Source organism: Bordetella genomosp. 2 (genome assembly GCF_002261345.1).
GTDB lineage: Bacteria > Pseudomonadota > Gammaproteobacteria > Burkholderiales > Burkholderiaceae_B > Bordetella_A.
On record NZ_NEVT01000003.1, the window covers coordinates 1,397,884 to 1,453,294 of the forward strand.

A 55,411-nucleotide genomic window follows, 5' to 3' on the forward strand; every position below is an offset into this window, starting at 1 on the left:
TGGAGGCCCTGGCCGAGTCGATCGTGCAGCTCTCGCAGTTCGCGCTGGCGGCGGGCGATCGGCTGGAATCCGTGGAGCTGAATCCTTTCGTGGTGTTGCCCGCCGGAGAGGGCGCCTGCGCGCTGGATGCCGTGCTGCTGACACGCCCGGCGCCGCCTGCCGCGCCGGCCGCCCGCGAGTTCGTCATGGCCACGCTTCCCCTGTTCGAGATGGCGCGCATGCGCGCCTCCAACACGGCCCGCAGGCACCCCGACGCGGGCTTCGCCGGCGACAGCCCGGCGTCCAGGATGCGCTGGGTGAACCAGTTCACGCATACCCGGCGCTTGCGCAGTCCGGAAGACAAGGAAGTCGTGACGCCGAACAATGACACCTTGTTCAGCAATGCCTGGCTGGATCTCTCCGGCGGCCCGCTGGTCATCGACATTCCCGAGATGGGGCGGCGCTACTGGGTGCTCGGGTTCCTCGATGCCTGGACCAACCCTTGGGCCTACGCCGGACGCCGCACCACCGGCGGGGCGGCGCAGCGCCTGTTCGTGCACGGGCCTTCGTGGCGCGGCGAGGCGCCGGCCGGGATGCATTGCATCAGCGCGCCCAGCGACGACGTATGGGTGATCGGCCGCATCCTGGTCGATGCCGATCCCGCCGACCTGGCGCGCGTCCATGCGCTGCAAGACCGCTTCGCCATCCGCCGGCCCGACGGGGCGAGCGCCCTGTCGCGCATCGACACCTTGCTGGGCAACCGCGCCACCGGCGTGCCGGACGCCGGCGAATACCTGGCCGTGCTGGCTACCATGCTGGCGCGCAATCCGTCCGCCACGCCGCTACCGCCACGGCCGCGTTCCCCGGCCGAGCTGCAGGCGGCGCTGGAGGAGGTCTATACCGAACTGCGCGAAGTGGCCCAGCCTTCGGAACTGGGCGGCGGCTGGACAACGGCCGTGTCCGTCCGTACCAGTTTCGGCGACGACATCGTGACGCGGGCCCGGGTGGCGCGCAACTGGATCGGCACGCTGGGCATCGACGAGGCGATGTACATCATGGCCGAAGTGGATGCCGACGGCGCGCCGCTGACGGGAAGCCATCGCTATGTGCTGCGCTTCCCGCCGGCGGGCGGGCCGCAAGTGGGCGCGTTCTGGTCCATCACCCTGTACCGCCGCAGCGATTGCCTGCTGGCGGCCAACCCCATCGGCCGCCATTCCATCGGCGACCGCACGCCCGGCCTGCTGCGCGATGCCGACGGCGGACTGAGTATCGCAATACAGGCGGACGACCCCGGCGCGGGGCAGAACTGGCTGCCCGCGCCCCCCGGCGAAGGGTTTTGTCTGACCTTGCGGCTCTATCAACCGCAACGCGCGCATCTGGACGGCACGTTCGCCTATCCGCCGGTGCGGCGGGCCGACTGAGCGCGGCGGCGCGGCCGCCTCGGCGCGTCGTGCGCATCGGCAACGAGTTCATGGAGAGGACATGTCGGATCGATTGAAAGACCAGGTGGCCATCGTCACCGGGGCGGGCGGGGGGCTAGGCCGGGCCCATGCGCTGGAACTGGCGCGGCACGGCGCGGCCATCGTGGTCAACGACCTGGACGGCGCGGCGCAGGAGGTGGCCGACCGCATCGGCGCGGCAGGGGGCCGGGCGCTTGCCGTGGCCGGCGATGTGACGCGCTACGACGACATGCTCGCGCTGGCCGACCGGACCATCGCCGCGTTCGGGCGCGTCGACATCCTGGTGAACAACGCCGGGATCCTGCGCGACCGCACGTTCGCCAAGATGAGCCTGGATGACTTCCGCCTGGTCCTGGAGGTGCACGTCATGGGGGCGGTCAACGCGACCAAGGCGGTCTGGCCGCACATGCAGCGGCAGGGCTACGGCCGCGTGGTGATGACCACCTCTTCTTCGGGGCTGTATGGCAATTTCGGGCAATCGAACTACGGCGCGGCCAAGATGGCGCTGGTCGGGCTGATGCAGACCTTGGCGCTGGAAGGCGCCCGGCACGGCGTGCGCGTGAACTGCCTGGGCCCCAGCGCCATGACGGCGATGACCGAAAGCCTGCTGGACCCGGAAGCCGCCGTGGTCCTGACGCCCGAGCGGGTCAGCCCCGGCCTGGTCGCCCTGGTGGGCGAAGACGCCCCGACCCGCATGATCCTGCTCGCCGGCGGGGGCAGCTATGAGTGCGCGCACATCACGATGACGCGCGGCATTCATGTCGGCGATGCGCGGGATCCAGTGGCGGCGCTGTGCGGGGCCATGGCCGAGGTCCAGGCGCAGGCCGGCCAGAGCGTGCCCGCGTCGGGCTGGGAGCAGCCGCGCCACGAGCTGGCGAAGGCGCTTGGGCGGGGCGGGTGAGGGCAGCGTTCAGTCCGTTTTCTCGTATTCCGCCATGGTGCGGAACCAGATGTCGCTGACTTTGATGGCCAGGCTGCGGGCGGTCGGAAACGCCTGGGTGAGCAGGAGGTCGTGATTGACGAAACGTTCGCGCAAAGTGTCTATGGTCATGGTGATCAGGATACGAACCATGCCCACGTACTCCCGCCGTTGCGCCTTGGTGAAGGCCCGGCCGCGGCGCCGTTCAGACACATGCACCACCTTCATCGTCCAGTTGGCATTGCGATCCTCGCGCAGCTTGGTAATCGCCGCGTTGCGATGCACCGCGGCGTACAGGTTGGCGTTGGCTTCATAGGCGCGGCAGTACCAGTCGTTGGCCTCCAGGATCGCCTCGTAGGTGGGAAGGTTGCGCGAGTTGCTCACTCGCGCCGATTCGATATATTCGAGGAACAGGCTGAGCATCTCGAAGACGCAGTCATCGACATCCTTGAAATGGTTGTAGAACGTACCGCGCGACAGGCCGGACTGGTCCAGGACGAACTCGACGGTGGGATTGCGCTGGGGCTCCTCCTGGATGCAGCGGGCGGTGATGGTCAGGAATAGATACCGGGTGCGCTCGCGCTTGGGCAGCGAACGGTCCAGGCTCTTGCGGCCGAGCATTTCTTCGAAGCGCAGCGACGTGGGAATATCATCCTGCGAATCGATCTCCGGCCTTTTGTCCGCGGCTGTTTTTTTTGTGTCACGCAATGTCCTTTCACTAGGCCTGCCCCGAAGCAAGCACCTTATAGCTGCTGGGGAATTTTACCGTCCCGTGAACGCAGGCTGCCGCCGTTCGACGAAGTGAGCGATACCCTCCTTGAAGTCGGCGCTGCGCAAGCTCTCCACCATTTCGCAATTGGCCAGGCGGACGGCTTCGGCCAGGTCCTGGAATGGCGCCTCCCAGATCTGGCGTTTCATGATGCGCAAGGACCGCGGCGAGACTTCGGTGGCCAGGGCGGTCGCCAATGCCAGCGCCTGCTCGTGCAGCATGTCTTGCTGTAAAACCCGGTGCACCAGCCCCATCTGTAGCGCTTCGCCGGCTTCGACGCGTCGCGAACTCAGCAGCAGATCGGCGGCTCGTGCATGGCCGATGACGCGTGACAGTATCCAGGCGATGCCATGCTCGGCCACCAGGCCGCGCCGGGCGAAGGCGGTCGTGAAGACTGCGTTGTCCGAGGCGTAGCGAAAGTCGCTGTACAGCGCCATCACCAGGCCCAGGCCGGCCGCCGCGCCGTTGATCGCTGCGATGATCGGCTTTGAACAAGCGGGAAAGTACGAGTAGCGCGTCTGGTAGTCGGCGCGCCGGTTCATATCGAACGGACGCATCCGGCTCAGATCCAGAATATCGTCGGGCGGCAGCGTCGCCAGTTCACCCATGTCCATACCGGCGCAGAATGCCTTGCCGGCCCCGGTCAGCATGATCGCCCGGACCTGCGGATCGTCATCGGCCCGGTCGATGGCATCGCGCAGTTCCAGCTCCAGCCTGCGCGTCAAGGCGTTCATGTGGCGGGGGCGGTTCAACGTGATGATGGCGATCCAATCGCTGCGCTGGTAGAGCAGTTCTGTGTATTCCATGCGAGCCTTGTCAGGAGGATGGTGGCGGTGCAACCGGGAAGTCCGCCGGTAGCTGGTAGGAGATCGTTTCGGTGAACTCCTCGAGGCCGAACGGACCGTTCTCGCGGCCCATTCCGGATTGGCGGAAGCCCCCGAATGGCGCATCCGGATTGAAGGGCGCGCCATTGATCTCGACTTGCCCGGCCCGCAAGCCTCGCGCGGCATGATAGGCCTGGACCGCCGAGGCGCCCCAGACCGCCGCGGCCAGGCCATACGGAGTGCCATTGGCGATGGCGACCGCCTGCGCGGGCTCGTCATAGGGCAACAGCACCAGCACTGGACCGAAAATCTCTTCCTGAGCGATGGGCGCGACGGGGGCAACGTTGCCCAGGACTGTCGGCGCGACGAAATAGCCATGCGCCGGGACAGGGCAGGCGCGTGGACCGCCCGCGATAATCTGCGCGCCGCCAGCCTGCGCCTGTTGGAGCAGGGCCAGGACCCGGCGACGCTGCTGCGCACTGGCGAGGGGCCCCAGGCGCGTAGCAGGAGCGGCGGGGTCTCCCATGACGTAGGCGTCAATATATTGTCGGGCCAGTTCGGCCGCGTTGGCGTATTCCGCGGCGGGCACCAGTAAGCGGGTGTATGCCGAGCAGGTTTGGCCGGAATTCAGGAAGCAGCTGGCCAGGGTAGCCTTGACCGCTGCGGCGAGGTCAGTCCCGGGCAGCGCGATGGCGGCTGACTTGCCGCCCAGTTCCAGGCTCAGCCGCTTGAGGCCCGCCCCGCCAGCGGCCGCGATCTCGCGTCCCGCGCGGGTCGAGCCCGTGAAAGACACCATATCGATCTCGGCATGCCTGACTAGCGCCTGGCCGATATCAGCGCCACCATGCAAGAGGTTGAAAGCCCCGGGCGGCAGGCCGGCCGCGGCGACCGCTTCGGCCAGCAGGAAAGCGCTGAGCGGCGCGATTTCCGACGGCTTGAGCACGACCGTACAACCGGCGGCCAGGGCCGCCGCGACTTTGGCGGTGACCTGGTGCAGCGGATAGTTCCAGGGAGTGATGCAGGCGACAACGCCGGCCGGCACGCGTCGCACCAGGGAATGGCCGATGCGCGATTCGTGTGCCGCCTGCTCGCACAGTTCGGCGTAGCGTCGCCAGGCGTTTATGGGGGCCGCGACCTGGATGCGTCTGACCAGCCTGGCAGGCATGCCAACCTCCCGCATGATGGCGTCGGCCAATGCATCGGAGCGCGCCTCGAGCGCGTCGGCCACGGCATGCAGCATGCTGGCGCGCCGCGGCGCCGGCAGCCCGGCCCAAGCGGGCCATGCGCGCCTGGCGGCGCCGACCGCGCAGTCCACGTCGGCGACGGAACTTATGCGCAACGTCGCGAATGGGGTCTCGGTGTAGCTGTCGACAACCTCGGTGCACGCAGCGCCGGACGCTTCCTGCCAACGGCCATCGATATAAGTCTGAGTGAAGTCCAAGTGTCAAGCCTCAACGCAGGTAGCGGGCGGGATCGAGATGAGCGACCGGCAACCGGGCTTGTCCGTCGACCACCAGTTGGGCGGCGGCTTCGCCCACTGCCGGCGAGAACTTGAACCCGTGGCCGGAGAATCCGCCGGCGACGATGAGCCGCGCCGCCGGGTCCACCGCGCCAAGCAGACCTTCGCCGTCGGGGGTGAAGGCATCCATGTAGATGCCGATGCGGACCGGGTCCGGGTATACCCCGCGCAGGCTTTGCGCGGCGACGTGGCGCAGCCGCGCCAGTTCGTCTTTGGGCAGTGTGCGGGGCAGGGCGTCGGGGCTGTCCAGGGAGGGCCAGCCGCCGATGTTGCAGCTGCCTTTCAGCGTGGCGCCGTCGGTGCTGGGAAAGCAATTGAAATAGCCGTCCGGCAAGGTGCGCATCATGACCAATGCCCGGTCGTCGGCGAACGGCCTCATGTCCGCGGCGGCAAACCATGATAGTGCGATGCGCCGCGGCACAAGCGGGAGCGCGGCCAGTGCGGCGAATGTGTGGCCCCAACCGCCTGGCGCGACGATGGCATGCGTGTAGCGTTGCTCCAGTTCGCCAGCCCGCAGAGTCACCCCGGTGGAGTCGGGGGCGAGGGCCTCTACCGTCGTGTAGGCGCGCAGTTGCGCGCCCAGCGCGCAAGCCTGGGCCACCGCCGCCAGTACTGTGTGGTCGGCGCGGATGAATCCGCCTTCCGGGTCCAGGTATAGGCATTCGTCCGCCGCCACGGGAAACTGTGGATAGCGCTCGGCCGCCGCATTGGAGGCGAGAACCTCAAGGGGCAGCCCGAATCGATGGGCGGTGGCCAGCGTGGCTTGCATGCTGGCGTCTTCGGGGCGCCCGATCGACGCCACGCCGGTCTGCTTCAGCAATTGCCGCCCCGCGGCGGCCTCCAGCTCGTGCCATAGCGGCAGGCTGGCGCGGATCAGCGGGACGTGCGTGGAACCTTCCTTACACGCCACGCGAAAAATGCGGGTGTCCCCGCCTGTCGCGCCTTGATCGTGCGCGGGCGCATGGCGCTCGAATAGCGTCACTTGCACACCGCGCAGCGCCAGCCGCCATGCGGTCATTGCGCCCATTACACCGGCGCCGACCACGGCCACGTTCAAAGAGGTGTTGGGTTGGCTGGACATGAGGCAGTCCCTTCAGGCGAAATGGCAGGCGACCCGCTGCGGCGAGCCCGAGCGGGATGTCAATTCGGGCACCGACTGCGCGCATTGTTCGCGCGCCATCCAGCAACGTGTGCGGAAGCGGCAGCCGCTCGGCGGGTTGATTGGGTTGGGGATTTCTCCCGTGAGTACGCGGGTGGTGCGCTGGCGTTCGCGGCGCGGATCCGGCACGTTGGCGCTGTCGACCAGCGCCTGGGTATACGGGTGGCGAGGAGCCCCCAGCACATCGCGCGCCGCGCCCAGCTCGACGACCCGGCCCATGTACATGACAGCGAGGTCCTTGGCGATATTGGCGACAACGCTGAGATCGTGGGACACGAATACGTACGAAACGCCAAGATCGGCCTGCAGTTCACGCAGCAGGTTGATGACCTGCGCCTGGACCGATACATCCAGCGCCGATACCGGCTCATCGCAAATCACCACCTTGGTGGGCCGTACCAGTGCGCGCGCGATGCCCACGCGTTGCTGCTGGCCGCCGGACAGGGCATGCGGATAGCGTCGGGCGTGGTCGGCGTTCAGGCCGACCTTTTCAAGAATGGCGATGGCCCGGTCATGGCGCTCGGCGCGACTCAGGCCGGCATCATGGATGTCCAGCGGTTCCCGTACGATCTCGCCGATCGACAGGCGCGGATTCAATGCGGTGTAAGGCGATTGGAACACCATTTGCACGTCGCGCATCACCTCGCGCCAGCGTGTGCCCTTGATGCGCCAGATTTCCTGGCCGTTGATGCGCAATGTGCCGCTTGTAGGCGGCAGCAAGCCCACCAGCATGCGCGACAGCGTCGACTTGCCACAGCCCGACTCGCCAACGACGCCCAATGTGCTGCGCGAGGGCAGGGTCAGGCTGACGTCGTTCACCGCGTCGAGCGACAGTTGCCTGGACGGCCAGGGCCGGGCGATGCGATAGGTGCGTCCGAGCTGCTCGGTCTGCAGGACCGGGACAGTGCCCGGCGCCAAGGACTCAAGCGGGCTCGGCATGTGCGACCTCTTCGGGAGTGAAATGACAAAGCGATTCGCGGCCAGCGCCCCATCGTATGGCGGGCGGTGTTTCGCTGGTGCAGCGGGCGACGGCCAGCGGGCAGCGCGGGTGAAAGGCGCACGCCTAGGGCAGCCGCTGTGGCGAGGGCGGGGCGCCCACGATCGCCCGCAGCGGTTCGCCGGAGTGGTCCAGCCGGGGCATGGCGCTCAGCAAGGCCCGTGTGTATGGATGGGCTGGCGTATCGAAGACTTCCATGACCGGGCCTGTCTCGACGGCCTTGCCGGCATACATGACCAGCATCTGGTCCGCCATTTTTGCCACCACCCCCATATCGTGGGTCACAATCAGGATCGCCATGCCCAGCCGGTCGCGCAAGCTCAGCAGCAATTGCAGGATTTGCGCTTTGATGGTGGCGTCCAGCGCCGTGGTGGGCTCGTCCGCGATCAGCAGGTCAGGCTCCAGGGCCAGAGCCATGGCGATCAGGGCCCGCTGCCGCATGCCGCCGGAGAACTGGTGCGGATATTGCCTCGCACGCTCGGCGGGCGATGGAATGCCGGTCATGCCCAGCAGCTCCACCGCGCGCCGCATGGCGTCACGCCTGGAGGTGCCGCGATGCACCATGAGCGTTTCGGCGATCTGGCAGCCCACCGTGGTGCACGGGTTCAGAGCAGCCAGTGCGTCCTGGCTGATCAGGGCCATGCGCTCGCCGCAAAGGCGGCGACGGGCGCGGGCGGACAAACCCAGGATATCCTGCCCGTCCAGCATGATCTGGCCGGTAGTGCGTGCCTGCCCATCGAGCAGCCCCATGACGGCCCGGACCAGGGTGGATTTGCCCGACCCGGACTCGCCGATGATGGCATAGATCTCGCCGCGGCGCACCTTGAAGGCAACGTCCCGGACCACTTGAACGTCAGCTCCCGCATGGCGAAAAGCCACATTCATTGCCGAGACCGACAGCAGCGTCGCCGTCAGCTTGGAAGACTGGGGAAGCCCGCTCATTGGCCGACCACTTTCACGGTTGCCAGGTCGAAATTGTCGCCATACAAGGCTTCCCATTGCAGCTTGTTCGAGAAGCCGTAGATCGACGCGGCCTGCCATACCGCCGCGACATAGTAGCGGTCGTGCACCAGTTTCTGGGCCTGCTTCCAGAGCGCCGTGCGCTTTGCCTCGTCCATCTCGGCGTTGGCCTGGTCGGCGATGCGGTCGTACTCCGGGTCCGCGGTGATGCTGAGCGGAGAGTTCGATTTCAGGAAGGAACTCATCTTGCTGGCGTCGCCCTCGCCGAAATCCCATCCGATGACATAGAACGGCCCCGCGCTGCGGCTCTGCATCATGCCGATCAGGCGGCCCCACTCCATCACCCGGGGAGACACCTTGAACCCGGTCGATCCGAGTTGGGCGTTGATCGCCTGGTAAATGTCCCGGTCGGCGACATAGCGTCCGTCGGACGTATAAGTGCTGAGCTCTACGGTCTTGCCGTCCATCAATTCCTTGGCCAGCTTGCGGTCATGCCGATAGGGCTGGATGTTCTTGTCGACCTGCACCACATTCGGTCCCAGCGGCGTACCGAGCACGCGCCCGTACTTGCCCAGCAGGTGAGTGACGATGTTGTTGATGTCCAACGATGCGGCGAATGCCTGGCGCACGCGAATATCGTTGAAAGGCGGTTTGCGCGAGTCGAGCAACAGCGTGTGTACCAGGCCGTTCATGCTGGCGACGATCCTGGCGTTGTCGGATTTTTCGATCCGCTCGACGTCGGAGATGGGAACGCGCTGGATGATATCCACATCGCCCTGCAGCAAGGCGTTCACCCGGGTGGAATTCTCGGGGACAAACGTGTACCGCCCACGCGCGACATCCGGCATCGGCCCCCAATAGTCGGGATTGCGCACCAGCGTCAGGGACGTGCCCTTGCGCCATTCTTCCAACTTGTAGGGGCCGGTCCCCATGGGCTTGTCATTGACCTCCTGGTTGCTGTGCGTCTCGAAGTAGTGCTTCGGCACGATGAAGACGCGGCCGCTTCCGCCGATGGGTTGCATGCGGCGGGCCAGCAGCGGGTCGAGGGTCTTGGTGCGGATCTGCACGGTATGGTCGTCCACCACAATAATCTCGGCGATCGACGTGATCTGCGAATAGTGCGGCGAATTGAGGTTGGGCGTGAGCAAGCGTTCCAACGAATACTTCACGTCCTGGGCAGTAAAAGGCGTGCCATCGTGGAACTTGACGTCATCGCGCAGTTTGAATTCCCACAGCGTAGGTTCCTTCAGTTCGAAGGACTTGGCCAGGTGCGGCTTGAGTTGGCCGGTTTCCGGATCCAGGACCAGCAGGGTCTCATAGATCTGGCTCATGATGGCCATGTCGGGACCGTTGGCGGTGCGGCTGGGATCAAGCAGGTCGATGCCGCCGCTGAGCGCGATGCGGACCTCCTGATCGGTGACGGCCTGGGCGCAGGGGGCAGACAATAGCGCCGCAGCCAGTAGGCTATTGCGCCACCAGCGTAGGCGCGAGCCTGACGGCAGGGTCTTGGTAACAGCTGCGAATAATCTCATGGCGAATCCCCTTTAGTCGGAATGGGATGCTGCGGTATCTGAGAAGAACGATGGCCCGGTCGGGCAGGGCTCAGCCCCGGGTCAGTTTGGGATCGGAGTAATCCCGCAACTGCTCGCCCAATACGTTGATCGACAGGACCAGCAGGAAGATGCATCCGCCTGGAAATACGGTCAGCCACCAGGCGGTCTGCATGTAGTCGCGGCCTTCGCTGAGCATCCTGCCCCAGGTCGGCGTATCTGTCGGCACTCCAAGGCCGACAAAACTCAGGCCGCTTTCCATCACGATCGCCGTACCCAGCGCAAAGGTCGCCAGTACCAGGACATTCGGCAACACATTGGGCAGGATGTGGCGGGCCAGGATGCGTAGCGTAGTACCGCGCATTACATGCACGGCTTCGATGTACTCCAGGTTCTTGATCTGGGTGGTATCCGAGTAGGTGATGCGGGCGAACGGCACCCAGCTGCCAAGCGCTATCACGCCGATGACCAGCGGCACGCTGGGCCGCAGGATGCCGACGATCGTGATCGCCAGCAGGAAGAACGGGAATGAAAGCTGGATGTTCGACAGGTAGAGCAGCAGGTCGGCCAGGCGGCCACCGCGGTAGCCGGCGCCGACGCCAGTACATATGCCAACCGCGGCCGCCAGCAGCACTGCCACGATAGAAACGACGAGCGCCGGGCGCGCGCCGACGATCAGTAGAGAAAGCACGTCGCGCCCGAGCGCCTCGGTGCCCAGCCAATAGCGGCCCTCCGGCCCTTGGGCTCCGGGCGGGAGCAGGCGGCTGCCCAGATCCTGGTAGGTGGGGTCGTGCGGCGCCAGTGCCTCGCCGCCAATGGCAGCGGCCACTACCAATGCCATGAAGAGCGCCGCGATCACGATGATGGCTGGCTGGCCCGCCAGGGCGCGTCGCACGCCATGCAGCGGATTCATTGTCAGTGAGTTGGTCGTCATTGCTGTCTGAGCCTCGGGTTGACCAGGCGGATCACGATCTCCACGAGTACCGTGATGGACGCAAAGATGACGGCCACGTAGGCCACCACGCCCTGGATAATGGGATAGTCGCGGCGCTGGATCGATTCGATCGCCAACCGGCCAATGCCGGGCCAGGAGAACACCGTCTCGGTCAGCACCGCCCCGCCGAACAGGGTGCCGATTTCCAGCGCGATCAACGCCAGCACTGGCACAATGCCGTTGCGCATCACGGTGCGGAAAATCACCCGGCGCTCTGGCATCCCCTTGGCGCGCGCCGCGCTGACATAACCGGATGGCAGCACCTCGAGCATCGAAGACCGTGTCAGGCGGGTCACGCCAGGAAAGACGTAGAGCGCCAAGGTGGCTGTGGGCAGCACCAGGTTCTGCCAGCTGCCGATGCCGTAAGTGGGAAACCACCCCAGCCCGACAGCGAAGATCTGGATCATCAGCAGCGCCATCCAGAACGACGGTACCGAGGCGCCGATCACGCTGATCACCTGCACCGAGCGGTCCAGCGGTCCGCCGCGCCGGGTGGCGGCCAGCACGCCCAGGGGAATGGCGAAAGCCAGCGCCACCGCCAGGGATGCGCCTGCGAGCAGCGCCGTGTTGGGCAAGCGCCGCATGATGATGGACGTTACGGTGTCGCCGTCGAAATACGACTTGCCGAAATCGCCTCGCACGGCTCCCGCGAGGTAGCGGAAATACTGCACCGACACAGGTTGGTCGAGCCCCAATTCGCGTTGCAGCGCGACGCGCTGCTCGGCGGTGGCGTCCTGCGGCAGGATCTGCGTGGTGGGATCACCGCTCAGGCGCACCATGAAAAAGGTGAGGGTGATCGCGCTGGCCACCACGCACAATCCCAACAGCAGCTGTTTTCCGATCAAATGGATCATGCCGTACGGCCTTCAGGAGTTATTGCCGGTCTTGTAGTAGTTGGTCCGCCATGCGATGCCGGCACTGGGGCCATCCTGCATCACGCGCTTTTGGAATTCGCCACGCGCGGAGTCGTCGATGAAGGAGAGATACGCCGCTGCCTCGACCCAGCTATTGATGTGCGGAGTCATGCCCATGGTTTCGTAGGCGCGGTTGATTCCGACCTTGGTGATGCGCACGGCATGCCGGGGCAGCCGGCAGAGCGTCTGGACCAGGCCTTCGATGGCCGCGTCCAGGCCATCGTCGGGCACGACTGTGCTGACGATGCCCATGCGCAGCGCTTCGGATGCCGTGAACTGGCGGCCGGTCAGCAGGATATCCTTGGCGATCTTGTGGTTCACCAGCCACGGGACCATCATGAAGGCCGGGCCGGCGCCGAACAGGACCTCCGGCTCTCCCAGGCGGCAGCTTTCGGTGGCGATGGTGAAGTCGCAGGGCAGGACCAGCTCGAAAGCGCCTCCCATGCAGTAGCCGTGGATCGCGGCGATGACCGGCTTCTTGCAGTGCCAGACGGCCCAGCGAGCCCGGTTGGCGACGTCGTGCAGCGCATGCAGTTTGTCCTCATGCGTGCGCTCTCCCATCTCGAGCTTCAAGTCGAACCCGGACGAGAAGGCGCGGCCGTTGCCGCGCAGCACCACCGCCAGGCATTCGGGGTCGTCGCTGGCCTGGCTGATCTTGTCGCCGATGAAGGCATAGATCTCTGGCGTCAAGGCGTTGAGTTTCTCGGGGCGGTTCAAGGTCAGGAATAGCACGCCGTCGCGCATTTCCAGCAAGGGCAGTTCGATTTTCACGTTCACTCCTTATCGTGCACTGCGATCGCTGCATCCACCGGGACGACTCGATCGCCGATGACCATGACCGGGTTGCATTCGACGCTTGCAATGGCGGGATCGGATAGCAGGGCGGCCTGCAACTGGTTGAGCAGGGCGGCGATGGCGTTCGCCGGAACGGCGGGTTCGCCACGGAAGGCCGCCCAGGCGCGGGCGCTCTTGAGGCGCGCCAAGGCGCGTTCGACTCTTTGTGGCGTGGCGGGGAGCAGGCACACCGCCACGTCGTCCAGCGCCTCGGCCAGCACGCCGCCTAGCCCGACGAGCCCCAGGGTGCGCAGTGACACGTCGCGCCGCACGCCTACGATCAGTTCTCGGCGTCGCCCCAGGTCACTGGCGACCATGAACCCGGCCAGGGCGCGAGAGCCGAGCGCCTGCGCGACGTTGCGAGAAATGTCGTCGGCAGCACGGCGCACGGCCGTGGCATCGCCCAGGCCGGTCCGTACGCCGCCCACGTCGCTTTTGTGCGCCACCCCCGGCAGCACGGCCTTGAGCACCACCGGATAGCCGAGTCGCTCTGCCATGGCGACAGCCTGGTCGGCGTCGGAGGCGGTCAGCACTTCGGGAACCTTGACGCCGTGTCGCGCCAGCAGTGCGTAGGCGCCAACCTCGGTGGCGTAATCCTGCGAGGCGCCCGCGGGCGGCCCCGCAGCCGGCTCGTCCGTCCGCGCGGCCTCAGCGTGCGTGTCGACGTCCCGCGCCAGGTAGCGGCCGCGCTTGCGCAGCGCGGCTAATGCCGCGCCCACGGCGGCAACCGAGTCCAGGCAGGGCACGCCCGCCTCGCGCATGGCCGTGAAAGAGGGGTGGGGCCGGTCGGCATAGGGTGTATAGAAGACGATGGGCTTGTCCAGCCGCGCCTGCAACTGGCCGATGAGCGGCGCCGCGGTCTCGTAGTCATACTCGCTGTCCTCGGCGACTTTTCCATCTTTCCATAGGCCGTACAACCCATAGTTGACGGCCGCGCTGAATCCGGCGTCGTGCTGCATGACCAGCCCGGTCAGGGACGCGAACAGGCTGGGATCGCTGGTATACGCGCCGGTCATGTCCACCGGATTGCGCTTGGGAGCCCAGGCCGGCAGTCGACGACCCAATTCCTGCTGCAGATCCTCCGAGAATGCGGGCACCCGCAGGCCGGCCGATTCGACTTCATCGGTGCACACGGTGGAGTGGCCGCCGCCTGAGCCTACGATGGCGACATCCTCGCCCCGCATGGGCGGACAGCGCATCAGCGCTTCCGCGACCGGCAGCATGAGTTCCATCTGCGACACCTCGATGACCCCGGCTTCCTCGAACAGTGCCGCGTACACGCGTTCCGAAGATGATAACGAAGCCGTGTGGGACTCGGCGGCGCGCCGTCCAGCATCGGTCCTGCCGCCTTTGAGCGCGACGATGGGCTTGAGACGGCTGACGCGGGAGCAAGTCCGGAAAAAGGCATCGCCGGCGCCTGGCCGCAACCCCTCCAGGTAGACCACGATGACCTTGGTGGCCTCATGCTGGCCAAGGTAGTCGATGTACTCGTGCATCGGGATATCGGCCTGGTTGCCGAAACCCACGAAGCAGGAAAACCCCACATCGTGCTTGCGTGCCTGGTCCCATAACGTGACGCCCACATTGCCGCTTTGCGACACCATCGCGATCGCGCCGGCCGGCAAGGGACTGATCTCGGTCAGGTTCAGGCCCAGGTGCAGGTTGAACAGCCCCATGCAGTTCGGCCCCACGATGCGCATGCCGCTGGCATTGCAGGTACGCACCATGTCATCCTGCAAAGCGGCGCCGGCCGCTCCCATTTCAGCGAAACCGGACGTGAACACCACGCTGAAGGCCGTGCCGCGCGCTGCCACGGCCTTCAGGACCTCCGGGGTCTGCGCCGGCCCCAGCAGATTGAAGGCCACATCGATGTCGCCCGGCAGTGCATCGGGGCTGGTGTGAATCTGCAGGCCTTCAAGTTCGCCGGCCTGGCGGCCCAGCAGGGAAATTTTCCCCTGGTACCCCGCATCCAACAGCGATCGCAGGAATTTGTAGCCCGCTTTGCTCGTATCGCGCGATACGCCAAGCAGGGCCACGTGACGGGGTTCGAACAGCCTGTGCAAGGGGTGATTCGACGCCATGTTGATTGCATGCTCCAGGAGGGGTTGAGGGGCGGGGTCAGGGGGCGTCGCTGAAGCGCGGCGCACGTTTTTCGAGGAATGCGGCAATGCCCTCGCGCGCGTCGGGGCCGCGATGCAGCGTCAGGGCAGTTTGCGCTTCGTACTGCGCGGCTTTCTCGCAGCCTTCCCACAAACCCAGATTCAGGCCCACTTTGACCGCGCGCACCACTGCCGGCGAGCGCTGGGCAATGGTCTCGGCCAGCTCCAGGGCGGCAGGCAACGCTTGTCCGCGTGGCACCAGGCGCGAGACCAGATCGCAACGGGCGGCCTCGCGCGCATCCATGGGGTCGGCGGTAAGCATCAGCGCCAGCGCCCGGGCCGGCGGGATCAACTGGGGAAGCCGGTAGAGTTGTCCGCCCTCCGGCAGAATGCCGAGCCGGGCGCCGGGCGAGCCGAACACCGCGTTCTCGCTGGCGACGCGCAGGTCGCATGACAGGGCCAGCATGAAGCCCGCTGCCCAGCAATGGCCGTTGACCGCCGCAATCACGGGCTTCTGCATGGTCAGCGGACGTACAAAGGGAGCCTCTCCCACGGCGCTCTGCGCATGTTGCCCGGAAGCCAGTTCGTTGAGGTCGTGACCGCTGGAGAAGGCGACATCGCCGGCGCCGGTGACCACCACGACGCGGACGCTGCTGTCCGCCTCCGCGGCATCGAATGCCGCCAGCAGGTCTTCCGCCATGGACCCGCTGAAGGCATTGCGGATACGCTCGTTGCATATGGTAAGCACACGCACCGCGCCGCGCGTTTCAACTCGAATTTGGTACATCAATGCAATCCCCTCTTCATCGAGGCCAAGCCGGTATCGGCCGGGTCCTTCGGTATCTAGCGACTTGAAGTTCAAAAATATCCTAAAGGCTAAAATTGGATTGTATGTATAAAAAAATGCCGGGCAATGCGGGATAACCCTTTGCTGTGCGCGGGCGCCAGGCGAGCGTGAATGTCGACGCCGAATGGCGTCGATGAGAGGGCGGCGGTGTGGCCGCTTCAGGAGGGAGGGGGGATCAGCGGCGGGACAAGGCGGGGAGCCTTAGCCCGCCGGATCGGCCGCCTCTTGCGCCAGCCATTCCATGAACTGCGCAATGGCCCGCTTGCGGGCGGCGCCCGGCAGGGTCACCGCGTAATAGGCGAACTCGGTGGGCCAGGGGCGGTCGAGCGCGACCGCCAATCGTCCGCTGGCGATTTCTTCGCGGGCGTAGATGTCGCGCACCAGGGCGATGCCTTGTCCGGTTTCCGCGGCGCGAATGAGCAGGAAATCGTCGTCGAAGGCGGGGCCTCGTTCGATGCGTGGGTCGTCCTTGACGCCCATCGCTTCGAGCCACAGGCGCCAGTCGCTGCGGTCGGAGTCCTGCAGCAGGGGATAGGCCAGGCAGTCCGCCGGCTGCGCGATGCGCGGCCCCTGCGCCAGCAGCGCAGGCGCGGCGACCGGGAGCAGCGCCGGCGCCATCAGGTAGCGGGCGTCGAGGCCGGGGTAGCGGCCCAGGCCATGGCGGATGGCGATATCCACTTTGTCGCGGCGCAGGTCCACGAGGGTGGGCGACGCCTCGACACGCACCTCGATGGCCGGATGCAGGCGGGTGAATTTCCCCAGGCGCGGCACCAGCCACGATGCGGCAAAGGACGGCACGGTGCTGACCGTCAGCGTCTGGCGGGCATGGATGTCGTCGAGCCGGGCCAGGCAGGATTCGATCTGGTCGAATGCCTGCATCAGCGATGGATAGACCTGCGTGCCGGTGTCGGTGAGCTGCAGCCCTTGGCGTGTGCGCACGAACAGGTCGCAGCCGACGCGCTCTTGCAGCAGCTTGATTTGCTGGCTGACCGCGCCGGGCGTGACGCCCATGGCTTCGGCGGCGTTCTTGATGCTGCCGTGCCGCCCCGTTTCCACGAAGGCGCGCAGGGCCAGCAGGGGAAGGACCTTGCCCATCGAGGCACCCTGGAAGAATTGGAAATTTAGATTGGCTAATTTTATTGCTTAGATCATATCGCTTTTTGCATTGATTTTGGCTGCCTAGAATTCGCTTGGAAGACAAGTAAGTTTAGTAATTCTGTGAATCTGAGAATGCAGGAGGCCTGCCGTGCCCGCTTCTGAATTGGTCCTTTACACCGACAGCTCGCCAAACGGCTTCAAGGCCACGATCGCCCTGGAAGAACTGGCGCTGCCTTACGAACTGCGCCACGTCCGGGTCGAGCATGGCGAGAACCGGACGGCGGATTTTCTCGCGCTCAATCCGCACGGGCGCATTCCGGTGCTGGTCGATACGCCGGCCGGCATCACATTGTTCGAGTCCGCGGCCATTCTGTTGTACCTGGCCGAGAAAACCGGCCGGCTGCTGCCGCGCGACCCGGCCGGCCGGTGGGAAGCCATCAAGTGGCTGATGTTCCATGCGTCCAGCGCCGGGCCGATTCTGGGACAGCGCGTGCACTTCGAGATGTTCGCGCAGGACCGCCATGCCCCGGCCATCGACCGCTACCGGCGTCTGTCGGCCGAGATTTTCGCGACCCTGGATGGCCGCCTGTCCGACCGCGAATGGTTGGCGGGGCAGGAATACTCGATCGCCGATATCGCCCATTTCGGATGGCTGCACATCGCCCGGGTGATTGATTTCGATTTCAGCGGCTATCCGCGGCTGGACGCCTGGTTCCGGCGCGTCGCCGCGCGGCCCGCGGTCCAGCGCGGCATTGCATTGCCGGCGCCCGCCACCGGCCCATGAATCATTGCAGAAGGAGCATGAACCATGAACGATACGATTTACCAGGAGTACCAGCCGCTGTGCCGGGGCGCTTCGGCGCCGGCGTTCCGCGCGCATGCAGGCTACCAGCGCATGTTCCGTCCGGATGCGCTGACCATCGGGATCTTCCTGCCGCTGCGCTTCTTCCAGGGCGACATGCAGGTGCTGGCGGGGCAGGCCGACCTGGTGGAGCGGATCGACCAGTACGGTTTTGCAGCCACCTGGGTGCGCGACGTGCCGCTGTTCGATCCGCGTTTCGGCGACGCGGGCCAGGTGTTCGATGCCTATGCTTACCTGGCCCATCTGGCGGCGCGCACGCGGCGCGTCGCGCTGGCCACGGGCAGCGTGATCTTCCCGCTCAGGCATCCGGTAGACCTGGCCAAATCCGCCGCCACGATTGACCGGCTGTCGGGCGGCCGCCTGGTGCTGGGCATCGCGTCGGGCGACCGGCCGGTCGAGTTTCCCGCCTATGGCTTGAGCCACGAACAGCGCGGCGAACGTTTCGCCCAGGCGGTGGATCATTTCCGGCAACTGCTGCGCCCGGACGGCGGCGCCGTCGCGTCGCCGCTGGGGAAAATGGATGGCGTCGAGCTGCTGCCCAAGCCCGCCACCGGCGCCATTCCCCTCATCGTGACCGGCGCGTGCCGCCAGAGCCTGCCGTGGATCGGCGAGCAGGCCGACGGCTGGCTGACCTATCCCGGTAGCTCGCAGAATGTCATGGGGCCGCGCCGGCTGGCCGAGAAGATCAGCGCCTGGCGCGCGTTGATCCCCGACGGCGGTTTTCGCCCGCACATGACCAATGAATGGCTGGACCTGGTGGCCCGCGCCGATTATCCGCGCACGCCGCTCAACGATGGATTCATCCTGCGCACCGGCCGCACCGGCCTGATCGATCTGCTGGGGGAATGGCGGGAGGCCGGCGTGAACCACGTGGCCCTGGGCATCCAGTTTTCTGCCCGGCCCGCCGCCGAGATCCTCCAGGAACTGGCCGAAGAGGTGCTGCCGCATTTTCCGTCGCACGAGGGCGTGGAACCGGCCTGGCAGGCATGGTAGGCGAGCGGGAAGGACGGTCCCGTCGCAGCCTGGCGCGGGGTCGGCCGCGCGCGCCGGCCGGCACGCGCCATCTGATACGATCGGTTCTCCATCGAGCCAGTCCGAGCAGATTCCCCGTCCGTGAGAACCGACAGCCGACTTTCCCGCATGCTGCACGTATTGCTGCACATGGCGCGGGCCGAGCAGCCGCTGACGTCCGAGCAGATTGGCCGCATGCTCGGCACCAATGCGGCGGTGGTCCGCCGCACCATGGCCGGCCTGCGCAAGGCCGGCTATGTACAGTCCGAGAAAGGCCACAACGGCGGCTGGCGGATCGCCTGCGACTTGCGCCAGGTCACCTTGCTCGACATCCACCATGCCGTGGGCGGGCCGCGCATCTTCGCCATCGGGCCCGACCACGATCACCCCGACTGCGCCGTCGAGCGCGCCGTCAACGCGGCGCTGGCCGATGCCCTGCGGCAGGCCGAGGCCTTGCTGATCGAGCGCCTGGGAGCCGTCACCCTGGCCGACCTGGCCGGCGATTTCGATGCGCTGTGCCGCGGGCACGCCGCATCCCCCGGCGCTTTGCTCCACCGATAGAGCGAACCGGCGCGCGCCGCTTGCGCCATTGCGCGGAATTTAATGTATCATTAAAAGATACGTGAAACGCAATGGAGCGACACCATGGACTATGACGTGATCATCATCGGCGGCAGCTATGCCGGTTTATCGGCCGGCCTGCAATTGGCGCGCGCCCGGCGCAGCGTCCTGGTCATCGACGCGGGCGAGCGCCGCAACCGCTACGCGGCGGCGTCGCACGGTTTCCTGACGCAGGATGGCGCCGCGCCGGGCGACATCGCGGCACTGGGGCGCGCGCAGTTGCTGAAGTACGGCACGGTGCGCTGGCTGCAGGACGAGGCGCGCGACGCGCAAGCGCTCGAGGGCGGCTTCGCGGTGGTGGCCGGCGCAGGCTCGCGGCATACGGCGAGCCGCCTGGTGCTGGCCACCGGCGTGCGGGACGAGCTGCCCGATATTCCCGGGCTGGCCCAGCGCTGGGGGCGGCATGTCTTCCATTGCCCGTATTGCCACGGATACGAACTGGAGCAAGGGCCGGTGGGCGTCCTGGCGGTCAGCGAGTTGTCGCTGCACCAGGCGCTGATGCTGCCGGACTGGGGGCCCACCACGCTGTTCCTCAACGAGGTGTTCGAGCCCGATGCCGGGCAATCCGCCCAGCTGCGGGCGCGCGGCGCGCGGATCGTGCGGGGGCGGGTGGCGCGTCTGGACGGAACCGCCGACGTCGTCATGCAGGACGGCACCGTGCATGCGCTGGCGGGCTTGTTCGTGGCGACCCGGGTGCGGCCGGGCGGCTTGCCCGCCCAGCTCGGCTGCGCGCTCGAGGACGGCCCGATGGGGCCGTTCGTGCGCACGGACGCGATGAAAGCGACCACGGTGCCGGGCGTATTTGCCTGCGGCGATGTGGCGCGCCCGGCGGGATCGGTCGCGCTGGCCGTGGGCGATGGCGCGATGGCGGGCGCGGCGACGCATCGCTCGCTGATGTTCGGGCTGTGACGGGCCTGCGCCCGCGCCAGCCCGGCGGCATGCCGTCTATTGATCGTAGCCCGGGTAGCGGCGCTGCAGGCGGCGCAGCAGGCCGGGCCATACCAGGCCCTCGGGGCCGCGGCCCAGCCGGACCTGCTCCAGCTGCTTTTCCGCCATCGCCAGCACCTGTGGCGCGATGGTCCGCAGCTTGACCTGGCCGGCCAGCGCGCGCACTTGCGCCATGCATGCCGCCTCGAGCCGGTGCATGCCCACGAAAGCCTGGGCCACCGAACGGCCGGTCGTCAACAGGCCATGGTTGCGCAGGATCATGTGCTGCTTGTCGCCCAGGTCGCGCACCAGGCGCGGCTTTTCGTCTTCCAGCAGCGCGAAGCCTTCGTAGTCGTGATAGGCCAGTGAATGCAGCACCGACATGGCGAACTGCGACAGCGGCAGCAGGCCTTCTTCCTGGGCCGATACCGCGACGCCATTGATGGAGTGGGTGTGCAGCACGCAGACGACATCGGGGCGCGCCGCGTGAATACAGCTATGGATGGTGAAGCCCGCCGGATTGACGTCGCCTTCGCTCTCCAGCACCTTGTTGCCCTGGATGTCGATCTTGACCAGGCTGGATGCGGTGATTTCTTCGAACATCGAGCCATAGGGGTTGATCAGGAAGTGCTCGGTACCGGGGATCTTGGCGCTGATATGAGTAAAAACCAGATCGTCCCAGCCGAACATGGCCACCAGCCGGTAAGCGGCGGCCAGGTCCACGCGCATCTGCCATTCCTCGGGGCTGACCTGTGCGCGGATGGAGTTCGTCGGGTTCGTCGTCATGCGGGTTCCTTGGTTGGGCTGGGTCGGCCGGCGCGAGAAGCGCCGGGTTGTCCGCCAGCATAGACGTTCCCGCGCCGTCTGGGCGAGCGGGCCGGCGCGACCGGCTCGCTTCAGCCCGCCAGTATGTTGAAGGCCCATCCTGCCAGGTACAGGCCCACGCCGAACGACGCGTGCGCCATCAGGCTGCGCAGCCGGGCCGTGCCGGGGCGGGGCGTGCGCGAGGCGGCGATGCCGGCGCCCAGGCCTGGTTGCAGGATGAAGAACGGCGCGACGACAGTCAGCACGCCGATGCCCAGGGCGGGCAGGAAGGTCGGAGCTTGCAGCCATGACGGGCCGGCCAGCGCCAGCAGGGCCGCCGCGAAGATGACGCCGATGGCATAGTGCAGGAACCAGCCCAGCGCGGCTTCGCCGGGGACGGGCGCGGCCTGAGCGATGCTGTCATGGACGAAGCGGCCGCGCGGCAGGTGCCCGGCCCAGCGGCCGACCATGGCGTAGTCGAGCGACGGAATGCCGAAGGCGCGCTTGAGCAGCAATGCCCACAGGTCCATGACCAGGGTGGCGCCGATGCCGATCGGGATGGCGGGAAGGAGCAGCGAGAAAGAGTCGTTCATGGCGATGGTTCACGAAGCGTGGAAGGAATGACAGGCATGGCGGCCGTCGGCCGCGCGGCGCGCCAGGCGCGCGGTCGCGGCGGCGGCTGACAGGAATATGGCGGCGGCGCTGCCGAACGCCCAGGCGTAGCCGGCGACGCTATCGGCGGGCAGCGCCGCGATTGCCATCAGCAGCGCCAGGCCAACGGTGGGGCCGAGTTCCATGGCGGTGTTCATGACCCCGCCCGCCAGCCCGGCCTGGTGCGGGGCCGCATGGGTCATGGCGAGGACGGCCCCGCCACAGAACACCAGGGAAATGCCGATGGCCAGCAGCAGCATGCCCGGCAGCAGGCCGCCCCAATACGTCGTGCCGGCGCCGATGCCCGCCAGCAGCGCCAGGCCGGCGGCCGCCACGACGAAGCCGGCGCTGGCGCCGCCGGCCGCGCCGAGCCGCGCTATGCACGCAGGGGCGAGGTGGTTGGCGATGAGCAGGACCACGGCGAAGGGCAGGAAGGCCAGCGCCGTGGCCAGCGGCGTCCAGCCCAGCGCTTGTTGCAGGTAAAGCAGCAGGACGAACTCGACCAGGACCGAGGCGGCGGCTGCCAGGAATACGCCGAACAGGCCGGCCGCCCGGCAGGGGTCGCGCAAGAAGCCGGGCGGTAGCAGCGGATCGCGCTGCCTGCGCTCGAACCGCGCGAAGGCGGCCAGCGCCAGCATGCCGGCTGCCAGCGGAACATAGGTGGCGGGCGTGTGCCAGCCTTGTGCGATGCTGGCAATCAGCCCGAAGCTGGTCAGGGCGATGCCGAGCGCGGCGCTGGCCGCGCCCAGTGGGTCGAGGCCGGGCCGCTGGGCCGGCGCGCCGGCGACGTCGGCAGGCAGCAGGCGCGGCAGCGCGAAGGTGCCGAGCAGCGCGACCGCGATCGGGATGAGGAACATCCAGCGCCACGACAGCCAGTGGGTCAGGACGCCGGACGAGACGAAACCCGCCACGGCGCCCAGCACCGAGACGCCGCCCCACACGGCCATGGCGCGGGCGAACCCGGCCGGCGCGGGGAACAGCGCGCGCAACAGCGCCAGGGCGGCGGGCGCCGCCAAGGCGCCGCCGGCGCCTTGCGCAACGCGCATGGCGGCCAGGGTTTCGAACCCTGGCGCCAGCGCGGCGCCTGCCGAGGCGACGCCCAGCAGCCCCAGCCCGGCGCGGAACATGCGGCGCCCGCCGAAGCGATCGGCCAGCCGGCCGCCGAACAGAAGCAAGCCGCTGAAGGGCAGGCCGTAGGCCACTTGCAGCGTCAGCACCCCGGCCGAGCCCAGCGCGAACTCTCGGGCGATCCGCGGCAGCGGCACCATGATGAGGGCGATGGTGAAGATCAGCGTGGCCTGGGCCACGGCCAGCAGAATGAAGGCGCCGCGGCCGGCGACGGGCGGCGGGACGGCGGGCGCGGATGACGGCGGCATTGGTCGGGCTCGGGAAGGTCCGGGCAAGGCGCCCGATGAAGAATATAACATTCAATTAATTGATTGAATATTAGATTGAGCCTACCATGGCGTCAATGAACCGCGATTCCGCCCATCCCTCCGACCGTTTCGATGCCCTGGCAGAACTGGCCCGGACGCTCGGCCATGCGCATCGCCTGGCGCTGCTGGAACACATTGCCCAGGGCGAGCGCTCCGTCGAGCGCCTGGCGGAGCTGGCCGGCCTGTCGCTGGCCAATGCCTCCCAGCACCTGCAGCACCTGCGCCGCGCCGGACTGGTGCAGACACGCCGCGCCGGCAAGCGGGTGCTGTACCGCCTGGGCGGCGGGCCGGTGGCCAACGTGCTGGCCGCGCTGCGCGATTTCGCCGCCTACCAGCATGCCGAGATCCAGGCCCTGGCGGCCGACAGCCGCCAGCGGCCCGAGCGGCTGGAAGGCATTGCCATCGAGGACCTGCTGGGCCGCATGGCCGAGGGCAGCGTGGTGCTGCTGGATGTTCGTCCGGCGGACGAATACGCGCTGGGCCATTTGCCCGGCGCCATCAACATACCCGCGGAAGAACTGGCCCGGCGCCTGGGCGAACTGCCGCCGGGCCGGGACATCGTCGCGTACTGCCGGGGCCCTTATTGCGTGTTGTCGACCGAGGCAGTGGCCGCGCTGCAGGCGCGCGGTTTCCATGCGCGCCGGCTGGGAGCGGGATTTCCGGAATGGAAGGCGGCGGGCCTGCAGGTGGAACTGGCGCCGGCCTGAGCCGGGCCGCGGCCCGGCGCGCCTATGGGCGGGCCGGCGCGGCCAGGCGCGGCAAGCGGCGCTGGATGAGCGTCGCCACTGCCAGGGCCAGGACGAGCAGGCCGCAGGCCGCCAGCGCATTGACGTGCAGGCCCTGGCTGTCGACCACTTGCCCGCCCAGGAACGAGCCCGCCGAAATGGCCAGGTTGAAGATCGCAACCGACCAGGCCGTGGCCGGTTCGAGGTCGGACGAGGCGGCTTTCATGGTCCATGTCATCACGGACACCGACACTCCGCCGTAGGCCAGGCCCCACAACAACAGCACCAGCGCGCCGCCCCAGGCGCTGCCGGCGGTGGCGAATAGCAGCAGCAACGTGGACGCCAGGCCGGCCGCGATGACGATGAGCGTCCAGCCCACGCGCCGCGCCGCGTTCAGGCCGGCGATGAAGTTGCCGGCGATGCCGGCCATGCCGTAGGCGAACAGCAGTACGCCGATCCACTCGGCCTGGAAGCCCGACACCGACAGCAGCCAGGGACGCACGAAGGTGAACGCCATGAAGTGGCCGGCGACCAGCAGCAGCGTCAGGGCCAGGCCGAGCCGCAGGCCCGGATTGGACAGGGCGTGGCGCAGGCTGCGCAGCGAGACCGACCGGCCGACCGGCAGGGGCGGCATGGACCACAGGTGCAGGCCCAGGACCAGGGCGGCGAGCAGCGCCATGCCGCCGAACGCCATGCGCCAGCCGGCCAGGTCGCCGATCAGCGCGCCCAGCGGCACGCCCAGCACCGAGGCGGCGGCCACGCCGCCGAAAATGATGGAAGTGGCCAGGCCGACCGATTCAGGCGGCACCAGGCGCACGGCCAGGCCGCTGGCAATGGCCCAGATGCCGCCGATGCACAGGCCCACCAGCACGCGCGCGGCCAGCAGCCAGGCCACGCTGGGCGCCAGGGCGGTGGCGAGGTTGGCGGCGATCAGCAGCACGAACAGGATCGACAGAATATGGCGGCGGTCCATGCCGCCCGCCGCCACGATGACCGCCGGCGCGAACAGCGCCGCCAGCAGGGCTGGAACCGTCAGCAGCAGCCCCATGGTGCCGGTCGATGCGCCGACCGTCTGGGCGATGGAGGTGAGCAGCCCGACCGGCAGCATTTCGGTGGTGACCACGGCAAAGGTGGCGAGCCCGCCGCTGGCCACCGCCAGCCAGGGATGCGGGGTGCGGGGGCGGGCGGGGCGGTTGCGGTGCGGGCGGTTCATGAGGCGGTTGGGGGTGAGACGGTGGTTGCGGCATAATAGGTACATACGCCTCGTATGTCAATTTGCATACGCTTCGTATGTAAAAGGAGACAACATGCCGCGCCGCACCCGTTCCGAAATGATCGAAGAGACCCGCGCCAAGCTGGTCGCCGCGGCGCGGCAAGCGTTCGGCGCGCAGGGCTATGCCAATACTTCGATGGACGACTTCACTGCCGCGGCCGGATTGACGCGCGGCGCGCTGTACCACCATTTCGGCGACAAGCGGGGCTTGCTGGCGGCGGTGGTCGAACAGATCGACGAGGAAACCGACGCGCGCCTGCAGGCGGTCTCCGACGCCGCGCCGGACGCCTGGGAGGGGTTTCGCAATCGTTGCCGCGCCTATCTGTACATGGCGCAGGAACCCGAAATGCGGCGCATCGTGCTGCAGGACGCCCGCGCCGTGCTGGGTGGGGCCTCGCCTGTTTCGCAGCAGTTCTGCGTGACGTCGATGGCTGAGTTGCTGGCCACGCTGATGGACAAGGGCGTGGTGCGGCAGGCCGATCCGGCGGCATTGGCGCGCCTGGTCTATGGCGCGCTGGCCGAAGGCGCGTTCTGGGTGGCCGAGTCGGACGGCGATCCCGATGGCGGCCACGCCCGCCTGCGCGCCACCCTGGATGCGCTGGACGCGCTGCTGGCCGGCATGCTCGCCGGGCCGCAGCGGCCGGCCGCTGGCTAGCTGCACCAGGTGTCAGACACCTCGCGAGCACCCCGAACGTCACCCAGGTGTCAGACACGCCAGGGGAGACGGCCAGGAATTTGCCGCGTTTTCTCGCGGGGTGTCTGACACCTCGCAGGCATCCCGCGGCGGGAAGACTGGCGGCGTCACGCCTAGGCTTGCGCCGGCCTGGCGGCGCGGCTCGCTTCGTATTCGCGGAACGGCCGCAATTGGTCGGCCAGCGCCTTGCGGAACGCCGCGCGCGCTTCGCAGCGCGCCTGGTAGGCCGCCAGCGCGGGACGGTCCGATACCAGTGTGGTGTGGCGCAGGATGCGCAGCACGCTGGTCATCATCAAGTCGCCCGCAGTGAAGCGGTCTTCCAGGTAATCGCGCCCGCCCAGCCACTCCTGCAATTCGTCCAGGCGCTTGCGGACGGCCTGTTCCGCCGTGGGCCGGGCGGCTGCCGCCCAAGGCTGGTCGGCGTGGAACAGGTCCAGCCCCGCCAGGTGCTGGATGGGTGGCTCCAGTGTGTTGAGCGCGGCCAGGACCCAGGCGCGGGCGCGCGCGCCCTGGCGGGCGTCGCGCGGCATCAGCGCCTCGCTGCGCCCGGCGATCTCCAGCACGATGGCGCCGGACTCGAACAACTGGAGGCCGTCTTCCTCGATGGCCGGTACCTGCCCGAACGGCTGCAGCGCGCGGTATGCCGGACTGGCCTGGTCGGCCGGGCCGATCAGGCGTTCCCGGTAGGCGATGCCGGCTTCTTCCAGGGCCCAGCGCGCGCGCAGGTCGCGCACCAGGCCTTGGGCGAACGGCGGGACCCAGCGGAATGCGGTCAGGGTCATCATGGGCCGATCCTCCGGTCAGGCGGCGTAGTGCCGCACAAGTTTGTCGAGCGCGCCGCCCCAGCCGCTTTCGTGGCTGCGCGCGGTGGCCTCGTCGCGCAGGCCGTCGTGGGTGAAGGTGAGTTCGGTGCCGCTGTCGATGGCGCGCAGGGCGACCACCACGCGCGAGTCGGGGCCCGCGGCGTCGTCCGACCAGCGCCAGCTCATTTCCAGGTGGTGGGGCGGCTCGACCCGCAAGTATTCGCCGCTGCTTTCGTGCTCGCTGCCATCGAGCATGCGGAAGCGCACCCGGAAGCGGCCGCCGACCCGCACGTCGGTTTCGGCCAGCAGGACGGGGCCGTCGTCGGGGCCCCACCAATGGGAAATGCCTTCGGGCGTGGTGAGCGCCTCGAACACGGTGGCGGGTTGCGCATTGATGCGCCGTATCAGGGTGAGGCTGGTCATGGCTTGCGGCTCCTTTGGGCGGTTTCGCGGCTTTCCGCGTAGGCGGCCAGGCGGTCGAGGCTGCGGTTCCAGAAGTGCTCGTAGCGGCGCAGCCAGTCCAGCGCTCCCTGCATGGGAGCGGGGGACAGGCGCACCGTGACGGTGCGGCCGACCTTGATGCGCTCGATGAGGCCGGCCTCGTCGAGCACGTCCAGATGCTTCATGACCGCCGGCAGCTTGATGGCGAACGGCTGCGCCAGCTGGCTGACCGTGGCGTCGCCTTCGCGCTCGAGCCGGGCGAGGATGGCCCGGCGGGTCGGGTCGACCAGCGCCGCGAATGTCTGGTCAAGGGGATCTGAATACTTCACCATGTGGTGAAGTATCGGCGTGGCCGCGAGGCTTGTCAAGCGCGGTCGTTCGCGGGCGTGTCACATGGGCGGACTAGATTGGCGGGATCCCCGGGGAGCCGCGCCGATGAACCTGTCCCGCCTGACGATCGCCACCTTCAACCTGTACAACCTGAACCAGCCGGGCCGGCCCATCTACACCAACAAAAAGGGCTGGAGCCGCGCCGAATACGAGCGCAAGATCGAATGGACCGCCCGGCAGTTGCGCGAGCTGGAGTCGGATGTATTCGGTTTCCAGGAGCTGTGGCACGCGGACTCGCTGGCGGAGGCGGTCGAGGCGGCCGGCATGGCAGGGGATTACGCCGTGCTGGCGCCGGCCGATGCCGATGGCTCCGGCATTGTGTGCGCGGCGCTGGTGCGCAAGGGGCTGCTGAGCGGCGAGGCGGAGTGGATCAACGATTTTCCCGCCGGCTTCGTGCTGCATTCGAGCGGCGACGACCCCCAGACGCCGCTGATCGAGGTCAATATCGGCGGGTTCTCGCGCCCGGTGCTGCATTTCACCATCAAGCCGCGCAAGGCCGAGCCGGATGTGCACGTCTACGTGTGCCACTTCAAGTCCAAGGCCGAGACCAAGGTGTACAACGAAGACTGGTTCAAGGACGACAAGGATTTCTACGGCAAGCACCAGAAGAACCTCGGCGCGGCCTTGTCCACCATCCGCCGCACGGCGGAGGCCGCGGCGCTGCGGTTCCTGTTGACCGAGCAGATGAAAGGCACCGACGTGCCGGTGATCGTGCTGGGGGACATCAACGACGGCCAGCACAGCAATACGGCCAACATCCTGACCGAGCAGCCGCGCTACCTGGTGGGCGAGTCGCGCGGCGGCGGCGACGCGGTGCTGTACGCGGCGCAGACCCTGCAGGAATATCGCGACACGCGCGATGTGTACTACACCCACGTATTCCAGGACATGCGCGAGTCGCTCGACCATATCCTGGTGAGCCAGGAGTTCTACGACAACAGCCGCAAGCGGCGCTGGATCTTCGACGGCATGGTGGTCAACAACGACCACCTCAACTTCGACGATCACAAGGCGCGCGGCACCAACGATCACGGGATCATCCGCGCCGCGTTCAAATACCGGCCGGCGGAGCGCCACGAGGTCGCCTGAGGGCCGCGCCCGCCCCGGCGCGGTACCATTGCATCCGGGCCTGACCGGCGCGGTGCCGGCAGGCGGGTATTCGTGGCGAGGAACAGGGTGGCATGACCGACACGCAGGGCGGCGCCGGGCAGCGCGGGCGCTGGAAACGCGGGGCCTATATGGCCCTGGGCATGCTGATGCTGGCCCTGGCCCTGATCGGCGCGGCGCTGCCCATCATGCCCAGCACCATCTTCGTGATCCTGGCGGCCGCCTGCTTCGGCCGCGCCTCGCCACGCTGGGAAGCCTATTTGCTGCGGCATCCGCGCTTCGGACCGGCCTTGGTGGCATGGCGCGAGCAGGGCGCGATCTCGGCGCGCGGCAAGGCGTTCGCGGTGGCTGGCATCGCGCTCGGGCTGGCCGTGTTCTGGTATACCTCCCGGCCGGTCTGGTGGCTGGGCGCGCTGGTCAGCGCCTTCATGGCGGGCTGCGCGCTCTGGCTGCTGAGCCGGCCCGCGCCGCGCGAGGACCGGACATGACATTCATCGTGACGCCGGCGCGGCCGCAGGACCTGCCCGAATTGCCGCATATCGAGGCGCTGGCGCTGGCGCTGCTGGCCGGTCATCCCGCCCACGAGATATTCGGCCGCCATGCCACGCCGGTCGACGACTTCGCCGCCGGGCTGCGGCGCGATTGCCTGTGGGTGGCGCGCCTGGATCCCGCCGGGCCGCCGGTCGGCCATGTGCTGGCGGGCGAGCTGGATGGCGATTTCCACATCCAGCAAATGGACGTGTCGCCCGCACAGGGCCGGCGCGGCATCGGCCGCGCGTTGCTGGAACACGCCTGCGACGTGGCGCGGGCGCGCGGCTACCGGCATGCCGTACTGACCACGCTGGCCGATGTGCCCTGGAATGCGCCGTTCTATGCCAGCGCCGGCTTTCGTCCGCTGGCGCCGGCCGATTGGGGCGCCGGCCTGCGCGCCGTCATGCGTCACGAACGGACGCTGGGCTTTCCGATGCGCCTGCGCGTGGCGATGCGGCGCGACCTGGCGGCGGAGCAGGCTCAGCCGCCCGCCTCGACGTAGCGCAGCCCGATCAGGCCGGCGGCGGTGATGGCCAGGAACAGCAGCCGCTGCCAATGCATGCTTTCACCGAAGGCGGCGATGCCGATGACGACCAGGCCGAGCGCGCCCAGCCCGGTCCAGATGGCGTAGGCGGTGCCGACAGGCAGCGTCTGCAAGGCCTTGGCCAGCAGATAGATGCTGCCCAGCCCGGCGCCGACCGCTACCGCGCTGGGCAGCGCGCGCGTCCAGCCCTCGTTCAGCTTCAGCGCCACCCCCATGACGATTTCCAGGCCGGCGGCCGCCAGCAGCATGAGCCATGCCATGTTCAGGCCTGCGCCGGCTGGTCGTCGCGCGCGGCGGCCAGGGCCTGCCGCACCGCGGGGCGCGCCTCGATGCGTTGCAGCCAGTCGCGCAGGCGCGGGTAGGGGGCCAGGTCCAGGCGCAGTTCGGCATGGGTGCGCAGCCAGGGAAAGGCGGCGATATCGGCAATCGAATAGCGGTCCAGCGCCAGGTAGGCGGAGGCTTCCAGGCGGCGCTCCACCACGCCGCACAGGCGCAGCGCTTCCCGCGTGTAGCGCTCGATGGCTTCGCGGTTGCCGCTGTCCGACGCGTGCAGGAACCACCACAACTGCCCCAGCATGGGGCCGATGCCGCCGATCTGGAAATGCAGCCACTGCTGCACCTGCCATTGTTCGGCGGCGCCGGCCGGCTGCAGGCAGCCGTAGTGCGCCGCCAGGTAGCTGAGGATCGCGCCCGACTCGAACACGGTCAGGCCCGCGGCGTGATCGACGATGGCCGGGATCTTGCCATTCGGGTTGATGGCCAGGAATTCGGGGCGGCGCTGGTCGCCACGCCCCAGGTCCAGCGTCACCTGCCGGTGCGGCAAGGCGGCTTCGTGCAGGTAGATGGCGATCTTGTGGCCATTGGGCGTATCGGCAGTGTAGAAGGTGAGGGGGGTATCGGTCGGCATGGTGTCTGGTCCGTTATTAATTGCAATTGCAATCGTTGCGGATGCAAATCTAGCTGGCCGCTGCCGATCCGGCAAGCGAAATCTTGCTGGCGAGTCAGGCAGCGGACTGGCGGGCGGCGCCGGCGGCTGCGTCGAGGGCGGCGGCGAAACGGGCCTGTTCGGCCGCGTCGAAGCGCGCCAGGAACAGGTCGGCCACCGTGGCCTGGTAGACCTTCCACATCTTCTTGCGCAATGCCCGGCCCTCGCGGGTAATGGTGGCGTAGGCGGCGCGGCCGTCCTGGGGCGAACGGGCGCGCGTGACCAGCCCTTCCTGTTCGAGGCGGTCGATCAGCCGGGTCAGGTTGTAGCGCTCGATGGCCAGCGCGTCGGCCAGCTCATGCATGCGCCGCGTGCCGCCAGGGCCGCTTTCCAGGCCCCACAGCGCGTCGTACCACGCGTAGCCGGGCAGGCCGGCCGCGGCCAGGCGCCGTTCCACTTCGCGGATCATCAGGCGATGGGCGCGAACGAAAGAAAACCACAAGTCGGGCGCATCGTTGGACATGGCGGTGTTTTCCCCTGTTGGTCGGACGGCGGGCGCGGCGGACGCGTCGCTCGCCGTATTGTCGTTCATCCGAAGAATTGCAGTTGCAATTATGCCGTGCGTGGATACAATGGCGCCACATACGATTGCAATTGCAATTCATTGCCAGGAGCACACCATGCAAGCATTACCCATCCCGACCGATACCGATCCCCAGGAAACGCGCGAATGGCTGGAATCGCTGCAGTCCGTGGTCGAGGCCGACGGGCGCGGCCGGGCGCATTTCCTGATCGACCGCTTGCTGGATTTCGATGGCGCCCTGCATGGCGATTTCCACGGCCGCGCCACCACGCCGTACGTGAACACCATCCCGGCCGAACGGCAGTTGCCCTATCCGGGCGACCTGGCGACCGAGCGGCGGCTGAGCGCGTTGGTGCGCTGGAACGCCATGGCCATGGTGCTGCGCGCCGGCCGCCATTCCAATGTGGGCGGCCACATTGCCACCTATGCGTCGGCGGCGGTGCTCTACGACGTGGGCTTCGACCATTTCTTCCGCGGCCGCACCGCGACGCACGCCGGCGACATGGTGTATATCCAGGGCCATTCGGCGCCCGGCATTTATGCGCGCGCCTATCTGGCAGGCCGGCTCAGCGAGGCCCAGCTGGACCGCTTCCGCCGCGAAGCCGACGGCGCGGGCCTGTCGTCCTATCCGCATCCGCGCCTGATGCCGGACTTCTGGCAGTTCCCCACCGTGTCCATGGGGTTGGGGCCCCTCATGGCTGCCTACCAGGCGCGTTTCATGCGCTACCTGGAAAACCGCGACCTGTTGCCGCGCCAGGGCCGCAAGGTGTGGGCCTTCCTCGGCGACGGGGAGATGGACCAGCCCGAATCGCTGGCCGCCGTGTCGATGGCCGGCCGCGAGCAGCTGGACAACCTGGTGTTCGTGGTCAACTGCAACCTGCAGCGCCTGGACGGGCCGGTGCGCGGCAACGGCAAGGTCATGCAGGAGTTCGAGGCGTTGTACCGCGCCGCCGGCTGGAACGTCATCAAGGTGGTGTGGGGCAGCGGCTGGGACGCCCTGCTGGCGCGCGACAAGACGGGCCTGCTGCGCCAGCGCATGATGGAGTGCGTGGACGGCGAATACCAGAACTACAAGTCGCAGGACGGCGCTTACGTGCGCGAGCATTTCTTCGGCAAGTATCCGGCCCTGCGCGACATGGTGGCGGACCTGAGCGACGCGGAGATCTGGGCCCTGGGGCGCGGCGGCCACGACCACGAAAAGGTCTACAACGCGTATGCGGCGGCGCTGCGCCACACCGGCCAGCCTACCGTGGTGCTGGCCAAGACGGTCAAGGGCTTCGGCATGGGCGAGGCCGGCGAAGGGCAGAACGTCAATCACCAGCTCAAGAAAATGAACGCCGACGCGGTGCGGGCGTTCCGCGACCGCTTTGCGCTGGACTTGCCCGATGAGCGGCTCGACGAGATGCCCTACCTGAAGCCGGCGCCGGGCAGCGAGGACGAGCGCTACCTGCAGGCGCGCCGCGCCGTGCTGGGCGGCCATGTGCCGGCGCGCCAGGACACGGCCGCGCCCCTGGCGGTGCCGCCGCTCGAAGTGTTCGGCGCCCAGCTCGCCGATTCGGGCAGCCGGGGCTATTCCACCACCATGGCGTTCGTGCGCATGCTGGGGGCCTTGCTGAAGGACCCGGAGCTGGGCCGCCGCGTGGTGCCCATCGTGCCGGACGAGTCGCGCACTTTCGGCATGGAGGGGCTGTTCCGCCAGATCGGCATCCACTCCCACGTGGGCCAGCTGTACACGCCGCAGGATGCCGGGCAGCTCAGCTACTACAAGGAAAGCCGCGACGGCCAGATCCTGCAGGAAGGCCTGAACGAGGCGGGCGCCACATCGTCGTGGATCGCGGCGGGCACGGCGTACAGCAACCACGGCCTGGCCATGCTGCCGTTCTACATCTTCTATTCCATGTTCGGCTTCCAGCGCGTCGGCGACCTGGCCTGGGCGGCGGCGATGCGCGCGTGCGCGGCTTCCTGCTGGGGGCCACGTCGGGACGAACGACCCTGATGGGCGAGGGCCTGCAGCACGACGACGGCCACAGCCACGTGCTGGCGTCGGTCATTCCCAGTTGCGTTGCCTACGACCCCACCTACGCGTACGAACTGGCGGTGATCGTGCATGAAGGCATGCGCCGCATGGTGGCCGAACAGGAAGACGTCTTCTACTACATCACGCTGCTCAACGAAAACTACCCGCACCCGGCCCTGCCGGACGGCGCGCGCGAGGGCATCCTGAAGGGCCTGTACCTGCTGCGCGGCGCCGCGGCCCCTGGCGACCGGCCGCGCGTCCAGCTGGCCGGCAGCGGCGCCATCCTGCGCGAAGTGGTCGCCGCGGCGGAGCTGCTGGAGCGCGATTTCGCCGTCGATTGCGAGAACTGGAGCGCCACCAGCCTGACCGAACTGCGGCGCGAGGGAATGCAGGCCGAGCGCTGGAACCTGCTGCATCCCGGCGAGGCGCCGCGCGTGCCGTACGTGCAGCAATGCCTGGCCGGCCATGCGGGCCCGCTGGTGGTGGCGACCGACTACATGAAGATCGTGGCCGACCAGATCCGGCCGTATGTCGGCGACCGCCGCTTCGTCGCCCTGGGCACCGACGGTTTCGGGCGTTCCGATACCCGCGAAGCGCTGCGCGCCTTCTTCGAGGTGGACCGCCACTTCATTGCCGTGGCGGCGCTCAAGGCGCTGGCGGACGACGGCGCCATTGCCGCCGCGCGGGTCGCCGAGGCGCTGGAGCGCTACGGCGTGCGGCCCGACAAGCGCGACCCGGCGGCGCCCTGACGGCTCAGCCGGCCGCCTGCGGCAGGGCGGCCACGGCCTCGATCTCGAACAGCATGCCGTCCAGCGCCAGGCGCGGCACCGGGATCAGCGTGCAGGCGGGCTTGGGCCCGTCGCCGAAGGCTTGCGCCAGTTCCGCGCCGAATACCGCCAGGCGCTCGTGGCTGTGATCGACGATCAGCACCGTCAGCTTGGCCACGTGGCGCGGCGCGGCGCCGGCCGCCGCCAGCGCCGTGCACAGGTTGGCCAGCGCCTGGCGCACCTGCTGGCGGAAATCGGCGGCCAGCGCGCCGTCCGCGGTCTCGCCGCCCTGGCCGGCGATGAAGACCAGCCGGGTGCCGGGATGCACGCTGGCGATATGGGAGTAGCCGTTGGGCGCGGGGTCGTACAGGCCGGGCGGGTTGGTGAAGGTGACGGTGGCGGAAGCAGGGGAAGCGGGGATGGTCATGCAGGACTCCATGAAAGGCTCGGGCGAGGACGGGATGTGAACGCCCCTGGCCGATGCTTGCGCAAGTATGACGGAGCAGGCCGTCCAGGCGCGACAAGGGCCTACAGGTCCTGTGGGCTTGCGGCGCGCCCGCGGCGCCGCTCCGGTATGCTGGGGGTATTCGCCATGAGGAGCCCGCCATGCCCCGCTTTACTTGTCTGGCCGCATCCCTGCTGGCCGTTGCCCTGGGAGGGTGCGCCGCGCCGCGCGACGCGACCGCGCCATCCCCGTCGGCGGCGTCGGCCGTTCATGTGGACAGCGAGTACGGTTTTCGCATCGCCGTGCCCGCGGGCGTGAAGCCGCGCCCGGATTTTTCCGGCAGCTACCTGGCGGGCCAGGACTGGAAGGCCTACGCGGAGCCGGGCAGCCAGGGCGTGCCGCGCCTGGCCATGTCCCTGCCGGGTTCCAACCGGATCACGACTGCCGAGCTGCGCATCGGGGTCAGCGACGCGGCCGCGGAAGTGCGCCGCTGCACGACGCCGCCCCGCGGCATGCAGAACGGCGTGCGGCGCGCGCGCATCAACGGCATCGACTTCACGCAGTTCCGCGCCCAGGATGCGGCAATGAGCCACTACATGGTGGTCGACGCTTATCGCACCGTGCACGCCGGCCGCTGCTATGCGGTGGACTTGATGGTGTATGGCGTGAACCCGCAGGTCTACAGCCCCCCGGCCGCCGAGCCGTTCCCGCGCGACGAGGCACTGCGGCGCTTGCGCGCCTGGCTCGACGGCTTCGCGTTCCTGCCTTAGCCTTGCCCGGGCGCCTGCGGGATCTCCATGCCACGCTTGACCGCCGGCCGCGCCACGAAGGCGTCCAGCGCCCGCAGCACGCTGGGATAGTCGGCGATGCCGACCAGGTCGCCGGCCTCATAGAAACCGATCAGGTTGCGCACCCACGGGAAGGTGGCGATGTCGACGATGCTGTAGGCGTCGCCCAGGATCCACGGGCGGTCGACCAGGCGGCCCTCCAGCACTTTGAGCAGGCGCTTGGACTCGGCGACGTAGCGGTCGCGCGGCCGCTTGTCTTCGTAGTCCTTGCCGGCGAACTTGTTGAAGAAGCCGAGCTGGCCGAACATCGGGCCGATGCCGCCCATCTGGAACATCAGCCATTGCAGCGCCTGGTAGCGCCCGGCCGGGTCCTGCGGGATGAACTTGCCGCTCTTGTCGGCCAGGTACACCAGGATGGCGCCTGATTCGAACAGCCCGAGCGGCGCGCCGCCGGGGCCGTCGGGGTCGAGGATGGCGGGAATCTTGTTATTGGGGTTGAGCGACAGGAACTCGGAAGACAACTGGTCCTGCGTGTCGAACGCGACCCGGTGCGGCTCGTAGGGCAAGCCGGTTTCTTCGAGCATGATCGACACTTTCACGCCGTTGGGCGTGGGCAGGGAATACAGCTGGATGCGGTCCGGATGGCGCGCGGGCCATTTGCGGGTGATGGGGAAGGCGGATAAGTCAGCCATGAGGGTCCTTTTGCATAGGGTGGGGTATTCGCCGTTTTCTATCGTAGCGGATGTCCCGCCCGGCGGCGCACGCCGCCATCTGGCGCGGTCCCCGGATTGGCCCTATTCTTGCCCGTGCGCCGCGTCATCCCTGCCACCGGCCAATACAAACCGAGGAGAGTCACGATGATGAAACTGTATGGAATGGGTCCGACGCGTTCGCTGCGCGCACGCTGGGCCCTGCAGGAGCTCGACGCGCAGTTCGAGTTCGTGCCGGTCGACCTCCAGGCCGGCGAGCATCGCCATCCGGATTTTCTGCGCCTCAATCCCGCCGGCAAGCTGCCGGTGCTCGTCGATGGCGACCAAGTGATCACCGAATCCGCCGCCATCGTCATGTACCTGGCGGAAAAATACGCCGACAAGGGTCTCATGCCGGCCAGCCTGCAGGACCGCGCGCAGGCCTATCGGTGGAGCTTCTTCGCCGTCACCGAACTCGAGCAGCCGCTGTGGCGGATCGCCCGGCACAGTTTCGTGTATCCCGAAGCCAAGCGGCTGCCGGCCGATATCCCGCTGGCCCGCGAAGAGTTCCTGGAAATGGCGGCGGTGCTCGACCAGCACATGGAGGGCCGCGAATTCATTGCCGGCGAACGCATTTCCATCGCCGATTGCGTCACGGCCTATGTGCTGGACTGGGGCAACGAGAACGGCCTGGTCGCGGGCTTTGCCAATCTCGCGGCCTATCTGGAGCGCATGTACGCCCGCCCCAAGGCGCCCCAGCGCATTGCGGCGGCGATGGCGAGCCTGTAGCCGGCCGGCCGCGACCTGCGGGCCGGCGCCGCGCGGATGGCGGCCGCCCCGTTGGGGCAAGCGCCGTCCGCCGCCGCGGCCGCCGGCCCGTATCCGCGCCTAGCGGCTGCCGCCGGTGGCGGGGTATTGCGAGCCCGGGGTGTTGGGGTTGTTGTCGGGCATGCTGGCGGGTGGCGGGGGCGGCGTGTTGCTCTGCGTCTGGGGCCGGTCGTACATCGAGTCATCGCTGTGGTGGCGATGGCCGCTGCAACCGGCCAGAAGCAGGCCGCTGGCGACGATGGGCAAGGCAAGCATACTGAGCTTCATGAAAACCTCCTGTCAGTAGGGTGTCGAAGGGCCCAGCACGCGGCGTGCCCGGCTGCCGCGCGGAGGGCGGGGCGGTGCGCGGCGCGGCAGTTCTTGCAGGATTTGTAAATTCCGGGCACCTGCGCCCGCGATCGCGGCCCGGCCGGCGCGGCACGGCGCTTGCGGCGCATCCCGCGGCGGCGCGGTTGCCGCGAGGCGAGGACGACATGAAGGCGCTCTGCTGGCACGGCAAGAAAGACATCCGCTACGACACCGTGCCCGACCCGGTGATCGAGCATCCGCGCGACGCGATCATCCGTACCTCGGCCTGCGCGATCTGCGGTTCGGACCTGCACCTGTTCGACGGCTTCATGCCCGGCATGAAGCACGGCGACATCATGGGCCACGAGTTCATGGGCGAAGTGGTCGAAGTGGGCAGCGAAAACAAGGCGCTGCGGATAGGCGACCGCGTGGTCATCCCGTTCACCATCGCCTGCGGCGACTGCGACCAGTGCCGGCGCGGCCGCTTCTCGGTGTGCGAGCGCAGCAACCGGAATGCGGAGCAGGCCGCCAAGCTGTTCGGCCACAGCACTGCCGGGTTGTTCGGCTACACCCACCTGACGGGCGGTTACGCCGGCGGACAGGCTGAATACGTGCGGGTGCCCTACGCCGATACCACGCATATCCGGGTTCCGGACTCGTTGAGCGACGAGCAGGCGCTGTTCCTGGGCGATATCGTGCCCACCGGCTGGCAGGCCGCGCGCCAGTGCGATATTCAGCCCAGCGACACCGTCGCCGTATGGGGCGCCGGGCCGGTGGGCCAGATGGCGGTGCGCAGCGCGCTGCTGCAAGGCGCGCGGCAGGTGGTATGCATCGACCGCGTCCCCGAACGCCTGCGCATGGCGCGCGAGGCGGGCGCTGAAGTCATCGATTTCGAACGGCAGAGCGTGCTGGAGATGCTGGCCGACCTGACCGCCGGCAAGGGGCCGGAGAAGTGCATCGACGCGGTCGGCATGGAGTCGCATGCCACCCGCACGTTCGACGCGCTGTACGATCGCGCCAAGCAGGCCGTGGGCGCGGAGACGGATCGTCCGCACGTGCTGCGGGAAATGATCTATGTATGCCGTCCGGCGGGAGTGCTGTCGATCCCCGGCGTATACGGCGGCCTGATCGACAAGATCCCGTTCGGCGCCGCCATGAACAAGGGGCTGACCTGGCGCATGGGGCAGACCGATGTGCGGCGCTGGACCGACGAGCTGCTCGATGTGATCGCGCGCGGCGAGCTGGACCCGTCATTCGTCATTACTCACAGCGAACCGCTGCAGCGCGGCCCCGAGTTCTACACCACGTTCCGCGACAAGGCCGACGGCTGCATCAAGGTCGTGCTGAAGCCCTGAGGCGCCATGGCCCGCCGCCCCCCCCGACATCGACCCGCAGCAGCAGCCCGCGCGCCTCGAGGACTGCCGGCGCTGCGGCCTGTGGCGCGACGCCACGCAGGCCGTGCCCGGCGAGGGACGGCGTTCGGCATCCATCATGCTGGTGGGCGAGCAGCCCGGCGACAAGGAAGACCTGGCCGGCCAGCCGTTCGTCGGCCCCGCCGGCGCGCTGCTGGACCGCGCCTTGCGGGATGCCGACGTGGACCGCAAGACGGTCTATGTCACCAATGCCGTCAAGCACTTCAAATGGCAACTGCGCGGCAAGCGCCGCATGCACAAGACCCCGGCGCAGCGCGAGATTGAGGCGTGCCACTATTGGCTGGAAGACGAACTGCGCATGATCACGCCGCGCGTCGTGGTGGCGCTGGGAGCGACGGCGCTGCACGCGGTGATGGAGGCGAAGTCGCTGACGCTGACGCCGCAGCTCGGGCGGGTGCTCGAGCACGACGGCCTGGCCGTGGTCGCCGCCTATCATCCGTCGTATGCGCTGCGCGCGCCCGATGCCTCCGCGCGGCGGCACGCCTACGAGACCATCGTCGCGGCGCTGGCCCAGGCCGCGCGCCTGGCCGCGCGCACTTGAAGCGGCCCGCACGGGCTCGGCCGGCGCGCCGCGGGCTGTGGGCCTGCGGGGGCTCGCCGTGGTCACCGACGGCGCGTCTGTTGCGGCGTTTCGCCGAAGGCGCCGCGATAGGCTCGTGAAAATTCGCCCAGGTGGGTAAAACCGAAACGCGCCGCGATGTCGCTGACCTTGTCGCCGCCAGCTTGCGCCAAAGTACGCCGGACCGCTTGCAGGCGCTGCATGCGCAGCCATTGCAAGGGCGATTGCCCGCATTCGTCCTGGAACAGGGCCTGCAGGCGCCGGACCGACAGGCCGCAATGGCTGGCCACCATGGACACCGGCAGGCGGTCGCCCAGGTGTTCGAGCATATAAGCTTGCGCGCGGCGAATGGCCCGGGACGCCGAGGGCGGCGGCGCCGGCCACAGGCGCGTCGCCATATTGTGCGGCTGGTGCAGCAGCAGCGTGGTGGCGACCAGCATCTCGGTCTGCGCCAGCAGCGTTGCCTGCGCGGTGTCCTGGCCCTGGCCCAGCCCGGAGCAGCGCACGACCCATTGCAGCATGGGCAGCAGCGCCTGCCAGCTGGCCGTGTGCAGGGGAATGACCGCATCGAAATAAACGTCGGGGGCCTGTTCCTGTCCGGTCAGCCGGCGCCAGGCCTCGGCGATGGCGGCGCGGTCCAGGCGCAGCAGGACCTGCTCATAATCGTGGCTGACGCTGAAATGGAACCGCTTGTCCGGGCTGACGAGGAAAGCTTTATCCGGCGAAACCTCTATGCGGCGCCCGTCGAAATAGAACACCGCCCGGCCCTGCGTGGGCAGCACCAGCAGGTAGTAGTCGTCCAGGCACTGGCAGTCGGGGTCGATGCTGATGTCCGCGCCATACCCATGCCTGAGCTTGATCAGGGACAGGCGGCCGCAGGGGACGAGGTCGAGCCGGCTGTGGAGGATCCGCCCATGCAGCACCTGTAGCCGATACGAATTGAGCACCTGGCCGATTTGCTGCCGCGCCTGGTCCGGGTCGGCAGTATTGACGATTCGATACTGCTCGAACGGCACTTGGGCAAACAGGGAGGCGGTCATCTGGCTTCACATCTGCTGGGTATCCACATATTACCGGGCAATCATCGGCGCACGATAAAAAAGTGCGTTTTTCCGATAGCGCGCGGCGCGAAACCGATAGACGGCCCGGGCGGCTGGCATGACTATCCCATGCTGTGCATGCCCGGCCGGACGCCGGATATGGCCGCCGCCCGTGCTCGATGCGGGCCCACCTCCCCCGTGGCATTCGCCGCACGCCTGCTGGAAGCCCAACCATGAAACAAATTGCAAGCCCTGTCGCGTTGACGATCCTGATCTCGACGCCCGCGCTCGCGGACGACACGCATGCCAGCCCCGCGATGCCCGCCAGCTACACGGAGGTCACGGCAGGCTTGCAGCAGGTCAGCCAGGGAGCCGCGGGTACGGAAGACAACCTCAACGGCGGCTCGGCTGACGCGGTGACGTACACCAACAACAGCGCCGTTTCGCTGACGCCTTCGTCCAGCGACACCCTGGTCATCGGCGTGCGAGGCGCCAGTATCGGAGGTGCCGGCTACACGCCCCAGCACCATGACAACGGCGGGTATGGCGGCAATGGCAGCCAGGTCAACCTCACCAACAGTGCCGGCTCGAACATCACCATTTCCGCGCCTACGTCGCCCGGCGCCAATTTGCAGCATGGCGTCATCGGCTTGCTCGGCAGTTCCCGAGGCGGCGATGGCGCCATGCCCAATTCCGCGGTTATTGATTATTACGGGGGGACCGGCGGCAGCGCCGCCAACGTCACTGTCAACAGTGCCGGCACCGTTGCGCTCGGGACGGCCTCGGCCTATCTGGACGGCAACGACATGGGGTGGGGCGTGGTCGCCCAGAGCATCGGCGGCAAGGGGGGCGACGAAACCAAGGGCGAGAATTCGGACGGCGACCCTTCGGGCTCGGGAGGATATGCCGGATCGGTCAGCGCCAATGTGACGGGCGATGTCGCGGTGTATTGGTCCCCGACCGCATCGACGGCCTGCAGCAAGGCGTTCGGCGTCGGCAACTGCAGCAGCGTGGCCGCCGTGGTGGCCAGCAGCGTCGGTGGCACCGGCGGCCAGAACACCTGGACCGGCGACGTCGGCGGTAACGGCGGCTATGCGGCGCAAGCGACAGCCAATGTCGGCGCGCAGCTCTCCAACGGCGCCATGACCAACATCACGGCGGCAACGAGCCAGGCGACGCGAGACAACAGCGCGGCCATCCTGGCGATGTCGGTCGGCGGCCATGGCGGGGGCTATGGCACTGATGACGGCAATGGCGGCGACGGCGGCAATTCGACGGGCGCAACTGCCAACGTGTCCTATACCAATGTACAGACGATCGGCGACAGTATTTCCGGCGTACAGGTGCTGTCGCAAGGGGGCAATGGCGGCAGCGACGCCTATAACACCCATGCCGACGACTCGAACGGCGGCGATGGCGGCGCGGCCGGCACTGCCACGGCGACCCTGGCCAGCAGCGCCGTCACCACGTCGGGCTCGATGTCTTACGGCGTATTGGTGCAAAGCATCGGCGGCCTGGGAGGACTCGGGTCCAAACAAGGAGGGCAAGGCGCCGGTGGATATATTGCCACCGCCAACCTCGACAGCGGCTCCAGCGTGCAGACCCGTGGCGATTACGCCGCGGCGGTTGTCACGCAGTCCCTGGCCGGCGCCGGCGGCTCGGGCGGCGCATGGACAAGCTGGATCGACGGCGATTCGGGCGATGGCGGAGTGGGCGGCAGCGGTGGGAAGTCCATCGTGAATACCAGCGCGACGCTGGGCACGATAGGCCAGTATGCCCACGGTGTGCTGGTGCAGTCCATCGGCGGCAGCGGCGGCACTGGCGCCACCGCGGGCGGCGTGGTCGCCCTGGGCGGCAGCGGCGGCGGCGGCGGCAATGGCGGCGCGGTGACGGGCAACCTGGGCGGGACGATCACCACCGCGGGGACGGGCGCGATAGGCGGCCTGGTGCAATCCATCGGCGGCGGCGGCGGCAACGCCGGCAGCGCCTCCGGTGTCATCTCTGTCGGCGGCAAGGGCGGTTCCGCCAGCACGGGCAGCACCGTCGACATCACATTGAGCGGCGGGATATCCACCAGCGGCGAGGCGGGGATTGGCATATTGGGACAGTCCATCGGCGGCGGCGGCGGCAACGCCGGCTCGGCCCAAGGCGTTTCCGCGGTAGGTGGTCAAGGCGGCGCCGGCGGGGACGCCGATACCGTCAATATCAGCATGCAGAGCGGCAGCTCGATCCAGACGTCGGGCTTGTATGCCCACGGCGCGGTCGCCCAGTCCGTCGGCGGCGGCGGCGGCAATGGCGGCAGCGTGTTCAGCCTGTCCCTGGGCTCCGCGGAGGCGCCGCCCGCCCTGGGCGGCAGCGGCAGCGGCGGCGGCCGGGGCGATGTGGTCGAGGTCCTGGGCAGCGGAGCTGCCATTACCACCACGGGCGCCGGGTCGATCGGCGTGCTGGCGCAATCCATCGGCGGCGGCGGTGGGACCGGCGGATCTTCCATGCAGGAAGGGCTCGACTTCGCCAGCCTCGCCATCGGCGGCGCGGGCGCGCAGGGCGGCAACAGCGGCAATGTGACGGTCGGGCTGGAGAATTCCACCGTCAGCACGCTGGGCAGCGCCGCGCCGGCCATCACGGCCCAATCGATCGGCGGCGGCGGCGGCAATGGCGGCGCCGCGCACGGTTCGAGCGTGAATGTCTTTTTCGGCACCGACATCACGATTGGAGGCAGTGCCGGCAATGGCGGCGGCAGCGGCACGGTGGCGATCGGCTTGAAGGGTTCCACGGTTACGACGGCCGGCGGGCAGTCGAACACGGCAACATCGGATTCATATGGTGTCCTGGCGCAAGCGATCGGCGGCGGGGGCGGCAACGGGGGAAGCGCGCAGGCCAGCAACCTGGATATCGGGGTGCCTACGGGTGACGGCTCGATTGCGATTTCCACCACCTTGGCCATGGGCGGCTCGGGCGGCAACGGGGGCAGCGGAGGCATCCTGCAGGTCGGCCTGGAGAACGGCACCAAGGTATCCACCGGCGGGACTGGCTCGCACGGCGTGCTGGCCCAGACGATCGGCGGCGGCGGCGGCGCGGGCGGCGCATCGCATGCGATGAGCACCACTTCGACGGCGGCCCCCGACGACACCCTGCAGATCGCCGTCAGTGTGGCGCTGGGCGGCAGCGGAGGCAGCGGCGGTCATGGCGGGCAAGTCGAGGTGTATATGGACGGCACGTCGTCCATCACCACGAACGATGATTTTTCCAACGCCATGATGGCGCAATCGATCGGCGGGGGCGGCGGGAATGCCGGCGTCGGCAGCAGCAAGACAGGCGGATCGGGTCAGCTGATCACCGCGACCATCGGGGTCGGCGGCACCGGTGGCAGCGGCGGATATGGCGGCGCGATGACGGCCCAGCTCGAAGCGGGCTCCCTTCTGCAGACTTTTGGTTCAGGGTCGCGCGGCATGCTGCTGCAATCCATCGGCGGGGGCGGCGGGGCGTCGCAAGGCGGTACCGTCAAATTGTCGGCCGCCGGCTCCGGCGGCGACGATGATGATGATGATGATGGCTACTCGGCCAGCGTCCAGGTGTCCGTCGGCGCATCCGGCGCCACGGCCGGCGACGGCGGGGCCGTGACCGTGGTTGCGCAAGGCGCTATCCGCACCGTGGGCGGCGATGCCGACGGCATCCTGGCGCAGTCCATCGGCGGCGGCGGCGGCCTGGCGGGGTCGGCAGGCTCCGATGCGGGCGGGGCGGGCAGCGGCAGCTCGAGCGCCGCCGCGCTGCTGGGCGACGACGACGATGATTCGAACTCGTACGGCCTGCAGTTGTCGGTCGGCGGCAGGGGCGGCATAGGCGGCGGCGGGGGTGATGTCTCGCTGAATGATTTCACCGGCACTATCGCGACGCATGGCACTTACGCGGACGGCATTGTGTTGCAGTCCATCGGCGGCGGCGGCGGCACCGGCGGCACCGCGACGGCATCAGGCGTCACGGGCGCCACCAACGTGACCATGGCGGTGGGCGGCCAGGGCGGCGCGGCCGGCAATGGCGGAACCGTGATCATCGACTTGCAGGGCGATGGCACCATGACAAAGGGTGCCATCGCGACCCAAGGAGACGTGGCCTATGGCTTGCTGGCGCAAAGCATAGGGGGCGGCGGTGGCCAGGGCGCTGACGGTTCGGCCAACACCGCGCAATCCGGCGATTCCACTTCCAGCGTGACGCTGGGCGCGAGCGGCGCCAGCCCCAACGGCGGTTGGGGAGGCAAGATCAACACCGGCGGCAGCGCCAGTGTCGTCTCGGTCTCGACGCAAGGCTTTAATTCCCACGCGATCGTGCTGCAGTCCATCGGCGGCGGCGGGGGCACCGCCAGCGTGGCGACGGTTGGGGGGGGCGGGCGATGGCTCGACGCCGAACTTCGATCTGACGCTTGGCGGAGGCGGGGGCCGCGACTACGGTGGCGGCTCGTCGCCCGTGACGGCAAGCTCGGGCGGCCACATCGGCGTCGAGGCATGGCTGAATGTGCAGACCACGGGTGAACATGCGTTCGGCCTGGTCGCGCAGAGCATCGGTGGCGGCGGCGGCATCATCGCCTCCGGCGCGGCATCCAATGTCGGCAAGATCGCAATTGCCGGCGACGCGACGGGCCAGGACTTGAGCGGCGATACCCTCAACATCACTATCGGGAACGACGGCAGCCAGCCGAGCTCGGGCAAGCTCAGCGGGATTTCCACCGCGGGCGCGGGGGCGCATGGCATTGTCCTGCAGTCCATCGGCGGGGGCGGCGGCATTGCGGGCTATACCGCAAACGGCGAGTTGTCGGCCGGATGGAATGGCACGGAAAGCGTGTCCACCCGGGGCTCGAGTGCAGGCGGCGATATTGTCCTCGATTACACGGGCACCCTGACAACGGGCGGCGACGGCGCGTTCGGCATCATCGCGCAGTCCATTGCGGATGGCGGGGGCCTGGCGGGAGACAGCGCCGGCAGTTATGCCGGCTCCGCCTACAATCACGCCGGAGCCGAGGCAATGGGCAGCGCGGCCGGTAACGTGACGATCGACCAATATGGCACCTTGAGCGTGGCCGGCGCGAATGCCTACGCCATCTTTGCGCAAAGCGATGGCAATACGGACAACGACAACGCCGTCAACATCAATATCGGCGGCAGCGTCGCCGCCACCGCCGCCACGGGCGGCGGTGTCTGGATCGACGGCACGGCGCAGACCAATCAGGTCACGATCGCCGCCGGCGCGTCCCTGTCCGCGGCCACGGCCGTCAACAACACCGGCACGCAGAAGGCCAACGTCGCCAACAATGGCAGCCTCGCCGGCAACCTGAACCTGGGGGGTACCGGCGCCGAGCTGGGCACAGTAGACAACGCGGGCACGCTGCTCAAGGCCGGCCGCATCCGCGGGCACGTCCTCAACCGTGGCGATTTCCTGGTAGGCGAGTCGCTCGGCACGGCAGGCGCGCACGTCACCGGCGACTTCACCCAGACGGCGGACGGCACCCTGCAGATCGGCGCCGATTTTGTCGGACAGTCGGCCGATGTCCTGCAAGTCGATGGCACGGCACGGCTCGACGGGAACATCCGCGTCAACAGCAGCCGCCTGATGCCCAACCGGCCGGTGGTTTTCCTGCGGTCGGACGACATCGCTCGGGACGCCATCCCGGAGGGCACGTCGTCATTGTTCGATTACTCGACGCAGTATTCCGGCAACCAGGCGACCGTGACGGCGGGCCAGGCCCATTTCGACACCGTGGCGCAGTCCTACGGGGCGGGGCGCAACCTGCGCGAACTCGGCTCGCATCTGCAAGATACCTGGGAGCGCGGCGGCAGCGAAGAACTGGCCGGTGTCTATGCGATGATGGACCAGGCGGCCGGGCAGGGCGGCGCCGCGTTCACGGACGCGTTGTCGAGCCTGGCGCCCGGTATTGCCGCCGCGCCCGCCGCGCTGAAGCAAGCCGACATGGCGCGATTCGCCGGTTCGCTGCTCAGCTGCCCCCATTATGAAGGCGCCGAATGGCGGCTGGGCGAGTCCTCTTGCGTATGGGGCAACATCGCGGCCCGCACGACCAGCGTGGACGGCAGCCACGGCACGTCGTCATTCGACGCCAGCGGCGTCACGTACCAGGTCGGCATACAGCAGCAGATCGCGCCCCGCTGGTTTGTCGGCGTGTCGGCGGCTTACGAGAACGGCCATATCAAGGCCGATGACGGGCGCCAGAGCCTGAGCGGCGACACGGGCTACCTGGGGGCGTCCCTGAAGTACCAGGACGGCCCCTGGATGGTGGCGGGCACTCTGGCCGGCAGCTATGGCAGCTACGACAGTACACGCCACATCCGGCTGCCGGGCAACAACGCCAGCGCCAAGAGCTCGCCCGACGTCATGTCGCTGGGACAGCGCCTGCGCGTGGCCTATACCCACAACATGGGCCAGGCATACATCATGCCCATGGTCGACCTGGACCTGATCTATACCCGCATGCCTTCGTATTCGGAGCACGGCGCCGGGGCGCTGGACCTGGATTACGAAAGCAGTGACAAGTGGACGGCGATCCTGACGCCGGGCGTTGAAGTCGGCGGTCGTATCGACCTGGACCAAGGCTACGTGCTGCGGCCTTATCTCAATGTCGGCCTGAGCCTCAGCAGCACCGACCATTGGGATAGCCATGCCAGGCTGGACGCCGCGCCCGCGGGCAGCCGGTCCGCCAAGTCCACCCTCGATGCCGGCCGCACCTTCGGCCGCATGACAGCGGGCCTGCAGTTGTTCGGCGGCGAGCAGTTCGATGTCCGCCTGCAGTACGACGGCTTGTACTCCAGCCAGGTGCGCAGCCATGGCGGCAGCTTGAAAGCCAGCTGGCGGTACTAGTTTCATCGGCCGGGGCCACCCGCACCGGGGCGGCGGTGCGGCGTCCGGCCCGGCCAGGCGGCCCGGGCCTGCGCACCCGGCCCGGAAGAAATTCATGATATACAATTAATTGATATGTCATTTATTTTTTCCGCTGCATCATGACCGATTCCCTGCGCGCCCAATTCACATCTTCGGTGGCGCAGGCGGCGCGCAGCATGCGCCGCGCGGTGGACCGGCGGCTGCAACCCTATGGCCTGACCGAAGCCACCTGGCTGCCGCTGGTGCGGCTGTCGCGGGCCGCCGTCCCCATGCGCCAGAAGGACCTGGCCGCCTCGCTGGCGCTCGACAGCTCGTCGGTGGTGCGCCTGATCGACGCGCTGCAGGCCGCCGGCCTGGTGGAGCGCAAGGAAGAGGACCAGGACCGGCGCGCCAAGGTCATCGTGCTGACCGCGCGCGGGCAGGCGACGGTGGAGCAGGTCGAGCGCGTGGCCAAGGAAGTGCGCGACAACGTGATGCGCGACATTCCGGATGAGGAACTGCAGCGCGCGGCGCGCCTGCTGACCCAGCTCTGCGCGGCGCTGGAGGCCGACGTCGGAGGCGGCACGCCATGAGCGCGTCGGCGCAGACCTTGCAGGGCAGCTTCAGCGGCACTGGCAGCCCGCCGCCGCACGTGCCGCTATGGCTGCTGGCGCTGTTCACCTTCAGCGGCACGCTGGCCATGCATATATTCGTGCCGGCGCTGGCCATGGCCGGCCGCGACCTGCATGCCGGCAACGGCGCCATGCAGATGACGGTGAGCCTATACATCATCGGCCTGGCCGTCGGACAACTGATCTATGGCCCCTTGTCGGACCGCTACGGGCGCCGTCGCGTGCTGATGGTCGGGCTGGCCATCTATACGGTGGCGGGCCTGGCGGCGGCGCTCGCGCCGCAGGTGCATGCCCTGATCGCCGCGCGGCTGTTCCAGGCGCTGGGCGGCTGTGCCGGGCTGGTGTTGGGCCGGGCGATGGTGCGCGACACCGCGGCGCCATCGGAGGCGGCCAAGCGCCTGGCGCTGATGAACCTGATGGTCACGATCGCGCCCGGCCTGGCCCCCATCGTGGGCGGCGCGCTGGCCGCCTCGCTGGGATGGCGCGCGGTGCTGTTCGCGCTGTGCGTGCTGGGCGTGGTGAATTTCGTGTTCGCCTGGCGCCTGTTGCCCGAGACCGGCCTGACGGCGGCGCGCATCTCCGTGGCCACCCTGGCGCGCCATTACCGGCAACTGCTGGCCTCGCGGGTATTCCTGGGCTATGCGGTGGGCGGTGGCTGCGCCACGACCTCCATGTTCGCCTTCGTGGCCTCGGCGCCGTTCATTTTCGTGGACCAGCTGCACCGGCCCGCCGATGAGGTCGGCCTGTACTTGGCCGTGCTGGTGTCGGGCGTGTGGCTGGGCAGTGTCATCACCACGCGCCTGATCGGCAAGCTGCCGCTGGACCGCCTGCTGATCGGCGGCAATACCCTGAGCGCGTTGTCGGCGTTCCTGCTGCTGGGATGGGTGCTGACCGGCCACGTCGCGGTCGCGCCGCTGGTGGTGCTGATGTTCTTCTATACCCTGGGCGCCGGCGTGGCCGGCCCGACCGCGCTGAGCCTGGCGGTCGGCGTGAACCCGCAGGTAATCGGCTCGGCCTCGGGCCTGTACGGCGCGCTGCAGATGGCGGTCGGTGCCTTGTGCACGGCGCTGGCCGGGCTGGGCCCGTCGCCGGCCCTGTCGACCGCCCTGGTGCTGGCCGGGGCCGGCCTGGTCGGGCAGTTGTCGTTCCGGACCGCGTTGCGCGGAGGGCGGGCCTAGCGCCGATGCCCTGGACGTGATCGTCCAGGGCAGGTCGTCCTGCGGGCGGCGCCCGCCGCCGCCGGGTGTCGTTCAGGAGGCGTCGTCCTCCAGCACGATCCGGTAGATCGCCGTGGTGCCGCTGACTTCGTGGCCGACGATCAGGAGCGGCTCGCCGGTGGGGGAATCGGCGGCCGGCACGAAGGCCAGCCCTTCGGGGCCGAGGTCGCCGGCCCCGGCGGGGTCGGCCGCCGAATCGACGCCGAAGTTGCGCGAGTTGACGTAGGTGGTGAACGCCGGCTTGGCCGGGTCGGTGATGTCATAGACCATGATGCCGCCGACGCGCTCCAGGCCGACGAAGGCATAGGTTTTTGCGCCGATGCTGCCCAGCGTGATGCCTTCCGGCTCCGGTCCCTTGTTGTCGCTGCGGTCGTCGAACAGGGTCTCGTCGTGGCCCGAGTTGAACCAGTCGGGATAGCGCTCGGCGGTGATGCGCTCGAACTGGTCGCCCGAATCCCACACCAGCTTGCCGTCGGCGTCGCGGATCGAGAACGAGCGCGCGCCGTAGGCGTACAGGGTGTCGTACACCAGCCGGCCATCGGCGCTGAGTTGCGGGGAACCGTCGGCGTTCTGCTTGTAGCCCATGGTCCAGGTCACGGTCAGGCGGCCCAGCTGTTCGTCGGCGCGGCAGTCGCCGGGGTCGGTGGCGGTGGCGCCGCAATAGCCGAACACGGCCGGGTCGAGCAGCGCACCGGGCGCCAGCTGGCGCAACTGCGGCGGCAGGTCGTCACCGCCGCGCCGCTCGAAGCCGTTCTTGTGCACCAGATGCTTGACGCGGAATTCATCGACGAAGCCCGGCGCGTCGGCGGTGGTCAGACCCAGCCAGTTGCCGTCCGCGTCGCGGCCCCAGTTCCAGTAGTCCGGGTTGTCCTCGCCCCAGGGCCGGCCGTCGCCTTCGTTGGCGGTGACCAGGTAGGTGGCGCCGCCGGCCGTGTAAGCGGCGATCGCGTCGGGCATGTACAGGCCTTTCACGCCCGGCCAGGGCTTGATGGCAATGGCGCCGTCGGCATCGCTGACATCCAGGCCATTGCCTTCGACGCCGTGGTCCTTGGCGTCCAGCGGCAGGATGGCGGTAATGCGCGCGCTGGCGATGTCGAGCTTGGCCAGCGCGTTGTTTTCCTGCAGGGTGATCCAGGCCGTGGCGCTGTCAGGCGCGACGGCGATGTACTCGGGCTCGAGGTCCTGCGCGGCGCTGGCGCGTGGCCCCATGAGCCGCACGCCTTGCGCGCGCAGGGCGCTTTCCTGGCCGTTCCAGGCGGCGAAGCCGGCCGTGCGGGCGGTTGGCGCGGACGGGTCGGCGACATCGATGACGCTGACCGAGCCTTCCGGATCGATGGCGTAATCGTCGGAGGGCTCGCCTTCATTGGCCGCCAGCACATACTTGCCGTCCGGGGTGAAGGTCACCATGTCGGGCAGGGCGCCGACCTGCACCGAGCCCAGCAATGCGAAGCTGGCGGCGTCATAGAGCGCCACATGGCCGGGGTCGGTCTTGTTGGCGGCCTGCACCGCCACGGCGACCAGGCCGTCGCGCACGGCCACGCTGTTGATCTCGGCGCCCGGCGTGACCGACGCGGCGTCGAGCACGCCCAGGTGCGCGGGCGCAGCCGGCGCCCGCAGGTCCAGGATGTCGACCTTGCCGGACTGCGCATTGACGATGAAGGCGCGCTTGGTGCCCGCGTCGTAGGCCGGGATCTCGGCGGCGCTGACGCCGTAGGCGCCGCTTTCGTAGCGGCCGATCAGCTCGACCGCGGCGATGTGGCGCGGCGTTTCGGCCGCGGGCGGCGACGGGGGCGGGGCGGCGCGGTCGCCATCGTCGTCGCTGCTGCTGCCGCATGCGGCCAGGGCCAGGGGCAGCACGGCGCACGCCGCGGCCAGTTTCCAGTGCTTCATTGTGGGTTCCCGGTTCGGATTTTTGTAAGAGCGCACAGACTAGAAGCGCTCTGTTACGGTTTCCTTACCGGCTGGGCCGCATCACCAGGTAAATGCCCGCCACGGCCAGCAGCATGCCGGGCCAGGCCAGCGGCGGGATCGTCTCGCCCAGCACCAGGAAGGCGATGACCGCGGTGGTCGGCGGCACCAGGAAGAACAGCGCGGAAACGCGCGCGGCCTCGCCGTGGCGGATCATGGCCAGCAGCAGCGAGATGGCGATGAGCGAGTTGCACAGCACCAGGTAGGCCAGCGAGCCGAACAGCGCCGGGGCCCAGTCGATGCGCATCGGTTCGAGCCACAGCGCCAGGGGAGCAGAGACAGCCAGGCCCACCGAATACTGCACCAGGTTGGCGGTGAGCGGATGGGTGCCGGTGCCATGGCGCTTTTCCCACAGCGTGCCGGCGACGATGGATAGCAGCGCCAACAGCGCGAACAGCGCCCCGGCCGGGGTGGCCGTGCCCAGCGAGGATTTCGCCAGGATCACCAGCGCGGCGCCGGCCACGCCCAGCAGCAGCCCGGCCCAGTGGCGCAGTCCGACGCGCTCGCCGGCAAAGGCGGGCGCCAGCAGGCCCACCAGGATCGGCTGTTGCGACGTGATGAGCGCCACTGCGCCGGCCGACAGCCCCAGCTTCAGGCTGAGGTAGGTGCAGGCGAAGTAGCCGGCCTGCAGGAACAGGCCGACCATCGCCAGGTGGAGCCAGGCGCGGCCGTCGGCGGGCAGGGCGGGCCGCAGCCAGGCAAAGGCGCAGCCCACCAGCGCGACCACGCAGGCGTAGCGCAGGGCCAGGAAGGTCAGCGGATCCGCGTAGGCCAGCCCCAGCTTCAGGAACACGAAGCCGGACGACCAAAGCAGCAGGAACAGCATGGGGGCGTACGCCAGCCAGGCGGGGGCGGATGCGGCGGCCGCGCGATCAGGCGGCGTCATGGCGTGCGGCGGCCTGGTCGAAATAGCGGGCCGGCGTGGTGCCGTAGGCGCGCCGGAACATGGCGATGAAGGCGCTGACGTTGTCGTACCCCAGGTCCAGCGCCACGCTGGTGACGGGGCGGCCGGCGGCCAGCATTTCCAGCGCCCGCATCAGCCGCAGGCGCTGGCGCCAGTCGCTGAAGGCGGAACCGGTTTCGGCGGCGAAGCGGCGTGTCAACGTGCGCGGTGCGATGGCGGCCCAGCGCGCCCAGTCCTCCAGCCGGCGCGTATCCGCAGGGTCGTCGCTCAAGGCCCGGGCGATGCGCAGCAGGCGCGGGTCGCGCGGCATCGGCAAGCCGGGCGCGCCGCGCGGCAGGCTGCGCAATTCGTCGAGGATCACGCCGTGCAGCCGCCGGCAGGCGGCATCGGCCGGCCTGCCGTCCCATGCTGCCGCGCGCAGCACGGCCGCCCGCAGCAGGTCGGAGGCCTGTACCGCGCACGGCGTGGCGGGCAGGCCCGCGCAGGCGCGCGGCGCGACGTAGACGCTCCAGCCGGCGAAGGGCCCGTGCGAGCGCAGGCTGTGCGACACGCCCGGCGGTATCCAGACCGCCTGGGTCGCCGGCACGACCCACAGGCCGTCGTCCGTGCCCACTGACAGCAGCCCGCGGGCGGCGCCCAGCAGCTGGCCGCGGGCATGGCGATGCGCCGGCGTGACGCGCGGCTGGGGGCCGTCGGCCGCCACCGCGATGAGCGGGGGGCCGTCGTCGGATTGCGCGCGGCGAGGCGGCAGCAGCGGATCGGACATGGCGCGAAAGGCGTATGGATTGGCTGTTATACCGCAGCGCGGCCCGGCCGTCGCGCCTAGAGTGGAGGCTCTGCAATGACTTCACGAGGACATCATCATGCGAGCGGAAGACATACTGCCCGGCCGCCAGGACTGGACCGAGATCGGCGGCGTGGCGGTGCGCAAGGGCACCGTGGCGGCTTTCCTGGCCAATGCCAGGCTGTGGAGCGATCCGTCGGCCGATGCCGCGGCGCGCGCCGCCGCGGAGCGCGACATTGCCCGGGCGCTGCCGTCGTTGCGAGCGCTCGGGCTGTTCGAAGTGCTGGAGCCGCGCGATCCCGCGCTGCGCGAATGGCTGGAGCGGGCCGCCCGGCGGTAGGGACATGGCGTGCCAGGTTTAGGAATGATATAACATTACATAAATTGCTTCGCCTCCTTCATTCCGCCGCTTCGCACACCATGGACAAACTCCCCGTCACCGTTCTTTCCGGCTTCCTCGGCGCCGGCAAGACCACCTTGCTCAATCACATCCTCAACAATCGCGAGGGCCGCCGGGTGGCGGTGATCGTCAACGACATGAGCGAGGTGAACATCGACGCCGACCTGGTGCGCCAGGGCGGCGCCGAACTGTCGCGCACCGAAGAGAAGCTGGTCGAGATGAGCAATGGCTGTATCTGCTGCACGCTGCGCGAGGACCTGCTGCTGGAAGTGAGCCGGCTGGCGCGCGAAGGCAAGTTCGACCAGCTGGTCATCGAGTCCACCGGCATTTCCGAACCCTTGCCGGTGGCCGAGACGTTCACGTTCGCCGACGAGACGGGCCGCGGCCTGTCGGACGTGGCGCGCCTGGATACCATGGTTACCGTGGTGGACGCGTACAACTTCCTGCGCGACTACAGCTCGTACGACAGCCTGCAGGCGCGTGGCGAGTCGCTCGGCGCCGCGGACGAGCGCACAGTGGTCGACTTGCTGGTCGAGCAGGTGGAGTTCTGCGACGTGATCGTGCTGAACAAGATCGACCTGGTGGAGGCTGGCGCGCGCGAGCGGCTGGCGGCCATGCTCGGGCGCCTGAACCCGCGCGCGCGCATCGTCGCGGCCGAGTTCGGCCGCGTGCCGCTGGACCAGTTGCTCGATACCGGGCTGTTCGACTTCGAGCAGGCCGCGCAGGCGCCCGGCTGGCTGAAGGAGCTGCGCGGCGAACACCTGCCGGAAACGCAGGAATATGGCATCGACAGCTTCGTTTACCGGGCGCGCCGGCCGTTTCATCCGGCCCGCTTTCACGCGCTGATCGAATCGGACTGGCCGGGCGTGGTGCGCTCGAAAGGCTTTTTCTGGCTGGCCAGCCGGCCCGCATTGGCGGGCTCGTGGTCGCAGGCGGGCGGGGTGTGCCGCCACGGGTTGGCGGGCCGGTGGTGGGCCGCCGTGCCGGCCGAGCAATGGCCGCGGGACGCGGAGACGGTGGCCCGCATTCGCGCCAAATGGCACGAGGAAACCGGCGACGCCCGCCAGGAATTGGTGCTGATCGGCATGGGCATGGACCAGGCCGCGCTGCGCGCGCGCCTGGACCGCTGCCTGCTGGACGACGCCGAGATGGCGCAGGGGCCGGCCGCCTGGTCGACCTACCCCGATCCGTTTCCCGGGTGGGAGGCGGGCGAGGCCTGAGCGCGCCGCCGGCCGGGGACCTTATTTGGCCATCAGGCCCAGATGCTCGATCAGGGCCTTGTCCTTGGCGTAGGTGGCCTCGGCCCAGGCCCGGTAGTCGGCGCTGTCGCGATAGACCGGTTCCTGGTTGAGCTGCTGCATGACCTGCATGCTGGCCTCGGAGTACAGCGCTTTCTTGAAGGCGTCGTGCAGGATGCGCACCACTTCCGGGTCCATGCCGGCCGGGCCCGCCAGCCCGTAGGGCGAGGTCGACACGACCCCGTAGCCGAGTTCCTGGGCGGTGGGCACGTCGGGCCAGCGCTTGGTGCGCTTTTCGCCGAAGGTGACCAGCAGGCGCATCTTGCCGGCATCGACGAACTGGTCCCAGCCGGAGGCGTCGCTCTGCGCCATGATGTGGCCGCCCAGCAAGGCCTGCTGCATGTCGGCGTTGCCCTTGAACGGCACGTGGTTGAGCTTCACCTTGGCGTTGATGGCGACTTCTTCCATCAGCAGGTGCGGCGACGAGCCCACGCCGGTGGAGCCGTAGTCGATGGTGCCGGGTTTGTCGCGCGCGGCCTGGATGTACTCGTCGAAGGTCTTGAACGGCGAGTCCGAACGCACGGTGAAGCCGAAGGTGTAGCCCGACAGGCCCAGGATGAAGGTGAAGTCCTTCAGCGGGTCCCAGTCGGTCTTGTGCATGTAGGGCATGCGCAGCATGCCGAGCGGGTACTGGCTGATGGTGTAGCCGTCCGGCTTGGCCGTCTTGGCCATGTTGCTCGGCCCCAGGGTGCCGCCGGCGCCCGGGCGGTTCTCCACGACCACGTTCTGGCCCAGGTGCTTGCTGGCTTCCTGGGCGATGACGCGGAAGTGGCGGTCGGTGGATCCGCCGGCCGGGAAGGGGACGATCAGGGTGATGGGCTTGGTGGGGAAGTCGGTCTTGGCCAGGGCCGGCCACGGCGCGGCGGCCGCCGTCACGGCGGCCAGCGCGAGGCCCAGGCAGGCACGGCGGGTGAGGGTGCAAGGCATGGTGGGTTGTCTCCGATGTTTTATATGGCCGGCTGGGTTGCGGCCCGCGCGCTGGCCGGGCGGCGCGGGCCGGTGAGGGATCGTGGCCAGGTCGTGCGCGGGCGCATGCCCGCCGCGCCTACTCGGCCGTCATGCCTTTGTCGCGCGCCAGCTTGCCCCATTTGGCGTAGTCCGACGCGACGCGCGCGGCCATCTCGGCCGCCGGCTCGTAATGGGCGATGGTGCCGGCGTTGATCAGTTTCTGCTGCAGCCCGGGCTCGGCCAGGATGGCCTGCAGTTCGCGGCCGAGGCGGTCCACCACCGCCTGCGGCGTGCC

At 68.5% G+C, this 55,411-nt stretch carries 53 protein-coding genes and 1 pseudogene (2 of these 54 running past the window's edge); 22 read left to right on the forward strand and 32 right to left on the reverse strand.

What is annotated here, in order from left to right:
* Both CAL24_RS08800 and CAL24_RS08805 read left to right on the forward strand, forming a co-directional pair.
* Window positions 1-1,400: the final stretch of an acetate--CoA ligase family protein gene (locus tag CAL24_RS08800; RefSeq protein WP_094806429.1), read on the forward strand. 1,948 nt of this gene lie to the left of the window's left edge; the window shows 1,400 of its 3,348 coding nt (coding positions 1,949-3,348); its start codon lies beyond the left edge, outside the window; it ends in the stop codon at window positions 1,398-1,400.
* Window positions 1,401-1,461: 61 nt separating this feature from the next.
* Complete coding sequence (locus tag CAL24_RS08805; RefSeq protein WP_094806430.1) at window positions 1,462-2,340, forward strand: SDR family NAD(P)-dependent oxidoreductase; 879 nt, start codon at window positions 1,462-1,464, stop codon at window positions 2,338-2,340.
* A 9-nt stretch (window positions 2,341-2,349) separates the two neighbouring features.
* Here the strand turns inward: CAL24_RS08805 and CAL24_RS08810 are convergent, their stop codons facing one another.
* From CAL24_RS08810 to CAL24_RS08870, 13 genes are all read right to left on the reverse strand, one after another.
* Window positions 2,350-3,066 carry a TetR/AcrR family transcriptional regulator gene (locus tag CAL24_RS08810; RefSeq protein ID WP_094806431.1) on the reverse strand — a complete coding sequence of 239 codons (717 nt, stop codon included), beginning with the start codon at window positions 3,064-3,066 and terminating at the stop codon, window positions 2,350-2,352.
* Between the two features lie 54 nt (window positions 3,067-3,120).
* Window positions 3,121-3,933 (reverse strand): enoyl-CoA hydratase, encoded by an 813-nt coding sequence (locus CAL24_RS08815; protein ID WP_094806432.1) that lies wholly within the window; start codon window positions 3,931-3,933, stop codon window positions 3,121-3,123.
* A gap of 10 nt (window positions 3,934-3,943) precedes the next feature.
* Window positions 3,944-5,392, reverse strand: a complete 1,449-nt coding sequence (locus tag CAL24_RS08820; protein WP_094806433.1) for an aldehyde dehydrogenase family protein — start codon at window positions 5,390-5,392, stop codon at window positions 3,944-3,946.
* A gap of 10 nt (window positions 5,393-5,402) precedes the next feature.
* A complete protein-coding gene (gene solA / locus CAL24_RS08825) occupies window positions 5,403-6,551 on the reverse strand; it encodes an N-methyl-L-tryptophan oxidase (RefSeq protein WP_094806434.1) in 1,149 nt (382 codons plus the stop codon).
* A 12-nt stretch (window positions 6,552-6,563) separates the two neighbouring features.
* On the reverse strand, window positions 6,564-7,568 hold the full coding sequence (locus CAL24_RS08830; RefSeq protein WP_094806435.1) for an ABC transporter ATP-binding protein: 1,005 nt from the start codon (window positions 7,566-7,568) through the stop codon (window positions 6,564-6,566).
* Window positions 7,569-7,692: 124 nt separating this feature from the next.
* On the reverse strand, window positions 7,693-8,568 hold the full coding sequence (locus tag CAL24_RS08835) for an ABC transporter ATP-binding protein (protein WP_094806436.1): 876 nt from the start codon (window positions 8,566-8,568) through the stop codon (window positions 7,693-7,695).
* Entirely contained in the window at window positions 8,565-10,031 is a 1,467-nt protein-coding gene (locus CAL24_RS08840) for an ABC transporter substrate-binding protein (RefSeq protein WP_249278501.1), read from the reverse strand. Before CAL24_RS08840 ends, CAL24_RS08835 begins: the two co-directional genes overlap by 4 nt.
* Before the next feature lie 157 nt (window positions 10,032-10,188).
* The gene (locus CAL24_RS08845; RefSeq protein WP_094806438.1) at window positions 10,189-11,070 is read right to left on the reverse strand and encodes an ABC transporter permease; all 882 of its coding nucleotides are present in this window, start codon (window positions 11,068-11,070) and stop codon (window positions 10,189-10,191) included.
* Entirely contained in the window at window positions 11,067-11,984 is a 918-nt protein-coding gene (locus CAL24_RS08850) for an ABC transporter permease (RefSeq protein ID WP_094806439.1), read from the reverse strand. Before CAL24_RS08850 ends, CAL24_RS08845 begins: the two co-directional genes overlap by 4 nt.
* Window positions 11,985-11,996: 12 nt before the next feature.
* Window positions 11,997-12,815: an enoyl-CoA hydratase/isomerase family protein gene (locus CAL24_RS08855; protein ID WP_094806440.1), complete on the reverse strand. Its 819-nt coding sequence runs from the start codon at window positions 12,813-12,815 to the stop codon at window positions 11,997-11,999.
* A gap of 2 nt (window positions 12,816-12,817) precedes the next feature.
* Entirely contained in the window at window positions 12,818-14,959 is a 2,142-nt protein-coding gene (locus CAL24_RS08860) for an acetate--CoA ligase family protein (RefSeq protein ID WP_249278502.1), read from the reverse strand.
* Window positions 14,960-14,996: 37 nt separating this feature from the next.
* A complete protein-coding gene (locus CAL24_RS08865) occupies window positions 14,997-15,839 on the reverse strand; it encodes an enoyl-CoA hydratase/isomerase family protein (protein ID WP_249278503.1) in 843 nt (280 codons plus the stop codon).
* A 186-nt stretch (window positions 15,840-16,025) separates the two neighbouring features.
* Window positions 16,026-16,919: a LysR substrate-binding domain-containing protein gene (locus CAL24_RS08870; protein ID WP_028353380.1), complete on the reverse strand. Its 894-nt coding sequence runs from the start codon at window positions 16,917-16,919 to the stop codon at window positions 16,026-16,028.
* A gap of 151 nt (window positions 16,920-17,070) precedes the next feature.
* Here CAL24_RS08870 and CAL24_RS08875 point away from each other — a divergent pair, with 151 nt between their 5' ends.
* From CAL24_RS08875 to CAL24_RS08890, 4 genes are all read left to right on the forward strand, one after another.
* Entirely contained in the window at window positions 17,071-17,706 is a 636-nt protein-coding gene (locus CAL24_RS08875; RefSeq protein WP_249278504.1) for a glutathione S-transferase family protein, read from the forward strand.
* 24 nt (window positions 17,707-17,730) lie between these two features.
* Window positions 17,731-18,777 (forward strand): LLM class oxidoreductase, encoded by a 1,047-nt coding sequence (locus tag CAL24_RS08880; RefSeq protein WP_038853155.1) that lies wholly within the window; start codon window positions 17,731-17,733, stop codon window positions 18,775-18,777.
* 120 nt (window positions 18,778-18,897) lie between these two features.
* The gene (locus CAL24_RS08885; protein WP_038853154.1) at window positions 18,898-19,356 is read left to right on the forward strand and encodes an Rrf2 family transcriptional regulator; all 459 of its coding nucleotides are present in this window, start codon (window positions 18,898-18,900) and stop codon (window positions 19,354-19,356) included.
* An 84-nt stretch (window positions 19,357-19,440) separates the two neighbouring features.
* Window positions 19,441-20,325 (forward strand): NAD(P)/FAD-dependent oxidoreductase, encoded by an 885-nt coding sequence (locus tag CAL24_RS08890; RefSeq protein ID WP_028353376.1) that lies wholly within the window; start codon window positions 19,441-19,443, stop codon window positions 20,323-20,325.
* A gap of 36 nt (window positions 20,326-20,361) precedes the next feature.
* Here the strand turns inward: CAL24_RS08890 and CAL24_RS08895 are convergent, their stop codons facing one another.
* The 3 genes from CAL24_RS08895 to CAL24_RS08905 form a co-directional block, all read right to left on the reverse strand.
* On the reverse strand, window positions 20,362-21,129 hold the full coding sequence (locus CAL24_RS08895; RefSeq protein WP_094806443.1) for a class II aldolase/adducin family protein: 768 nt from the start codon (window positions 21,127-21,129) through the stop codon (window positions 20,362-20,364).
* Window positions 21,130-21,239: 110 nt separating this feature from the next.
* Complete coding sequence (locus CAL24_RS08900; protein ID WP_094806444.1) at window positions 21,240-21,740, reverse strand: DUF2938 domain-containing protein; 501 nt, start codon at window positions 21,738-21,740, stop codon at window positions 21,240-21,242.
* A gap of 9 nt (window positions 21,741-21,749) precedes the next feature.
* Window positions 21,750-23,174, reverse strand: coding sequence for an MFS transporter (locus CAL24_RS08905; protein WP_094806445.1), 1,425 nt, complete (start codon window positions 23,172-23,174; stop codon window positions 21,750-21,752).
* 95 nt (window positions 23,175-23,269) lie between these two features.
* Here CAL24_RS08905 and CAL24_RS08910 point away from each other — a divergent pair, with 95 nt between their 5' ends.
* Window positions 23,270-23,941: an ArsR/SmtB family transcription factor gene (locus CAL24_RS08910; RefSeq protein ID WP_094806446.1), complete on the forward strand. Its 672-nt coding sequence runs from the start codon at window positions 23,270-23,272 to the stop codon at window positions 23,939-23,941.
* 22 nt (window positions 23,942-23,963) lie between these two features.
* On the opposite strand, the gene CAL24_RS08915 is transcribed toward CAL24_RS08910, so the two are convergent.
* The gene (locus tag CAL24_RS08915; RefSeq protein WP_028353372.1) at window positions 23,964-25,172 is read right to left on the reverse strand and encodes an MFS transporter; all 1,209 of its coding nucleotides are present in this window, start codon (window positions 25,170-25,172) and stop codon (window positions 23,964-23,966) included.
* A 94-nt stretch (window positions 25,173-25,266) separates the two neighbouring features.
* On the opposite strand from CAL24_RS08915, the gene CAL24_RS08920 reads away from it, so the two are divergent.
* Complete coding sequence (locus CAL24_RS08920; protein ID WP_028353371.1) at window positions 25,267-25,887, forward strand: TetR/AcrR family transcriptional regulator; 621 nt, start codon at window positions 25,267-25,269, stop codon at window positions 25,885-25,887.
* A 152-nt stretch (window positions 25,888-26,039) separates the two neighbouring features.
* Here CAL24_RS08920 and CAL24_RS08925 read toward each other — a convergent pair whose 3' ends face one another.
* Genes CAL24_RS08925 through CAL24_RS08935 form a run of 3 tightly spaced genes read right to left on the reverse strand, consistent with a single transcriptional unit; the run spans window position 26,040 to window position 27,502 of the window.
* Window positions 26,040-26,711 (reverse strand): glutathione S-transferase family protein, encoded by a 672-nt coding sequence (locus CAL24_RS08925; RefSeq protein WP_094806447.1) that lies wholly within the window; start codon window positions 26,709-26,711, stop codon window positions 26,040-26,042.
* 15 nt (window positions 26,712-26,726) lie between these two features.
* On the reverse strand, window positions 26,727-27,152 hold the full coding sequence (locus tag CAL24_RS08930) for an SRPBCC family protein (RefSeq protein ID WP_094806448.1): 426 nt from the start codon (window positions 27,150-27,152) through the stop codon (window positions 26,727-26,729).
* Window positions 27,149-27,502 (reverse strand): ArsR/SmtB family transcription factor, encoded by a 354-nt coding sequence (locus CAL24_RS08935; RefSeq protein WP_038853149.1) that lies wholly within the window; start codon window positions 27,500-27,502, stop codon window positions 27,149-27,151. The genes CAL24_RS08930 and CAL24_RS08935 overlap by 4 nt, the downstream gene beginning before the upstream one ends.
* 103 nt (window positions 27,503-27,605) lie before the next feature.
* Between CAL24_RS08935 and CAL24_RS08940 the strand changes: the two genes are divergently transcribed.
* The 3 genes from CAL24_RS08940 to CAL24_RS08950 all read left to right on the forward strand — a co-directional run bounded on the left by CAL24_RS08940 (window position 27,606) and on the right by CAL24_RS08950 (window position 29,700).
* On the forward strand, window positions 27,606-28,649 hold the full coding sequence (locus CAL24_RS08940; protein ID WP_094806449.1) for an endonuclease/exonuclease/phosphatase family protein: 1,044 nt from the start codon (window positions 27,606-27,608) through the stop codon (window positions 28,647-28,649).
* A gap of 92 nt (window positions 28,650-28,741) precedes the next feature.
* Window positions 28,742-29,155 (forward strand): YbaN family protein, encoded by a 414-nt coding sequence (locus tag CAL24_RS08945; protein ID WP_051439314.1) that lies wholly within the window; start codon window positions 28,742-28,744, stop codon window positions 29,153-29,155.
* Window positions 29,152-29,700, forward strand: a complete 549-nt coding sequence (locus CAL24_RS08950) for a GNAT family N-acetyltransferase (RefSeq protein ID WP_028353367.1) — start codon at window positions 29,152-29,154, stop codon at window positions 29,698-29,700. The genes CAL24_RS08945 and CAL24_RS08950 overlap by 4 nt, the downstream gene beginning before the upstream one ends.
* Here the strand turns inward: CAL24_RS08950 and CAL24_RS08955 are convergent.
* From CAL24_RS08955 to CAL24_RS08965, 3 genes are all read right to left on the reverse strand, one after another.
* The gene (locus CAL24_RS08955) at window positions 29,679-30,002 is read right to left on the reverse strand and encodes a DMT family transporter (protein ID WP_028353366.1); all 324 of its coding nucleotides are present in this window, start codon (window positions 30,000-30,002) and stop codon (window positions 29,679-29,681) included. The genes CAL24_RS08950 and CAL24_RS08955 overlap by 22 nt on opposite strands.
* 2 nt (window positions 30,003-30,004) lie before the next feature.
* Window positions 30,005-30,649, reverse strand: a complete 645-nt coding sequence (locus CAL24_RS08960; protein ID WP_094806450.1) for a glutathione S-transferase family protein — start codon at window positions 30,647-30,649, stop codon at window positions 30,005-30,007.
* Window positions 30,650-30,743: 94 nt separating this feature from the next.
* Window positions 30,744-31,190 carry a MarR family winged helix-turn-helix transcriptional regulator gene (locus tag CAL24_RS08965; RefSeq protein WP_028353364.1) on the reverse strand — a complete coding sequence of 149 codons (447 nt, stop codon included), beginning with the start codon at window positions 31,188-31,190 and terminating at the stop codon, window positions 30,744-30,746.
* Between the two features lie 157 nt (window positions 31,191-31,347).
* Between CAL24_RS08965 and aceE the strand changes: the two are divergent.
* Window positions 31,348-34,016: pseudogene (gene aceE, locus CAL24_RS08970) on the forward strand (pyruvate dehydrogenase (acetyl-transferring), homodimeric type).
* Window positions 34,017-34,020: 4 nt separating this feature from the next.
* On the opposite strand, the gene CAL24_RS08975 reads toward aceE, so the two are convergent.
* The gene (locus CAL24_RS08975) at window positions 34,021-34,461 is read right to left on the reverse strand and encodes a RidA family protein (protein WP_094806451.1); all 441 of its coding nucleotides are present in this window, start codon (window positions 34,459-34,461) and stop codon (window positions 34,021-34,023) included.
* Window positions 34,462-34,640: 179 nt separating this feature from the next.
* On the opposite strand from CAL24_RS08975, the gene CAL24_RS08980 reads away from it, so the two are divergent.
* Window positions 34,641-35,249: a hypothetical protein gene (locus CAL24_RS08980; protein ID WP_141218063.1), complete on the forward strand. Its 609-nt coding sequence runs from the start codon at window positions 34,641-34,643 to the stop codon at window positions 35,247-35,249.
* On the opposite strand, the gene CAL24_RS08985 is transcribed toward CAL24_RS08980, so the two are convergent.
* Window positions 35,246-35,959: a glutathione S-transferase N-terminal domain-containing protein gene (locus CAL24_RS08985; RefSeq protein WP_094806453.1), complete on the reverse strand. Its 714-nt coding sequence runs from the start codon at window positions 35,957-35,959 to the stop codon at window positions 35,246-35,248. The two genes, CAL24_RS08980 and CAL24_RS08985, sit on opposite strands and share 4 nt — an antisense overlap.
* Window positions 35,960-36,127: 168 nt before the next feature.
* On the opposite strand from CAL24_RS08985, the gene CAL24_RS08990 reads away from it, so the two are divergent.
* A complete protein-coding gene (locus CAL24_RS08990; protein WP_212591733.1) occupies window positions 36,128-36,745 on the forward strand; it encodes a glutathione S-transferase family protein in 618 nt (205 codons plus the stop codon).
* Window positions 36,746-36,844: 99 nt separating this feature from the next.
* On the opposite strand, the gene CAL24_RS24140 is transcribed toward CAL24_RS08990, so the two are convergent.
* The gene (locus CAL24_RS24140; RefSeq protein WP_028353358.1) at window positions 36,845-37,051 is read right to left on the reverse strand and encodes a hypothetical protein; all 207 of its coding nucleotides are present in this window, start codon (window positions 37,049-37,051) and stop codon (window positions 36,845-36,847) included.
* Window positions 37,052-37,257: 206 nt separating this feature from the next.
* Here CAL24_RS24140 and CAL24_RS09000 point away from each other — a divergent pair, with 206 nt between their 5' ends.
* Window positions 37,258-38,427 carry a zinc-dependent alcohol dehydrogenase gene (locus tag CAL24_RS09000; RefSeq protein ID WP_094806455.1) on the forward strand — a complete coding sequence of 390 codons (1,170 nt, stop codon included), beginning with the start codon at window positions 37,258-37,260 and terminating at the stop codon, window positions 38,425-38,427.
* A 28-nt stretch (window positions 38,428-38,455) separates the two neighbouring features.
* Window positions 38,456-39,046 carry a UdgX family uracil-DNA binding protein gene (locus CAL24_RS09005; RefSeq protein WP_094806456.1) on the forward strand — a complete coding sequence of 197 codons (591 nt, stop codon included), beginning with the start codon at window positions 38,456-38,458 and terminating at the stop codon, window positions 39,044-39,046.
* Window positions 39,047-39,108: 62 nt separating this feature from the next.
* Here CAL24_RS09005 and CAL24_RS09010 read toward each other — a convergent pair whose 3' ends face one another.
* Window positions 39,109-40,104 (reverse strand): helix-turn-helix domain-containing protein, encoded by a 996-nt coding sequence (locus CAL24_RS09010; protein ID WP_028353355.1) that lies wholly within the window; start codon window positions 40,102-40,104, stop codon window positions 39,109-39,111.
* A gap of 233 nt (window positions 40,105-40,337) precedes the next feature.
* Here CAL24_RS09010 and CAL24_RS09015 point away from each other — a divergent pair, with 233 nt between their 5' ends.
* The 4 genes from CAL24_RS09015 (at window position 40,338) to CAL24_RS09030 (ending at window position 48,775) form a co-directional block, all read left to right on the forward strand.
* Complete coding sequence (locus CAL24_RS09015; RefSeq protein ID WP_141218065.1) at window positions 40,338-44,630, forward strand: beta strand repeat-containing protein; 4,293 nt, start codon at window positions 40,338-40,340, stop codon at window positions 44,628-44,630.
* Complete coding sequence (locus tag CAL24_RS09020; RefSeq protein WP_094806458.1) at window positions 44,566-46,965, forward strand: autotransporter outer membrane beta-barrel domain-containing protein; 2,400 nt, start codon at window positions 44,566-44,568, stop codon at window positions 46,963-46,965. The genes CAL24_RS09015 and CAL24_RS09020 overlap by 65 nt, the downstream gene beginning before the upstream one ends.
* Before the next feature lie 140 nt (window positions 46,966-47,105).
* Window positions 47,106-47,558, forward strand: a complete 453-nt coding sequence (locus tag CAL24_RS09025; RefSeq protein ID WP_094806459.1) for a MarR family winged helix-turn-helix transcriptional regulator — start codon at window positions 47,106-47,108, stop codon at window positions 47,556-47,558.
* Window positions 47,555-48,775 carry a multidrug effflux MFS transporter gene (locus tag CAL24_RS09030; RefSeq protein WP_051439312.1) on the forward strand — a complete coding sequence of 407 codons (1,221 nt, stop codon included), beginning with the start codon at window positions 47,555-47,557 and terminating at the stop codon, window positions 48,773-48,775. Before CAL24_RS09025 ends, CAL24_RS09030 begins: the two co-directional genes overlap by 4 nt.
* Before the next feature lie 72 nt (window positions 48,776-48,847).
* On the opposite strand, the gene CAL24_RS09035 is transcribed toward CAL24_RS09030, so the two are convergent.
* From CAL24_RS09035 to CAL24_RS09045, 3 genes are all read right to left on the reverse strand, one after another.
* Window positions 48,848-50,704, reverse strand: coding sequence for a choice-of-anchor I family protein (locus tag CAL24_RS09035; RefSeq protein ID WP_094806460.1), 1,857 nt, complete (start codon window positions 50,702-50,704; stop codon window positions 48,848-48,850).
* A 64-nt stretch (window positions 50,705-50,768) separates the two neighbouring features.
* Window positions 50,769-51,668, reverse strand: coding sequence for a DMT family transporter (locus tag CAL24_RS09040; RefSeq protein ID WP_028353350.1), 900 nt, complete (start codon window positions 51,666-51,668; stop codon window positions 50,769-50,771).
* A complete protein-coding gene (locus CAL24_RS09045) occupies window positions 51,655-52,452 on the reverse strand; it encodes an AraC family transcriptional regulator (RefSeq protein WP_038853142.1) in 798 nt (265 codons plus the stop codon). The genes CAL24_RS09040 and CAL24_RS09045 overlap by 14 nt, the downstream gene beginning before the upstream one ends.
* A gap of 97 nt (window positions 52,453-52,549) precedes the next feature.
* Between CAL24_RS09045 and CAL24_RS09050 the strand changes: the two genes are divergently transcribed.
* Together CAL24_RS09050 and zigA are read left to right on the forward strand one after the other, a co-directional pair.
* Window positions 52,550-52,810 (forward strand): hypothetical protein, encoded by a 261-nt coding sequence (locus tag CAL24_RS09050; RefSeq protein ID WP_028353349.1) that lies wholly within the window; start codon window positions 52,550-52,552, stop codon window positions 52,808-52,810.
* An 80-nt stretch (window positions 52,811-52,890) separates the two neighbouring features.
* On the forward strand, window positions 52,891-54,090 hold the full coding sequence (gene zigA / locus CAL24_RS09055) for a zinc metallochaperone GTPase ZigA (protein ID WP_028353348.1): 1,200 nt from the start codon (window positions 52,891-52,893) through the stop codon (window positions 54,088-54,090).
* Between the two features lie 21 nt (window positions 54,091-54,111).
* On the opposite strand, the gene CAL24_RS09060 is transcribed toward zigA, so the two are convergent.
* Together CAL24_RS09060 and CAL24_RS09065 are read right to left on the reverse strand one after the other, a co-directional pair.
* Window positions 54,112-55,095: a tripartite tricarboxylate transporter substrate binding protein gene (locus CAL24_RS09060; protein ID WP_028353347.1), complete on the reverse strand. Its 984-nt coding sequence runs from the start codon at window positions 55,093-55,095 to the stop codon at window positions 54,112-54,114.
* Between the two features lie 118 nt (window positions 55,096-55,213).
* Window positions 55,214-55,411 carry the end of a Bug family tripartite tricarboxylate transporter substrate binding protein gene (locus CAL24_RS09065; RefSeq protein WP_432759282.1) on the reverse strand. 810 nt of this gene lie beyond the right edge of the window, so the window shows 198 of its 1,008 coding nt (coding positions 811-1,008); its start codon lies off the right edge, out of view — the gene reads right to left on this strand; it ends in the stop codon at window positions 55,214-55,216.

What these genes read in the sequence shown, in the direction of transcription:
- CAL24_RS08890 (WP_028353376.1), top strand. Translation starts at nt 19,441, where the DNA reads ATGGACTATGACGTGATCATCATCGGCGGCAGCTATGCCGGTTTATCG.
- CAL24_RS09060 (WP_028353347.1), bottom strand. Translation starts at nt 55,095, where the DNA reads ATGCCTTGCACCCTCACCCGCCGTGCCTGCCTGGGCCTCGCGCTGGCC.
- CAL24_RS08965 (WP_028353364.1), bottom strand. Translation starts at nt 31,190, where the DNA reads ATGTCCAACGATGCGCCCGACTTGTGGTTTTCTTTCGTTCGCGCCCAT.
- CAL24_RS08935 (WP_038853149.1), bottom strand. Translation starts at nt 27,502, where the DNA reads ATGGTGAAGTATTCAGATCCCCTTGACCAGACATTCGCGGCGCTGGTC.
- CAL24_RS09040 (WP_028353350.1), bottom strand. Translation starts at nt 51,668, where the DNA reads ATGACGCCGCCTGATCGCGCGGCCGCCGCATCCGCCCCCGCCTGGCTG.
- CAL24_RS09010 (WP_028353355.1), bottom strand. Translation starts at nt 40,104, where the DNA reads ATGACCGCCTCCCTGTTTGCCCAAGTGCCGTTCGAGCAGTATCGAATC.
- CAL24_RS09035 (WP_094806460.1), bottom strand. Translation starts at nt 50,704, where the DNA reads ATGAAGCACTGGAAACTGGCCGCGGCGTGCGCCGTGCTGCCCCTGGCC.
- CAL24_RS08845 (WP_094806438.1), bottom strand. Translation starts at nt 11,070, where the DNA reads ATGACGACCAACTCACTGACAATGAATCCGCTGCATGGCGTGCGACGC.
- CAL24_RS08880 (WP_038853155.1), top strand. Translation starts at nt 17,731, where the DNA reads ATGAACGATACGATTTACCAGGAGTACCAGCCGCTGTGCCGGGGCGCT.
- CAL24_RS08945 (WP_051439314.1), top strand. Translation starts at nt 28,742, where the DNA reads ATGACCGACACGCAGGGCGGCGCCGGGCAGCGCGGGCGCTGGAAACGC.
- CAL24_RS08835 (WP_094806436.1), bottom strand. Translation starts at nt 8,568, where the DNA reads ATGAGCGGGCTTCCCCAGTCTTCCAAGCTGACGGCGACGCTGCTGTCG.
- CAL24_RS08990 (WP_212591733.1), top strand. Translation starts at nt 36,128, where the DNA reads ATGAAACTGTATGGAATGGGTCCGACGCGTTCGCTGCGCGCACGCTGG.
- CAL24_RS08980 (WP_141218063.1), top strand. Translation starts at nt 34,641, where the DNA reads ATGCCCCGCTTTACTTGTCTGGCCGCATCCCTGCTGGCCGTTGCCCTG.
- solA (WP_094806434.1), bottom strand. Translation starts at nt 6,551, where the DNA reads ATGTCCAGCCAACCCAACACCTCTTTGAACGTGGCCGTGGTCGGCGCC.
- CAL24_RS08930 (WP_094806448.1), bottom strand. Translation starts at nt 27,152, where the DNA reads ATGACCAGCCTCACCCTGATACGGCGCATCAATGCGCAACCCGCCACC.
- CAL24_RS08870 (WP_028353380.1), bottom strand. Translation starts at nt 16,919, where the DNA reads ATGGGCAAGGTCCTTCCCCTGCTGGCCCTGCGCGCCTTCGTGGAAACG.
- CAL24_RS08960 (WP_094806450.1), bottom strand. Translation starts at nt 30,649, where the DNA reads ATGCCGACCGATACCCCCCTCACCTTCTACACTGCCGATACGCCCAAT.
- CAL24_RS08915 (WP_028353372.1), bottom strand. Translation starts at nt 25,172, where the DNA reads ATGAACCGCCCGCACCGCAACCGCCCCGCCCGCCCCCGCACCCCGCAT.
- CAL24_RS08895 (WP_094806443.1), bottom strand. Translation starts at nt 21,129, where the DNA reads ATGACGACGAACCCGACGAACTCCATCCGCGCACAGGTCAGCCCCGAG.
- CAL24_RS08815 (WP_094806432.1), bottom strand. Translation starts at nt 3,933, where the DNA reads ATGGAATACACAGAACTGCTCTACCAGCGCAGCGATTGGATCGCCATC.
- CAL24_RS08975 (WP_094806451.1), bottom strand. Translation starts at nt 34,461, where the DNA reads ATGACCATCCCCGCTTCCCCTGCTTCCGCCACCGTCACCTTCACCAAC.
- CAL24_RS09050 (WP_028353349.1), top strand. Translation starts at nt 52,550, where the DNA reads ATGCGAGCGGAAGACATACTGCCCGGCCGCCAGGACTGGACCGAGATC.
- CAL24_RS08860 (WP_249278502.1), bottom strand. Translation starts at nt 14,959, where the DNA reads ATGGCGTCGAATCACCCCTTGCACAGGCTGTTCGAACCCCGTCACGTG.
- CAL24_RS08850 (WP_094806439.1), bottom strand. Translation starts at nt 11,984, where the DNA reads ATGATCCATTTGATCGGAAAACAGCTGCTGTTGGGATTGTGCGTGGTG.
- CAL24_RS08830 (WP_094806435.1), bottom strand. Translation starts at nt 7,568, where the DNA reads ATGCCGAGCCCGCTTGAGTCCTTGGCGCCGGGCACTGTCCCGGTCCTG.
- CAL24_RS09030 (WP_051439312.1), top strand. Translation starts at nt 47,555, where the DNA reads ATGAGCGCGTCGGCGCAGACCTTGCAGGGCAGCTTCAGCGGCACTGGC.
- zigA (WP_028353348.1), top strand. Translation starts at nt 52,891, where the DNA reads ATGGACAAACTCCCCGTCACCGTTCTTTCCGGCTTCCTCGGCGCCGGC.
- CAL24_RS24140 (WP_028353358.1), bottom strand. Translation starts at nt 37,051, where the DNA reads ATGAAGCTCAGTATGCTTGCCTTGCCCATCGTCGCCAGCGGCCTGCTT.
- CAL24_RS08910 (WP_094806446.1), top strand. Translation starts at nt 23,270, where the DNA reads ATGAACCGCGATTCCGCCCATCCCTCCGACCGTTTCGATGCCCTGGCA.
- CAL24_RS08950 (WP_028353367.1), top strand. Translation starts at nt 29,152, where the DNA reads ATGACATTCATCGTGACGCCGGCGCGGCCGCAGGACCTGCCCGAATTG.
- CAL24_RS08900 (WP_094806444.1), bottom strand. Translation starts at nt 21,740, where the DNA reads ATGAACGACTCTTTCTCGCTGCTCCTTCCCGCCATCCCGATCGGCATC.
- CAL24_RS08925 (WP_094806447.1), bottom strand. Translation starts at nt 26,711, where the DNA reads ATGATGACCCTGACCGCATTCCGCTGGGTCCCGCCGTTCGCCCAAGGC.
- CAL24_RS09015 (WP_141218065.1), top strand. Translation starts at nt 40,338, where the DNA reads ATGAAACAAATTGCAAGCCCTGTCGCGTTGACGATCCTGATCTCGACG.
- CAL24_RS08955 (WP_028353366.1), bottom strand. Translation starts at nt 30,002, where the DNA reads ATGGCATGGCTCATGCTGCTGGCGGCCGCCGGCCTGGAAATCGTCATG.
- CAL24_RS08920 (WP_028353371.1), top strand. Translation starts at nt 25,267, where the DNA reads ATGCCGCGCCGCACCCGTTCCGAAATGATCGAAGAGACCCGCGCCAAG.
- CAL24_RS09000 (WP_094806455.1), top strand. Translation starts at nt 37,258, where the DNA reads ATGAAGGCGCTCTGCTGGCACGGCAAGAAAGACATCCGCTACGACACC.
- CAL24_RS09045 (WP_038853142.1), bottom strand. Translation starts at nt 52,452, where the DNA reads ATGTCCGATCCGCTGCTGCCGCCTCGCCGCGCGCAATCCGACGACGGC.
- CAL24_RS08985 (WP_094806453.1), bottom strand. Translation starts at nt 35,959, where the DNA reads ATGGCTGACTTATCCGCCTTCCCCATCACCCGCAAATGGCCCGCGCGC.
- CAL24_RS08940 (WP_094806449.1), top strand. Translation starts at nt 27,606, where the DNA reads ATGAACCTGTCCCGCCTGACGATCGCCACCTTCAACCTGTACAACCTG.
- CAL24_RS09025 (WP_094806459.1), top strand. Translation starts at nt 47,106, where the DNA reads ATGACCGATTCCCTGCGCGCCCAATTCACATCTTCGGTGGCGCAGGCG.
- CAL24_RS08805 (WP_094806430.1), top strand. Translation starts at nt 1,462, where the DNA reads ATGTCGGATCGATTGAAAGACCAGGTGGCCATCGTCACCGGGGCGGGC.
- CAL24_RS08905 (WP_094806445.1), bottom strand. Translation starts at nt 23,174, where the DNA reads ATGCCGCCGTCATCCGCGCCCGCCGTCCCGCCGCCCGTCGCCGGCCGC.